The following is a 54,817-nucleotide window of genomic DNA, read 5'->3' on the forward strand; positions in this document are numbered from 1 at the left end:
GACCATCAGGGCGCGATGGGGTTGCCGGGCGTGCCTGCTTCGCCGGCCACGACCGCTGTTTTCGCAGCGGGGGGGCGGTAGGACACGCGGGCCGCCGGCACGGGTGCGGCGGCGATCGGTGGCGATGGCGACATGGGCCGCGTGACGCCGGCCTTGGTGACGCTGACAGGCGCGGTGGCCGTTGCCGAAGCAGGCACCACCACGCCAGGCGTCGCCTGCCCAGGCGCTGCGGGCGCCGTCTCGTACGGGTTGTGCAGCACCACGCTCTTGCCGACGCCTACGCCGGTACCGATCGGGCCGACACCCACGCCCACACCGACGCTGGCCGAGCCGGTGACTGCGCCGTTGTCGTGCAGCGCCACGCCCGCGCCGAGCGGGCCCCAGCCGGTGTTCAGGCCGACGGAGAAGTTGCCGTCCTTCGTGGCACCGAGCCCGAGCGAGAGCCCGGGCACCAGCGGAATGCCGATGTGATAGTGCGAACAGCCGCCCACCAGAAGCAACAGCAGCAGCGCCGAGGTGGCAGCCGCTGCGCGACGAACGATGCGCGGCCGGGCGTTCACACCAGCAGCGCGTTGACGCGCCTCACGTAGGCAGCCGGGTCGGCCGGCAGGCCGCCTTCGGCCAGCAGGGCCTGGTCGAACAGGATGTTCGCGAGGTCGTCGAAATGCGCGGAGCCTTCGAGCTTCTTCACCAGCGGGTGCTCGGCGTTGACCTCGAGCACGGGCTTGAGGTCGGGCGCGGGCTGGCCGGCCTGCTTGAGCATGCGCGCGAGCTGCGTGCTCATGCCGCCGTCTTCCACCACGAGGCAGGCGGGCGAGTCGACCAGGCGCGTGGTCACGCGCACGTCTTCGGCCTTGTCCTTGAGCGCTTCCTTCAGCTTCTCGAGCAGCGGCTTGAACGACTCGGCGGCTTCCTCGGCGGCCTTTTTCTCGGCCTCGTCCTGCAGCTTGCCCAGGTCGACCGCGCCCTTGGCCACGCTCTGCAGCGGCGTGCCGTCGAACTCGTTGAGGTAGTTCAGCGCCCACTCGTCGACGCGGTCGGTCATGAGCAGCACCTCGATGCCCTTCTTCTTGAAGACTTCGAGCTGCGGGCTGTTCTTGGCGGCGGCGAGGTTGTCGGCCGTGATGTAGTAGATCGCGTCCTGGCCTTCCTTCATGCGCGCCTTGTAGTCGGCGAAGCTCACGCTCGCGACGTCGCTCGTGGTGGAGGCAAAACGCAGCAGCTTGGCGATGCGGTCGCGGTTGCCCATGTCCTCGCCCAGGCCTTCCTTCAGCACCGCGCCGAACTCGGCGTAGAACTTGGCGAACTTGCCCGATTCGTCGGCGTACTCGGCGGCGGCTTCGGCGGCGGGGGTGGTGTTCTTGTCGACCACATCGGTCACGCCTTCGGTCGGCTCGGGGGCGGGCACCGATTCGCCCGAGCCCACGTCGACCTTGCCCTCGCCGCTCTCGGGCGCGGTCTTCTGCTTCTTGGCCAGGTCTTCGAGCATCGACAGCACGCGCTTGGTGCTGCCTTCGCGGATGGCCTTCACGTCGCGGCTTTCCTGCAGCAGCTCGCGGCTCACGTTGAGCGGCAGGTCGGCCGAGTCGATCACGCCCTTCACGAAACGCAGGTAGTTGGGCAACAGCGCCTCGGCGTCGTCCATGATGAAGACGCGCTTGACGTACAGCTTGACGCCCGCGCTCTTGTCGCGGTTCCACAGGTCGAACGGGGCCTTGGACGGGATGTACAAGAGCTGCGTGTACTCGGTGCTGCCTTCGACGCGGTTGTGGCTCCAGGCCAGCGGCGCTTCGAAGTCGTGGCTGATGCTCTTGTAGAACTCTTCGTACTGCTCGGCGGTGATGTCCTTCTTGGGGCGGCTCCACAGGGCGTTGGCCTTGTTCACCGTTTCCCACTCGCCGGTCTTCACCATGTCGCCGGGCTGGTCGTTCTCGCCGTCTTTCCACTCTTCCTTTTCCATCAGGATGGGCAGGGAGATGTGGTCGGAGTACTTGCCGACGATCTGCTTGAGCTTCCAGGCGTTGAGGTATTCGTCGGCGTCGTCGCGCAGGTGCAGCGTGATGCTGGTGCCGCGCGCGGCGCGCGTGATGTCGGCCACTTCGAAGTCGCCGGCGCCGCCGCTCACCCAGCGCACGCCCTGGTCGGCGGGCAGGCCCGCGCGGCGTGACTCGACCGTGATCTTGTCGGCCACGATGAAGCCCGAATAGAAGCCCACGCCGAACTGGCCGATGAGCTGCGCGTCGGCCTTCTGGTCGCCGCTCAGGCGGCTCATGAAGTCTTTGGTACCACTCTTGGCGATGGTGCCCAGGTTGTCGATGGCTTCCTGGCGCGACAGGCCGATGCCCTTGTCGGTGATGGTGAGGGTGCGCGCGGCCTTGTCGAAGGTCAGGCGCACGTCCAGGTCGGGCTGGTCTTCGTACAGCGCGGGGTGGTCGAGCGCCTCGAAGCGCAGCTTGTCGCACGCGTCGGACGCGTTCGAGATCAGCTCGCGCAGGAAGATTTCCTTGTTGGAGTACAGCGCATGCGTGACGAGGTGCAGCAGTTGCGCGACTTCAGCCTGGAACGGGAGTTTGGTATTGGAGGAATCAGCCATGGGAAAGAAAGGGATCGAAGCCAAAAAATTCTAAGGCGAGCCGCCCGTGGCGGGCGGCGGCCTTGCCAACTTTATGAACTGGGGTTGTCGCGCCAAAAAACAACGAGCGCAAGGCCGCGCGAACTTTGTCACACGGGTGTCGGCTCAGCGCCGCGCTTTCAGCGCGGTTGGGATTCGACTTCGCGCGTCCAGCGGTCGATGAGCCGCTTGCGCTCGGCCGCCTTGCCGTACTTCTCGAAGTCGTACTTGATGAGCTTCACGCTCTCCATCGACGGAATGCGCGGATCGGGCTTGAAGGTCTTGTTGGCCGGCGACTGCAGGCTGCCGGCCTTGGCGCCGATGGACTGGCCCGCGGGGCTCATGAGCCAGTCGTAGTAGCGCTTGGCGTTCTCCTTGTTGCGCGCGCCCTTCACGAGCGCGATGCCGCCGATCTCGAAGCCCGTGCCTTCGCAGGGCGCGGCGGTCTTCACCGGAAATTTGTCGTGCCGCCAGCGCTCGAAGCCGAAGATGAAGCTCACGCCGATCGCCACCTCGCCCTTGGCCACGTTGGGCGCCTGCGCCTGGCCGCTGCGCGTGTAGCTGGTAACGTTTTTATGCAGCTTCTTCAGGTAGTCGAACGCGGGCTCCTCGCCCATCTGCTGCACCAGGCCCGCGATGACGGTGTAGGCCGTGCCGCTGGTGGCGGGGTGCGAGATTTCGATCTCGCCCTTGTACTCGGGCTTGATGAGGTCGGCCCAGCACTTCGGCTCGGCGAGCTTCTTTTTCTTCAGCAGCTCGGTGTTGAAGCCGAAGCCCATCGCGCTCGTGTAGAAGCCGCCCACCATGTTCTGCGACATGGCGTACTGGCGCACCGACCAGTCGTGCAGGTCGTTGATGTAGGCCGGGCGGTAGGGCTCGAGCAGGCCCTGCTCGGCGGCCTGCAGGAAGGGGTCGCCGGTGCCGCCCCACCAGAGGTCGGTCTTGGGGTTGGCGGCTTCGGCGCGCAGCTGCGCGCCGATTTCGCCGGTGCCCTTGTGGGCCTGCTGCACCTTGATGCCGGTCTCGCGCGTGAAGGCCGTGGCGGCCGCCTCGCACCAGCCCGCGTCGGTGCTGCACAGCGCGTTGACGGTGCCTTGCGCGGCGGCCTGCGACGCCCCGAGCAGGAGCGCCGTGCCCAGGCAGGCGGTGGCCAAGGCACTCATGGTGTGTAGCGGGGCGAATGAAGGCATGGGCGGGTCTCCTCGTTGTTCGACGTTGTATGAAGGCGCAGGATAGCGCCGGCGTGAGTGCTTGAGGTCAGCGGGCCGCCAGCAGCGGCGGCAGGTGCGCCACCAGCCAGTCGATCACCACGCGCGTCTTCAGCGGCAGGTAGCGGCTCGGCGTGCGGATCACGTGCAGCGGAAAACCGAAAGGCTCGGGCTCGTCGAACACGCGCACCAGCGTGCCGGCCGCGAGCGCGTCGGCCGCCAGCCAGGCCGGCAACCGCGCCAGGCCCATGCCGCCGATGGCGGCCTCCAGCAGCACCTCGGCGCTGTCGCAGCGCAACCGCGAGGGCAGCGCGGCCTCGACCATCGCGTCGCCTTCGCGAAAGCGCCAGGGCGAGACCTGCCCGTCGCGGGCGTAGTACACGGCCTCGTGCGGCGCGACCAGTGCCGCAACGTCGCGCGGATGGCCGCGCTCGGCCAGGTACGCGGGCGCGGCGCACAGCAGCATCCACTGCACGCCGACCGGCCGCGCCACGAGGCCGGCGCTGTCGTCGAGTTCGCCGCTGCGGATGGCCAGGTCGAGCCCCTCTTCCACGAGGTCGACGCGCCGGTCGTTGAAGGCCAGCTCCAGCGACAGCTGCGGATGCTGGCGCGCCAATGCGAGCAGCAGCGGCCCGACCTTGAGCCGCCCCAGCATCGCCGGCATGCTCAGGCGCACGAGGCCGGTGGCCGTGTGGCGCGCGGCGTCGGTGAGCGCCTCGGCCGCCTCCAGCTCGGCCAGCGCGCGGCGGCAGCGCTCGTAGTAGCCGTGCCCTTCCTCGGTGAGGCTCTGGCTGCGCGTGGTGCGCAAGAAAAGGCGCGTGTCCAGCCGCGCCTCGAGCCGCGCGATGCTCTTGGCGACGGCCGAACGGGTGACGTGCAGGCGCTGCGCGGCGAGCGCGAAGCTGCCCGCCTCCACCGCCGCGACGAACTCTTCGATGCCTTGCAGGCGTTGGCTCATTGGATACTTTCAAGCACCATTCTTCGGAAAATTATCCACCACCGGATCGTTTTCATCTTCAATAGCATCGAGGCCGATCTTTTCCGATGGAGCCTTTTCCGATGCAAGAACCCGACGTGCTGCGCCGCTGGCAGCTTCCCCGACTGGGCCGCGCCCACCTCGAACACACCGAGGCCCCGATGCCCTCGCCGGGCCCGGGCCAGATCCTCGTGCGCGTGGGCGCGGTGGCGCTCAACTACCGCGACCTGCTCATGGTGCGCGACGGCATGGGCATGGCGCTCGACCTGCCCTTCACGCCCGGCTCGGACATGGCGGGCACCGTGGTGGCCGTGGGCCCCGGCGTGCGCCGCTTTGCCGTGGGCGACCGCGTGATCAACACCTTCTGGGGCGGCTGGACCGACAGCCACTGGCATGCCGACACCACGCTGCTCGGCGGCCCCGGGCCGGGCATGCTGGCCTCGCACGTGTGCATCGATGCGAACTGGGCCGTGACCGCGCCCGCCACGCTGAGCCTCGAAGAAGCCAGCACGCTGCCCTGCGCCGGCCTCACGGCGTGGTTCGCGCTGGTGGAAACCGGCGCCCTGCGCGCGGGCGAGACGGTGCTGGTCCACGGCACCGGCGGCGTCGCGCTGTTCGGCCTGCAGCTCGCGCGACTGCATGGCGCGCAGGCCATCGTGGTGACGGGCAGCGCCGACAAGCAGGCCGCGGCACGCGCGCTCGGCGCCACGCACGTGCTGGCGCGCGACAGCGCCTGGCCCGCCGAGGTGCGCCGGCTCACGCACGGGCGCGGTGCCGACCACGTGCTCGAACTCTCCAGCGGCCCCGACCTCGACCGCTCGCTGCAGGCGGTGAAGCAGGGCGGGCGCGTGTCGATCATCGGCATGCTCGGCGGCGACACGCTGAGCGCGTCGTTCTACGCGATGGTGCTCGGCCGCGTGACGGTGCAGGGCATCGGCGTCGGCCATCGTCGTGCGCTCGAAGAGCTGGTGCGCGCGGTCGATGCGAATGCTTTGAAGCCGGTGATCGCCGCGCGCTACAGCTTCGATGCGCTGCCCGCCGCGCTCGACCATCTGGAACGCGGCGCGTTCGGCAAGGTCGTCGTGACGATGGCATGACGACGATGTGACGCGGCCCCGCCCTCGCCCGACCATTTGCAAATGCTGCAGGGCACAAATCCACAGCATTCGTGAACAGTTGCCGCTAAGCGCGCCGGTTTGCTCGACGCCTCCAATTCCCGTTCCTAGAATGCGGCCCGCGTTCGGCTCCCGCCGTGCGTGCTTTCTCAACTTCAGGATGGAGCGTTATGGAACACAGTACCTACAAAAAGTGGTCTGCAGAATTCATTGGTACTTTCTGGCTCACGCTCGGAGGCTGCGGAAGCGCAGTTCTGGCGGCGGCCTTTCCGGGCGTCGGCATCGGCCTGCTCGGCGTCTCGCTGGCCTTCGGTCTGACGGTGGTCACCGGCGCCTACGCGCTCGGTCCGATCTCGGGCGGCCACTTCAATCCGGCCGTGTCGATCGGCCTCGCCGCCGCGGGCCGCTTCAAGGCCGGGCAGCTGCCGGGCTACATCGTGTCGCAGGTGCTGGGCGCCATCGCGGCGGCCGGCGTGCTGTACCTGATCGCCACCGGCAAGCCGGGCGCGGACATCGGCGGCTTTGCCACCAACGGCTACGGCGAGCACTCGCCCGGCAAGTACGGCATGACGGCCGCACTCATCAGCGAAGTGGTGATGACCGCCGTGTTCCTGATCGTGATCCTGGGTGCCACCGCCAAGCGCGCGGCGGCCGGCTTCGCGGGCATGGCCATCGGCCTGTGCCTGACGCTGATCCACCTGGTGTCGATCCCCGTGACCAACACCTCGGTGAACCCGGCGCGCAGCACCGGCCCGGCGCTGTTCGGCCCGTCGTATGCGGTGTCGGAGCTGTGGCTGTTCTGGGTCGCCCCGATCGTGGGCGCGATCATCGGCGCGGTGATCTACCGCGCACTGCTCAGCAGCAACGACGACTGAGCTTGCAGGTCCCTGGCAGCGGAATCAGCTTCCGCTGCCCGACTTCACCATCGGCAGTGAAGTCGATTGCCCGATGGGCTCGGTGCCCGTCGGGTGCGACGCCGCATAGGCGCCGGCCTGGATGTCGGACACCGGGGTCATCCCACTGATCGCCGGCGCCGACGTCGACTGCCCAATGGGCTCCGTGCCGCTCGGACGTGCCGCCGCCATCGCGCCGGCCTGCACCTCCGGGTTCTCCGGCGAATTCAACTGCAGCGGGTGGAAGTCCGAACCGTCGGTGGTTTCGGCGGAGGCGTTGACCGTGCCCAGGGCCGCGAGCGCGGCGAAGGAAGCAACGGCAAGAAGCTGGAACGAAGTGCGCATGGTGTGTTCTCCTGAGGGCAGGTTGTCTCCGGTCCGGTGCCGTCGCGCGGACCGCGCGCAGCAGGACCTGCAGCCACTCTAGGCAGCCTGACTGAGGCCAGCGTGAGCGAAGAATGAGCCGGGAGTGAGCACCACGACGGCTACATCGACTGCATCGGCAGCATCACCCGCGCCCTCAGCCCCGGCCCGTCGTCCCGGTTGCGCAGCTCGATGCGCAGGCCATGCCGCTCCGCCGCCGTGCGCGCAATCGCCAGGCCCAACCCGCTGCCGCCCGCCGCCGCGCCCGGCACGCGAAAGAAACGATCGAACACGCGCTCCAGTTCAGTCGGCGGAATGCCCGGCCCGTTGTCGAGCACGTCGACCACCGCCTGCCCGTCGACACGGTGCAGCCGCACATCGACCACGCCGCCTTCGGGCGCGTAGCGCAGCGCGTTGTCGATCAGGTTGTCGAACACGCTGCGCAGCTCGGCCGCAGGCGCATGCACCACGGCGGCGGTAAGGCCTTCGAAGCCCACGTCGATGCGCCGTGCGTCAGCCAGCACCATGCGCTGGCCCAGGCTCTCGCGCAGCAGCGCCTCGATGTCGACCCGCTCGCCCGGCGCATCCGAGGGCGGCGCGTCCTGCCGCGACAGCTGCAGCAGCTGCTCGATGAGGTGCTGCGCGCGCGTCACGCCGGCCTCCAGCTGGTTGAAGCGCTCGGTGGCCTCGCCGGCCGGCACGTGCGCGCGCAGGTTCTCGATCTGCAGGCCGATGGCGGCCATCGGCGTGCGCAGCTCGTGCGCCGCGTCCTGCACGAAGCGCCGCTGCGTGGCGAAGGCACTGCGCACGCGCGACAGCAGGTGGTTGAAGGCGCCCACCAGCGGCGTGATCTCGTCGGGCACGCGCGCCAGCGACAGCTCGGTGGGGCGGCGCTCGTCCTGCGAGGCCACGTCGCGCGCCACGCCGCGCAGCGAGCGCGAGGCGGCCGACACGATGAGCCACAGCACCAGCAGCGCCGCCGGCAGCAGCAGCGCGATCGGCAGGCCTTCGAGCAGGGCGCGGCGCAGCGCGCGGCGATGGCGATAGTCCTCGTTTTGCAGCACCTGCACGCGCGGCGCGTCGGCATGCGGCGCGGGCTCGGCCGTGAACACGCGCCAGCGCGAATGCGCGGGCCCTTCGGCGCGCACGTCGCTGAAGCCGCTGCCGGGTTGCAGCGGCACCGACAGCGCGGGCCACGAGCTCGCGCGCAAGGTGGCGCCGTCGGCGCTCCACAGCTGCACCACGAAGGCGCCGCGCGAGAAGGCCGCTTCGCCGTCCATCGCGCGCGGGGTCTTGGGCGGGTCGTTGCCCGCGTACGACTCGGCCACCAGCCGCATCTGGTCGTCGAGTGCGTTGTGCACGAGGTTGCCGTAGGCCAGGAAAGAGAACCATGCCGTGAGCACCGCCGCCACCACATGCAGCGTGACCAGCCACAGCAGCAGCTGGGTGCGCAGCGAACGCGGGCGCCACCAGCGGCTGATGGCACCGGTCATGCCGCCACTCGCCAGCCCAGCCCGCGCACGTTGCGGATCGCATCGGCGCCGAGCTTGCGGCGCATGCCGTGGATCAGCACGTCGATGGCGTTGCTGGTCACTTCGTCGCCCCAGCCGTAGATGCGGTTCTCGAGCTGCTCGCGCGAGAGGATGGCGCCGGGCCGCTCCAGCAGCGCATGCAGCAGCGCGAACTCGCGCGCGGTGAGCGCCTCGCGCACGCCGTTGACCGCCACCTCGCGCGTCGTGAGGTCCAGCTGCAGCGCGGCGGTGCCGATCAGCGAATGCGCGGCGCCGTCGCGGCGGCGCACCACGGCGCGCATGCGCGCGAGCAGCTCGCGGAACTCGAAGGGCTTGAGCAGGTAGTCGTCGGCGCCGAGGTCCAGGCTGTGGATGCGGTCGTCCAGCCCGTCGCGCGCGGTGAGCACCAGCACGGGCGTGGCGTCGCCGCGTTCGCGCGCGCGGCGCAGCACCTCGGTGCCGTCCTGGCGGGGCAGGCCCAGGTCGAGCAGCACGCAGGTGTAGCCGCCGTCGCCGAGCGCGCTGTGCGCCAGCTCGCCGTCGCGTACCCAGTCGGCCGACCAGCCCGCGCCCTCGAGCGCCTGCTTCAGGCTGCGCCCGATCATTTCGTCGTCTTCCACCAGCAGCACGCGCATCGCGGCGACTCCTTTGCGCGCAAGGTAGCACGCGACCGGGATGATCGTCAGGGGCCCTGCGCCTCGGCGCAGCGTAGGCGCGAAGACTTAGGCGGGGCTTAGGACGCGGACGGCGTGCCGCTCGCCGCCTGCATCCTCTGCGTCCGTGGCAAAGGCCAGCAGGCGCAGCGCCTCTTCCTCCACGCCGCGCCGGTCGGCTGCGGACCAGCGCGTGAAGGGCTCCAGCACCACGGTGGCCGTGCGCGTCGCGCGCTCGATCTTCCAGGTGCCCGCCACGAAACCGTCGAGCAGCACCGTGCCGCGCACGATGCCGTTGATGGTGAACACGCGGGCGCGGTGCGCCTCGTCGAGCACGCGGCGGCGGTCGGCGTGCGAGAGCAGCAGGTTGTCCCACTCGGCGACCAGGCGCGGCGGCGCGGGCGTGTCGGGGTCGGGGCGCGGCGCGCGCGGCAGGTCGAAGAGCTCCTGGCCCTCGTCGCCGGTGAACACGCGCAGCTGCGGCCTCAATCGATCGGCCACGGCCTTCCAGCCCGTGAGGCCCGACCACGCGCCGGCATCGGCCAGCGTCGCGGGGCCGAAGGCGGCGAGGTAGCGCAGCAGCAGGTCGTCCTGCGTGGCGGTGGCGATCTCGGCAGTGGCATCGCCCAGCCAATCACCGAGCGGCTGCAGCAGCGCGTTCTGGTGCGAGTTCCAGCTGCCTGCGGGCGGCAGGTGGACCAGCGGCACGTTGTTGCGGATGAGTGCGGCGAGCGAGGCCGGTGCGTGGTCTTTCCAGCGCGCGGCCAAAGCCTGGCCGAGGGCGGTGCCGGTGAGCGGCCCGTCGCCGAGCAGCGCGCGGCTCGCCTTCACCACGGCCGCGCGGTCGACGCCTTCGAGGGCCCGCGCATGCAGGCCCGACAGGCCGCGCTGGTGCACGGGCTCGAGCAGCGGCCGCCAGGCCCACGCGTCCGGGGCGGTCATCAGGTGCAAGGTGGCGCGCAGCGTCGACATGCGCACGATGCGGCGGTTCTTCAGCGCGTCGGTCAGCTGCGCGCGGTGAAAGCCTTCGAGCCGGCTCCACAGGCCGATGTAGGGCGGGTTGGGCGCCTGCGCCTGGAGGCCCGCCAGCTTCTCGATGGCCTGCACGACGCTCGCCTTGCGCCGCGCCAGCAGCATCTGCCGCGCCAGCGTGGCCCGGTTCAGCGCGCGACGGCTCAGCACCGCGGCCATGGGCGGGTCGTCAGAATTTTTCGTGCGGCGCCAGGTAGCGCCACTGGCCCACCGGCAGGTTGCCCAGCATCACCTTGCCGATGCGCACGCGCTTCAGCCCCACCACCTTGAGGCCGACCAGCTCGCACATGCGGCGGATCTGGCGTTTCTTGCCTTCGGTGAGCACGAAGCGCAGTTGCTCGGGGTTCTGCCACTCGACGCGCGCCGGCTTGAGCGCCTGGCCGTCCAGGCTCAGGCCGTGCCGCAGCCGGGCCAGCATGGCGGGCGGAAACACCGCCTGCACGTTGGTGGTGACCGGGTCGTCGTCGTCCAGGCGCACCAGCTGGCCGGTGGGCGCGGGCTGGTCCAGGCCGTGGTAGGCCACGCGCACGAGGTATTCCTTGTCCATCGTCGAGTCTTCGCCGATGAGCTGGCGCGCGATGCGGCCGTCCTGCGTCATCACGAGCAGGCCGGTGGAGTCGATGTCCAGCCGCCCGCACGGCGCCAGGCCGCGCAGCTGCTGCGGGCCGAAGAAGAAGCGCGCGTTGTCTTCCGACCAGCGGTTCTGCGGCGTGAACAGCGTGACCGCCGGCTCGTGGCCGTCCTCGGCCTGCCCGCTCACGTAGCCGATGGGCTTGTTGATGAGGATCGTGACCTGGTTCGCCTGCTGCCCCTTGGCGGCCTTGTCGACCTCGATGCGGTCGTTGGGCGTGACCTTCACGCCCATCTCGGCGGGCTTGCCGTTGACGCGCACCCAGCCCTGCGCGATCCAGTCGTCCGCCTCGCGGCGCGAGCACAGGCCGAGTTCGGCCATGCGTTTGTTGAGGCGGATCGGGGCGGGAGCGGTGTCGGTCATGGGAGCAATGGTTGCGGCTGGCGGGTGGCGATGCACAGCCCGCGGGACGGGGCGTCCCGTGACATTTTCGCCGATGGCGGGCGCCGCGCCATGCCCGGGGCCGATGTGTCGCAATGCGTGGCGATAATGCGCGCCAATCGGCACGCCGCCGGCACCCCTACTGCATGACCCACCTCCTGATCCTCAGTGTGAGCGCCGGCAACGGCCATGTGCGCGCCGCCCAGGCGCTCGAAGCCACCCTCGCCCAGTCGTTCGCACCGCACACCGCGGTGCACGTCGACGCCATGGCCCATGTGCCGGCGGGCTTTCGCAAGGTGTACACCGACTGGTACCTGCAGCTGGTGAACCGCGCGCCCGAGCTGTGGTCGTACCTGCACCAGCGCACCGACGTCACGCCGCACCACGCGCCCTCGCAGCGGCTGCGCCGCGGCATCGAGCGCCTGAGCACCGGGGCGCTGGTGCGCGAGATCCGCCGCGCCAAGCCCGACGCCGTGATCTGCACCCACTTCCTGCCGGCCGAGCTGCTGATGCGCGAGCGCAACCGGGGCCGCATCGAATGCCCCGTGTGGCTGCAGATCACCGACTACGACCTGCACAACATGTGGCTGGTGCCGGGCATGACGGGCTACCTCGCGGCCACGGAAGAAGTCGCCTTCCGGCTGCGCGCGCGTGGCATTCCCCCCGAGCGCGTGCATGTCACGGGCATTCCGGTGATGCCGGCCTTTTCCGAGCCCGATGCGCCCGAACTCGCGCACGCGGCCTGCGTGAGTGCGCTGGGCCTGGACCCCACACGGCCGGTGCTGCTGATGGCGTCGGGCGGTGCCGGTGTGGGCGATCTGCCCAGCATGGTCGAGCGCGTGCTCGCGCTCGGCGGCGACACGCCGTTCCAGGTGATCGCCGTGGCCGGCCGCAACGCCGAGGCCCACGCACGGCTGGAAGCGCTGTCGCAGCGCCATCCGGGCCGCGTGGTGGCCGTCGGCTTCACGAACGAGATGCACAAGATGATGGCCGCGGCCGACCTGGTCGTGACCAAGCCCGGCGGCCTCACGGTGTCGGAGTGCCTGGCGCTGGGCAAGCCGATGCTGCTGATCTCGCCGATTCCGGGGCAGGAAGAGCACAACGCCGGTTTCCTCATGGAAGAAAGCGCCGCCTGGCTGGCCTACGACGCCATCGGCCTGGACTACAAGGTGGCGCGCCTCATGGCCGACCCCGCCAAGCTCGCGGCCATGGCCGCGCGCAGCCGCGCGCTGGGCAAGCCGCAGGCCGCGCGCGCGGTGCTGCAGCGCGTGCTGGGCCTCGGCGCATGAGCGGCGCAGCCGTGGAGCCGCGGCCCGGCATCGGCCGCACGCTGGTCTACCTCGCGTGGGTCGTGACGATGGCGTTCTTCTTCGCCAACGCCGAGATCCAGATCGAAGGCGGCGCTGGCTGGGCCACCTCGCTGCCCACGTGGCGCATCGAGAACAACATCTGGCTCGACCTGTTCTGGGGCGGGCGCGCGATGACGGGGTACCACGCCTGGGTGTTCACCTTCATGATGCTGGTGTTCTTCTCGCCGCTGGCCTTCCAGGGGCGCTGGACGCTGCGCGACTGGGGGCTGGCGCTCGCGGGGCTGATCGTGTTCTGGGTCTGCGAAGACTTCCTGTGGTTCCTCATCAACCCGGCCTTCGGCTTCGAGAACTTCAACCCTGTGAAGGCCTTCTGGCACAAGCACTGGCTGTGGGGCGCGCCGGTCGACTACTGGGGCGGGCTCGCGGTGGCGCTGCTGATCCTGGTGCGTCGCCACTGGCCGCGCCGCGCACGATGACCCAAAAAGCCGCCGACCTGCGCCCCGACCACTGGGCTGATCCGCTCGACGCCCTGCAGGTCGAGAACCTGCACCGCGTCACGCCCACGCTGTACCGCAGCGCGCAGCCGCGGCGCGCCAACGTGGCGGCGCTGCAGTCGCTGGGCATCCGCACCGTCGTGAGCCTGCGTTCCTTCAACGACGACCGGAAGGTGTTTGCGGGCAGCGGCATCCGGCTGGTGCGCGTGCCGATCAACACCTGGTCGATCGACGACGCCAAGGTGCTGCGCGCGCTGGTCGCGATGCGCGAGGCCGAAAAGCAGGGGCCGGTGCTCATCCACTGCATGCACGGCGCCGACCGCACGGGCGTGGTGGCGGCCGTCTACCGCATGGCCGTGCAGGACTGGGACAAGGACAGCGCGCGCCAGGAGATGCTGCGCGGCGGCTATGGGTACCACACGCTGTGGCGCAACATCCCGCGCTACATCGAGCGGCTCGATCCGCTGCGGATGCACCATGCGCTGGCCCATGCCCCGGTGATCCCCATGGTGTCTTGAAGGCGCCAGCAGGCGCGCGCACCCGCTCCTATACTGGCCGCCCCGTGGCCGATGGCCATCTCCGAACGACCTTTCACAGGGGCTTTCCCATGGCACTCCAACTGCGCTCCCTCGTCCGTTCCAACGGCGAACTCGAACTCTCCCTGCACGACGACCCGGTGCCCGAACCGCAGGCCCACGAGGTGGTGATCCGCGTCGAGGCCTCGCCGATGAACCCGTCGGACCTGGGCCTGCTCTTCGGCGCCGCCGACATGAGCACCGCCGTGGCCTCCGGCACCGCCGATCGCCCCGTCGTCACCGCCACGGTGCCTGAACGCGCGCGCGCCTCGATGGCGGCGCGGCTCGACCAGTCGATGCCGGTGGGCAACGAGGGTGCGGGCGTGGTGGTCAAGGCCGGTTCGTCGCCGGCTGCGCAGGCGCTGCTGGGCAAGACCGTGGCGGCCATCGGCGGCGCGATGTACTCGCAGTACCGCGCGGTGCCCGTGGCGATGTGCCTCGAGCTGCCGGCGGGCACCACGCCGGCCGAGGGCGCATCGTGCTTCGTGAACCCGCTGACCTCGCTGGGCATGGTCGAGACCATGAAGCGCGAAGGCCACAAGGCGCTGGTGCACACCGCAGCCGCCTCCAACCTGGGCCAGATGCTCAACAAGATCTGCCAGAAGGACGGCATCGACCTCGTCAACATCGTGCGCAAGCCCGAGCAGGAAGCGCTGCTGCGCGGCATCGGCGCGAAGTACGTCTGCAACGCCAGCTCGCCGGACTTCCTCGAACAGCTGACCGACGCGCTGGTCGCCACCGGCGCCACGCTGGCCTTCGACGCCACGGGCGGCGGCAAGCTGGCCGGCCAGATCCTCGGCTGCATGGAAGCGGCGCTGAACCGCACGGCCAAGGAATACAGCCGCTACGGCTCGACCACGCACAAGCAGGTCTACATCTACGGCGGCCTGGACCGCAGCCCGACCGAGTTCGTGCGCAACTTCGGCATGGCCTGGGGCATGGGCGGCTGGCTGCTGTTCCCGTTCCTGCAGAAGCTGGGCGATGAAGGCACGCAGCGGCTGCGTTCGCGCGTGATCGCGGAACTGAAGACGACGTTTGCCAGCCACTACACGCGGGAGGTGTCGCTGGTCGAGGCGCTGCAACTCGACGCGATCGGGGTGTATGGGAAGCAGGCGACGGGGGAGAAATTCCTGCTGAATCCGAACAAGGGGCTGGCGGGCTGACACCTGCCTGGGCGCAAGACCAGCGGCCCGGCCCGCAACCCGGCGTTCGACTCGATTCAGCCGGCGCGGCCCCTCACCTCGGCCGCGAATTGCGGCTGCGGGGCCCCTGCCATGCGTCGGGGTCTTGCGCGAAGCTTTGAACAATCATCGTCGACAGCTCTTTTTGCACCGCGCGCAAGTCGACCGTCGATTCTTTCAGCAGCGCCTGCAGCATCACGCCACGCAGCGCCCCCAGCACGATGACGGCCGCCGTGGCGGGATCGACGCCCTTTCGCATTTCGCCTGCAGCGATGGCGGCCCGGAAGTGCAACGCCAGAAAGTCGATCACGCTCTGGTTGTAGCGCCCCAGGCTTTCGCCGGTTTCGGAATCGTCGGTGGTGGCCTCGGCCATCAGCACCAGCAAGGCGCGGGTGTTGGTCCATCCGCCATCGGCGCGCCCCAGGTACACGTCCACGAAGGAAAGCAACGATGCCATGCCCTCGTCAGCCGGAGGGCTGCGCTCGAGCTCGTGCATGAAGTTCTGGTTGATGTAGGCAGCCAGCGCACGCAGCAGCGCAGGCTTGCTTCCGAAATGATGCGCCGCCAGGCCCCGGCTGTAGCCGGCCGCCTCGCCCACTTCGGCCAGCGTCATCCCGACCCACCCCTTGCGCGACACGATCTCGCGGGCCGCTTCCAGCAGGCGTGCCTCAGCGGCTGCGCGGCGCTCCATCTGCGTTCGGCGAGGGAGCGTGGTGTTCGGCGATTTGGCGGCAGTCCTCATGGGCCCGAAGTCTAACGACGCGATGCGGCATCCTTCACCACGCCGGCGCTGAGCAGCCGATCGATCCGGTCGCCGGCATAGCCCAGTTCCCCGAGGATCTCGTTCGAGTGCTGCCCGAGCAGCGGCGCACCGCTGCGGATCTGCGCCGGCGTGGCGCCGAACAGTGTGGCCGGCCGCGTGGTCCGCAGGGCGCCTTCCGAGGGATGGTCCATCGGCTGGAACATGCCGACCGCTTTCAGGTGCGGGTGCTCGGGCAGGTCGTCGATGCGCCAGATCTGCGTGGCGGGAATGTCGAGTTCTTCGCAGATCGCGACCCACTCGGCGGTGCTGCGCGTCGGTGTCAGGCTGTGGAGCTCGCGATAGAGCTCGCGAACGCTCGCGTTGAGCTTGTGCCGGTCCGACAGGTCGTAGGCACCCGCCAGGTCTTCCCGTCCCACGCGGCGGAACAGCGCGAGCCACTGCTGCGGGCTGTACGGCAGCATGGCGATGTAGCCGTCCGACGTCGGTGCCGGCTTGCGCCCGCCGCTCACCACGCGCCCATAGCCCGCGGGTGCGGTCGGTGGATCGAAGGCGAGCCCGCCCATGTGCTCCACCATGGTGAACTCGACCATCGTCTCGAGCATGGGCACTTCGACGTACTGGCCGGTTCCGGTGCGCTCGCGATGGAACAGCGCCGCAAGCACCGCATTGACGACCACGATGCCGGTGGTCTTGTCGGCCATCAGCGTGGGCACGTAGTCGGCCGTTCCCGTGGACTGCCACATCAGCCCCGCGACACCGCTGGCGGCCTGAATGATGTCGTCGAACGCCGGCTTGGCACGGTCCGGGCCGTCCTGGCCGAAGCCGGTGGCCGCGCAGTAGACGATGTCGGGGCGTACCGCCCGCAGCGCGTCGTAGCCCAGGCCCAGGCGTTCGATGGCGGGAACGCGCATGTTGTGCACGAAGACATCGGCGTCCGCGGCGAGTTCGAGCAGGATCTTCCGGCCTTCGGCGCTCTTGAGGTCGACCGCCAGGGAGCGCTTGTTGCGATTGATGGCCAGGAAGATCGAACTCATGCCGGCGTGGCGCGACACACCGTTGGCGCGCATCAGATCGCCTTCGATCGGCTCGACCTTGATGACGTCGGCGCCATAGTCGCCCAGGATCTGCGTGGCAACGGGTCCGAGCACGACCGAGGTCAGGTCGAGCACGCGAACGCCCTTGAGCGGTCCGCTCGCCGCTGGTGTCGTGGGGGGCCGTTTTTCCATGAAGGTTCTCTGCTGATGTGGTGAAGGTCATCCTATCAACTTGCTTGTCGATCAACAAGTAACTTCATAGAATCCGGCCTCCACCACAGGAGACACGTTCATGAACCCTTTGTCGAAGATGCTGCGCGCCGCGGCGTTCACGGCCGCGCTGGCATCCGCCGCGGCACCGTTCGCGCAGGCCCAGCCACAACAGGCCGCCGCGACCTATCCGTCCAAGCCGATCCATTTCGTCGTGCCTTTTCCGCCCGGCTCCGGCACCGACGTCGGCGCACGCTTCTTCGCACGAAAGCTGGGCGAGCTGGCAGGACAGCCGGTGATCGTCGAGAACCGCGCGGGCGCCAACGGCTTCATCGCCGTGAAGGCCGTGACCTCCGCGCCTGCCGACGGCTACACCCTGCTGATGGGCAGCAACTCGACGCTGGCCACCAACGTGGCGCTGTTCAAGCAACTGCCGTACGACCCGGTGAAGGACCTGGCCCCGGTCTCGACGCTCATGCGCTCGCCCATCGTGCTCATCGTGCCGGCCAACTCGCCCTACAAGACACTCAAGGACCTGATCGATGCGGCGCGCGCCAAGCCCGGGCAGCGCACCTATGCATCGGGGTCGGCCGCCTACCAGCTCATGGGCGAACTGTTCGCCGACAAGGCCGGCATCCAGCTGCTCAACGTGCCCTACAAGGGCGCGCCCGATGCAGTCAACGCCACGCTCTCCGGGCAGACCGATCTGGGCTTTTCCGACATCACCGCCACCATGGAGTTGTTGCGCGGCGGCAAGATCCGCGCACTCGCCATTGCGGCCGACCAGCGCCTTGCCGGCCTGCCCGATGTGCCCACCGCGCAGGAACAGGGCATCGGTGGCTTCAGCGCCGACACGTGGACGGGCGTCGCCGTGGCGGCCAACACGCCGAAGCCGGTGGTCGACAAGCTGTCGGACATGTTCGTGAAGATCCTCGCCATGCCCGAGACGCGAGAGTTCTACGCCAAGCAGAACGTGATCACGATGAAAGGCGGCCAGGACGAGCTGCGCGACTTCCAGCGCGAACAGATCGCCGTCTGGAAGCGCATCGCGGCAGCCGCAAAGATTGAACTCCAATGACCGATTCGCCCTCCATTTCCCAAAGCCGCGACGCCCATGTCGTCACGCTGACCCTGCGGCGCGGCCCTCACAACTTTGTCGATGCCGGCACGATGCGCGACCTGGCCGACCGCCTGGCCGCACTCGACGACGATGCAGGCTGCCGCGCCATCGTGCTCGCGGCCGAAGGCACGTCGTTCTGTGCCGGCGCCGACTTCTCGGGCGTTCCCTCGGGCGGCCAGGCCGTCGACCCCGCCGACTTCTACACCCATGCCATGCGGCTCTTCGAGGCTCGAAAGCCGTTGGTCGCAGCGGTGCAAGGCGCGGCGGTGGGCGCAGGCGTCGGGCTTGCGCTGGTGGCCGACTTTCGCGTGAGCTGTGCGCAGGCGCGGTTCAGCGTCAACTTCAACCGGCTGGGCTTTCACCCCGGCTTCGGTCTGAGCCACACATTGCCTCGCCTGATCGGCATGCAGCGGGCCTCGATGTTGTTCTACACGGGCCGCCGCATCGACGGCACCGAAGCGCTGGCCATCGGCCTGGTCGACGAGCTGGTGACGGCCGACGAGGTGCTGGCCCGCGCCCAGGCGCTCGCCCAGGAGATCGCCGGGTCGGCGCCGCTCGCGGTCCAGAGCACGCGCGCCACCTTGCGCGCCGGCTGCGCGCAGGACGTGCGCGCAATCAACCAACGGGAGCTGGCCGAGCAACAGGTGCAATTCCTGAGCGAAGACTTCCGTGAAGGCGTCAAGGCCATGGCCGAACGCCGCACGCCGCGCTTCACCGGTCGCTGAGCGGCCACTCGATCAGCTTTGCACAGACAACGACGGAGTACCTGAATGAATTTCGAACTCGACCCCGAACACCAGACGCTCAAGGAGCTTGTCGCCAGCTTCGTGCGCGAAGACCTGCTGCCGCTGGAACCGGCCCTGCTGAAACGGGAGGCCGCCGGTGAACCCTGGGAGCTCTCGGCCGATGAGCACGCGCGGCTGGACACCGTGTCGAAGGCCCGCGGCCTGTGGGGCCTCGATGCGCCCGCCGAAATGGAGGGCCTCGACCTCCCGGTGGTGGCGATGGTCGGGGTGAACGAAGAATTCGGAAAGACCATCACGCCCTACGAGCTGCCCCCCGACTCGCCCAATCTGCGGATGCTGCTGACCGCCGCCAACGACGCGCAGCGCGCCGCCTACCTGGCCCCTTACGCACGCGGAGAGACGGTTTCGGCCATCGCCATTTCGGAGCCCGGCGCGGGCGCCGACCCTTCGGCCATGTCGACGCGCGCCGTGCGCGACGGCGACGACTGGGTTCTCAATGGCCGCAAGATCTGGATCAGCCGCGCCGCGCGCGCGGACTGGACCATCGTCATGGCCGTCACGGACAAGACCAAGCCGGGCCGTCCGGGCATCTCGGCGTTCATCGTCGATCGCCAGACCCCGGGCTTTCGCGTCGAGCGTCGCATCCCCATGATCGGCGGCGTCTCGACCTACGAGGTGCTGCTCGAAGACTGTCGCGTGCCGCATGCACGCCTGCTCGGCCAGGAAGGCCAGGGGTTCGCGCCGATGCAGGCGCGCCTGTCGAGCCGGCGCCTGCAGATGGCCGCGTGGTGCGTCGGCCGCGCCCAGCGCGCGCTCGACATGATGTGCGAGTACGCACCGCAGCGCAGCACCTTCGGCGCCTCGCTCGCCGAACGCCAGACGGTGCAATGGTGGATTGCCGACGCGGCCACGCGCATTCACGCCTGTCGACTCATGACCTACGAAGCAGCCGCGCGCATCGATCGTGGCGACGAGGCGCGCAGCCAGGTCTCCATGGTCAAGGTGTTCGCCACCGAGATGGCGGGGAAAGTGATCGACCACGCGATGCAGATGTTCGGCGCCATGGGCATGACCAAGGAAATGCCACTGCATCAGATGGCCAACGAAGCGCGCCTGATGCGGATCTACGAAGGTCCGAGCGAAGTGCACCGCTGGGTGGTTGCACGCGAGCTGCTCGGCCTGAAGCGCTGACGGGAGGCCGGCACTCGCCGGCCATGCCTAGACGACGAGTCGGTACCCCACCGCCGTCTCCGTCAACAGATGCTTCGGCTGCGCCGGATCGGCCTCCAGCTTCTGCCGCAGATGCCCCATGTAGATGCGCAGGTAGTGGCTCTGGTCCGTGTGCGACGGGCCCCACACCTCGCGCAGCAGCTGCCGCTGCGTCAGCACGCGGCCGGCGTTGGCCACCAGCACGGAGAGCAGGCGGTACTCGGTCGGCGTGAGGTGCACCTCGGCGCCTGCACGGCGCACGATGCGTGCGGCGCGGTCCAGTTCGATCTCGCCGAAGCGGAACACGGCCTCGGCGGCCGGCTCGTCGCCGTTGCCGCCCGCGGCGCGTGGCCGGCGCAGGTTGGCGCGCACGCGGGCGAGCAGTTCGCCGGTGCCGAAGGGCTTGGTGAGGTAGTCGTCGGCGCCGGCGTCGAGCGCGGCGATCTTGTCGGCTTCGTCGGTGCGGGCCGAGAGCACGATGATCGGCACCTGCGACCAGCCGCGCACATCGCGGATCAGCGACACGCCGTCACCGTCGGGCAGGCCCAGGTCGAGCACCAGCAGGTCGGGTTGCCGCGTGCCGGCTGCCGCCAGGCCGTCGCGCAGGGTGCCGGCCTCGTGCACCTGCCAGCCTTCGGCCTCGAGCGCGCCGCGCACGAAGCGGCGGATCTGCGGCTCGTCTTCGATCACGATGGCGGTGGGGGATGGCATGACGGGTTTCAGAGCTGGGCTTCAGCGGGTTCGGGTGGCTCGCGGCGCGGCAAGGTGACGGTGAATTCTGCACCGCCGTCGCGCGCATTCGCCGCGCTGATCTCGCCGCCGTGCGCGCTCACCACGGCGCGGCAGATGGCCAGGCCGAGGCCGACGCCGGGCGTGGCGGATTCGGCCTCGCCGCGCGTGAACTTGTCGAACAGGGTCTGCTCGCGGCCGTGCAGCGCGGCGGGCAGGCCGGGGCCGTGATCGCGCACGGTGAGCACCAGCGTGCCGGCCTCCGCGCGCGCACCCACCTCGATGGGTGCGGCGCCGTACTTGGCGGCGTTCTCCAGCAGGTTGACGAGCACGCGCTCGATGAGCACGGCGTCGAACTCGACCAGCGGCAGCTCGGGGTCCCACGCGGTCTGCACGGTCATGCCGCGCAGCGCGGGGCGGGCGGCGCGGATGGCGGCGCCCACCACCTCTTCGACCGACTGCCAGTCGCGCCGCAGGTTGACCGCGCCGCCGGCCACGCCGCTTTCGAGGCGCGCCATGTCGAGCAGGTTGCTGACCAGCGCATGCAGCGCATGGGCCTGCGCGACGATGGCGCGCGCGGCCTCGCCGTGTTCTTCCGGCGGCAGGGTCTGCAGCGACTCGGCCAGCGCGATGAGCGCGGTGAGCGGCGTGCGCACGTCGTGCGAAATGGCGCCGAGCAGCGCGTTGCGCAGGCGCTCCGATTCCATCTCGACCACGGCGCGCTGCGCGACTTCGACGTAGTGCACGCGCTCCAGCGCGATGGCTATCTGGCGCGCGAGCGTGTCCAGCTGCTGCGCCTGCTCGGGAATCAGCAGCCAGCGCGGGCGGGCCGGGCACAGCGCGAGCACGCCGCGCACGCGCATGGGCGCGCGCAGCGGCACGTAGTGCCAGGGCTGGGCGGCGAGTGTGGCGGTGGCGAGGCCGGCGGGCTGGCCGTGGCGGAAGGCCCAGTCGGCCACCTGCGCGTCGAAGCCGGGCGGCGGGTCGGCGGGGGGCACGAGCTGGTCGGCCGCGTCGGTGACCAGCACGCGCGCATGGCCGCCGAAATGGGCCTGCACGGCGGCAGCGCCGAGCGCGACGACCTGGGTGCTTTCGAGCGCGGCCGAGAGTTCGCGCGTGAGCTCGAACAGCGAACGCGCGCGGCGCTCGCGGCTGGTCGACACGCCGGCCGCGAAGCGCAGCCCGGCCGTGAGCTGGCCCACCAGCAGGCCCACGCCGAGCATCACGGCAAAGGTCAGCAGGTACTGCACGTCGCTGACCGCGAAGGACAGGCGCGGCGCGACGAAGAAGTAGTCGAAGGCCGCCACGTTGAGCATCGCGGCCAGCGCCGAAGGCCCGCGCCCGAAGCGCATCGCCACGCCCACCACGCCGAGCAGGAACAGCATGACGATGTTGGACAGCTCCAGCACGCCCGTCAGCGGCGTGCACAACAGCGTGAGCGCGATGCTGGTGGCCGCGGCCCAGGCGTAGCCGGGCCAGCGCGACTGCGCGCGCTCATCGTCGTCGTCGGCCTGCGTGGCGACCAGCGTCGCCTGCGACAGGCGGCGCGCGCTGTCGGCGCGGCCCACTTCGAGGATGTCGAGCGCTGGCGCCCGCTGCGCCAGCGCGCGCGCCAGCGGCACCGCGGACGCACCCCACCAGCGCCGCCAGCCGCGCACGGGCTCCGCGCGCCCGATGACCAGCGTCGCGCAGTTCAGGCGCCGCGCCTGCTCGGACAGTTGTTCGGCCACGTCGGCGCCGGTGAGCACCGCCGTGGCCGCACCCAGTTCCTCGGCCAGCTTGAGCACGGCGAGGATGCGATCACGCTGCGCGGCATCCAGGCGCTGCAGCCGCGGCGTCTCGACGTACGCGGCATGCCAGCGCACGTTGAGCTGGCCCGCAAGCCGCGCGGCCGTGCGCACCGTCTGCGCCGCGCCCTCGTGCGGGCCGACACAGGCCAGGATCGCGCCCGAGGTGTTCCAGGCCTGCAGCGCGGCGCCGCCCTGCCCGTTGCCGCCGGGGCCCGACTGTTCGACACGCCAGCCGCGCACGTCGTCTTCGACGTGCTCGGCGGTGCGGCGCAGGGCGATCTCGCGCAGCGCGATCAGGTTGCCCTTGCGAAAGAAGTTCTGTGCGGCGCGCTCGGCCTGTTGCGGCAGGTAGACCTTGCCGGCCGCGAGCCGCGCCGTGAGTTCGTCGGGCGTGACGTCGACCAGCACCACCTCGTCGGCCTCGTCGAGCACGGTGTCGGGCACGGTCTCGTGCACGCGCACGCCGGTGATGGCGCCGACGGTGCCGTTGAGGCTCTCCAGGTGCTGCACGTTGAGTGCCGACCACACCTCGATGCCGGCGGCCAGCAGCTCCTGCACGTCCTGCCAGCGCTTGGCGTGGCGCGAGCCGGGTGCGTTGGTGTGGGCCAGTTCGTCGACCAGCAGCACGGCGGGCTTGCGCGCCAGGGCGGCATCGAGGTCGAACTCCGCGAGCGTGCGGCCCCGGTAGGGCACCTCGCGCAGCGGCAGCGTGTCGAGCCCCGCGAGCAGCGCGGCGGTCTCGCTGCGGCCGTGGGTTTCGACCACGCCGATGAGCACGTCGCGCCCGGCCTCGCGCTCGCGCCGGGCGGCGCTGAGCATGGCCCAGGTCTTGCCCACGCCCGCGCTGGCACCGAAGTAGATGCGCAGCTTGCCGCGCAGCGCGCGCGCCTCGTCGCTGCGCAGTTGCGCGAGCAGGGCGTCGGGGTCGGGGCGGGTCTCGGACATGGGGGCTCAGAAGGTGTGAATGAATCCGCCGTGTCCGAGCAGCACGCGCAGGCGCGCGCCATCAAGGCGCAACGCGCAGCCGTAGCTTGGGCTACGGCGAGCATTTGCAACGCCGAGGGCGCGTGTCTGTGCGGGATGAGCGGGCATGGCGGGTTCGTTCACACCTTCTCAAGATTAGCGCATTGGCGGTCCGTTCTTGCGCCGCCGTGAGTGTCGGCGCGCGGTGCGCGACAGCACCCACCAGGCGAAGCCCAGCGGCACGAACAGCGCCGCCATGGCCAGCAGCGCGTGCAGCAGGTCAGTGACCATGGCGCAGGCCGCAGCGCGCGAGGTGATCGCGCCAGCTCATGAGCCGGCCGATCTCACCCGAAGGCACGCACTCGATGAGGCAGTGCAGCACCTCGGCATAGCGCGCGGTCGGAAAGCGGATCATCAGGCGCACGCAGGGCGCGTCGCTCTCCTGCGAGCTGCAGGCATGCAGCAACGGCTCGCAGCGCACCACGCCGGCCTCGGCGCAGGCAGCGATGCTGCGGCGCACGCGCAGCGCGTCGGCGCAGCAGACGGTGACGTCGAGCACATGGAACTGCGTCGTGCGCGGCGCGATCGGACTTCGCACGACGGCGACAGGATGTTCACGGTAGGCGGCATAGGCCATGGTTGTCTTTCTCCTCAACGCACCGTCGAAGAAGCATTGAGCGCCAGGTTCAGCGCCAGCACGTTGACGCGCGATTCGCCCAGCACGCCCCACAACGGCGACTGGGTGTTCTTCGCGATCAACGCGTTCACCTGATCGATCGGCACGCCGCGTTCGCGTGCCACGCGGGCGGCCTGATAGTGCGCGGCGGCAGGGCTGATGTCGGGGTCGAGCCCGCTGGCCGAGGCCGTGACGAGGTCCACCGGCACCGGCGCGGTGTTGCCCGGGTCGGCCGCGCGCAGTGCCTCGACGCGCGCCTTCACCGCATCGGCCAGCGCGGGGTTCAGCGGGCCCTGGTTGGAGCCGCCCGAAGCACTGGCGTTGTAGGGCTGCGGCGCGGTGGCCGACGGGCGGCCCCAGAAGTGCTTCGGGTCGCTGAAGTTCTGGCCGATGAGCGCGGAGCCGACGGGCTTGCCATCGCGCATCACCAGGCTGCCCGCCGCCTGCGCGGGGAACAGCGCCTGCGCGGCGCCGGTGACGGCCGCCGGGTAGAGCAGGCCGGTGAATGCGCTCAGCAATGCGAAGAGCACGAGCGCGGGGCGGACGATGCCGCCGTTGTTGTTTTTCATGATGAAGAACTCCTCAGACCAGATGGACTGCAACCAGCAGCCAGTCGATCAACTTGATGCCGATGAAAGGAACGAGCAAACCGCCCAGGCCGTAGATGGCGAGGTTGCGGCGCAGCAGCGCAGCGGCGCCCACCGGCCGGTAGCGCACGCCCTTGAGCGCCAGCGGAATCAGGAACACGATGACGAGCGCGTTGAAGATCACCGCCGACAAAATGGCCGACGACGGGCTGGCCAGGCGCATCACGTTGAGCGCGCCCAGCTGCGGGTAGGTCGACACGAAGATCGCCGGAATGATCGCGAAGTACTTCGCCACGTCGTTCGCGATCGAGAAGGTGGTGAGCGAGCCGCGCGTCATCAAGAGCGCCTTGCCGGTCTCCACCACCTCGAGCAGCTTGGTCGGGTTCGAGTCGAGGTCGACCATGTTGCCGGCCTCCTTCGCGGCCTGCGTGCCGCTGCCCATGGCCACGGCCACGTCGGCCTGCGCGAGCGCGGGGGCGTCGTTGGTGCCGTCGCCGGTCATCGCGACCAGCCGGCCTTCGGCCTGGTACTTGCGGATGAGCGCGAGCTTGTCCTCGGGCGTGGCCTCGGCCAGGAAGTCGTCCACGCCGGCCTCGGCCGCGATGGCGGCGGCCGTGAGCTTGTTGTCGCCCGTGATCATCACGGTCTTGATGCCCATGCGGCGCAACTCGGCAAAGCGGTCGCGGATGCCGGTCTTGACGATGTCCTTGAGCTCGACCACGCCGAGCACGCGGTTGCCTTCGGCCACGGCCAGCGGCGTGCTGCCGCGGCGTGCCGTTTCTTCGGCGGCGCGCAGCATCTCGGCCGGCATGGTGCCGCCGAACGATTCGACATGGCGGCGCACCGCATCGACCGCGCCCTTGCGCAGCACGATGGCATCGGTGTCCAGGCTGTTGGGCGCGGCCGGCAGGTCGACGCCGCTCATGCGGGTCTGTGCGGTGAAGGGCACATAGCGCAGCACGTCGACAGAGGCGGCCTCCAGGCCGTCGCGGCGCGCCAGCTCGACGATGCTGCGGCCTTCGGGCGTTTCGTCGGCTAGCGAGGCCAGCATGGCGGCGCGTGCGAGGCGGCCCTTGGGCACGCCGGGCGCGGGCAGGAAGGCGCTGGCCTGGCGGTTGCCGTGCGTGATGGTGCCGGTCTTGTCCAGCAGCAGCACGTCGACGTCGCCGGCGGCTTCCACCGCGCGGCCCGAGGTGGCGATCACGTTGGCCTGCATCATGCGGCTCATGCCGGCCACGCCCACGGCCGAGAGCAGGCCGCCGATGGTGGTCGGGATCAGGCACACGAGCAGCGCGACCAGCGCGGTGAGCGACACCACGGTGCCCGCACCCGCGGCCTCGACGCTGAACACCGAGAACGGCAGCAGCGTGACGGTGACCATGAGGAACACGATGGTGAGCGCCACCAGCAGGATGGTCAGCGCGATCTCGTTCGGCGTCTTGTGGCGCTTGGCCGCCTCGACCATGCCGATCATGCGGTCCAGGAACGACTCGCCGGGGTTCACCGAGATGCGCACCACCAGCCAGTCGGACAGCACGCGCGTACCGCCGGTGACGGCCGAGAAGTCGCCGCCCGACTCGCGCACCACGGGCGCCGATTCGCCGGTGATGGCGCTTTCGTCGACCGAGGCCACGCCTTCGATCACTTCGCCATCGAGCGGGATCACGTCGCCGGCTTCGACCAGCACGACGTCGCCCTTGCGCAGGTTGGGCGCCTGCTCGGGCAGCCACGGCGCGCCGTGGTGCGGCTGTTGCTGGTCCTTCAGCTTCTTGGCCCAGGTGTCCTTGCGCAGGCCGCGCAGCGAGGCCGCCTGCGCCTTGCTGCGGCCTTCGGCCAGCGCTTCGGCGAAGTTGGCGAACAGCACGGTGAACCACAGCCACACGGTCACGGCCAGCACGAAGGCGGGCTGCATGCCGGTGTCGCCCGGAAAGCTCAGCGCATGCACCCACAGCAGCGTCGTGAGGATGCTCCCGATGTAGACGATGAACATCACCGGGTTGCGCCACTGGGTGCGCGGGTTCAGCTTGGCGAAGGCGCCCCACAGCGCGGGCTTGACCAGTGCTGCGTCGAACAGCGAGAGAGAGGTTTTGGTTTTGACAGTCATGGTGCGCTCCTTCTTATTTCCAGAGCACGAGGTGTTCGACGATCGGCCCGAGGGCCAGTGCCGGCACGTAGTTGAGCAGGCCGACCAGCAGCACGGTGCCGATCAGCAGGAAGACGAACAGCGGGCCGTGCGTGGGCAGCGTGCCGCTGGTGACGGGCAGGCGCTTCTTGGCGGCCAGCGCGCCGGCAATGGCGAGCACCGGCACGATCATCGCGAAGCGACCGAGCCACATCGCCAGGCCGAGCAGGCCGTTGTAGAACGGTGTGTTGGCCGACAGGCCCGCGAAGGCACTGCCGTTGTTGTTGGCGGCCGAGGTCAGCGCATACAACACCTCGGAGAAGCCGTGCGCGCCGGGGTTGGCGATGCCGACCTTGCCCGCACCCGCGCTCACCGCCAGCGCCGTGCCCGCCAGCACCAACACGGGCGTGACCAGGATGGCGATGGAGATCAGCTTCATCTCGCGCACCTCGATCTTCTTGCCGAGGTACTCGGGCGTGCGACCGATCATCAGGCCTGCGATGAACACCGCGAGCATGGCGAACACCAGCATGCCGTACAGGCCGCTGCCGACGCCACCGAAGACGACCTCGCCCAGCTGCATCAGCACCATGGGGACCATGCCGCCGACGGGCGTGAGCGAGTCGTGCATGGCGTTCACCGCGCCGCACGAGGCGGCGGTGGTCACGGCGGCGAAGAGGGCCGAGGCATCGATGCCGAAGCGCACTTCCTTGCCTTCCATGTTGCCGCCGCTTTGCAGCGCGCTGGCCACCTGGTCCACGCCCAGCGGACCCAGCAGCGGGTTGCCGGCCTGCTCGGCGGGCGTGACGGCCAGCACCGCCACCACGAACAGCACCGTCATCGCCGCGAGCACGGCCCAGCCCTGGCGCAGGTCGCCGACCACGCGGCCGAAGGCGAAGCACAGCGCCGCGGGGATCAGGAAGATCGCCAGCATCTCCAGCAGGTTGCTGAACGCCGACGGGTTCTCGTAGGGGTGCGCCGAGTTGGCGTTGAAGAAGCCGCCGCCGTTGGTGCCGAGCATCTTGATCGCCTCTTGCGAAGCGACCGGGCCCATGGCGAGCGTCTGCGTGGGGGTGGTGGCGTCTTCCATCACGGGCGCGCCCTTGTCGTCCTTCAGCGGCTGGCCGTCGGGGCCGTTCTTCGGTTGCTGGAAGGCCGTGGCTTCCACCGTCTGCACGCTCTTGTAGGCATCGAAGTTCTGGATCACGCCCTGCCCCGCCAGGCACAGCGCGAGCACGAACGAGATCGGCAGCAGCACCCACAGCGTGACGCGCGTCACGTCGGCCCAGAAGTTGCCGACCAGGCCCTTGCCGTCACCGCGGCGCGCGAAGCCGCGCACCAGTGCGAAGGCGACCGCGATGCCGGTGGCGGCGGACAAAAAGTTCTGCACCGCCAGGCCGAGCATCTGCGTGAGATAGCTCATGGTCGACTCGCCGCCGTAGCCCTGCCAGTTGGTGTTGGCGACGAAGCTCACCGCCGTGTTGAAGGCCGAGTCGGGCGACACCGCGCCCATGCCGGCCGGATTGAACGGCAGCCCGCCCTGCAGGCGTTGCAGGGCATAGAGAAAGATCGCGCCGATGGCGTTGAACGCGAGCAGCGCCAGCGCGTAGCGCAGCCAGTGCATCGACTGCTCGGGCTGCGTGCCCGCGAGGCGGTACAGCGGCGCTTCGACGCGCTGCATCCAGCGCGGTACGCGCTCGCCGCACAGCGCGGCCAGCAGCTTGCCCAGCGGCCAGGCCAGCACCAGCAGCGCGCCGAGAAAAAGGGCCAGCAAGACCCAGGCCGAGGTTTCCATGTCAGAACTCCTCGGCGCAGATCAGCGCGAACACCAGGTACGCGAACAGGACCACGGCGACCAGCGCGCCGAAGCCGTACAGGACTTCGAGGCCGATCACGATGCATCCCCCGGCGTGCGCGTTGCATCAACGCCCGCGTGCGGCTTCTGCGGCCCTTCGAGCCGGTTCAGCCCGACGACCATGGCCGCCACCACGACCCACAGCGCCAGCAAGGCGCCCATCCAGACGATGTCCATTCATCACTCCTGCAAACAAGATGAAAGGAGTCTCGGCAGGCGTGCGTAAAACCGGGGGAAAGAGTGAGTGGGGGGCCGTAAAGAAAGCGTAAAAACGCGGGCAACGCAGAGGATGAGGCCCGTCTGGTGCGTCGCGTCGAATGTCTCGGCGAGCTCCAGCAAGGGAGCCGGGGCCATTCAAACAGCCGAGGCTGTTGCCGATGGCGCGGCCCTGTCAGTCCACCTGCCGGGGATACCCGATCTCGGCGATGTCATTTTCGAGCGACGCCATGTCGAGGTCGGGATTGAATCGCCGGACGAGCGCGTCGCTGAGCGGTTGGTGCCGATAGATCGCCTCGACATCGCCCAGGTCGAGGTCGCGTTCGTAGTAGTCAGCCGCGAATTCGACGTACTGCTCGGGCCGGCCGGCGAGGATGCTGAGCAGCTCGGCGGAGCCATCCGGATCCTCCCCCGGCGGAAGCTCGACCGGTCCGCAAGTCCAGCGTTCTTCATGGCTCAGGCGCCAGAGACAGAAGGTGCTGTCGCTGGTCGTGAACGCCGGCTCTTCCAGCAGGTTGGCGCGGAACTCCGCCGGCAGCCGTTCGAAGATTCCGGGCCATGGCGTCCCCGGCCGGAATGCCGGAGCCTCGTGCGCAAGCCCGTGGAGCGCGACGCCAGCCTGGCAGAAGACGGCAAACCAATGATCGCCCGAACCATTGCGCATCGATGCCATCGCCGCCTCATCCGACCACGCGGCGTTGAACGAGTAGTACCGGTACTCCCACTCCGGCGAGAGCATGGCGTCGAGCATTGCAAGAGACTGGGTCAGTCGCTTCAACGTCGGAATGTCTGGAAGCGCCTTCAGGTTTCTCGTCGAGAGGGTCATGCGGGGGCGAAGTTGGTGGGGATGAACGCACATGCTATCTGCCGATCGGGTCGGGTGCATGCCTGGTGCCCGGACGCTACAGCGCACAGATTCACTTCCGCTACACCCCGGACGGAGGTCCTGCCTATGACTTCTACGACCCGGTGGTCATGGACGTGATGCCCTGATTCGAGCGAGCGACAGGCTCAGTGCGCCATCCACCGCCCGTCGTCACGCCGGCTGAGGAAGTAGCCGGCGCGGGCGACGCGCGGGTCGTCGACTGATTTCTCGTTGACGATGTCCATCTCGGCGCGCGCGATCAGCCAGGTGCCGCCCTGCTTGCCGTTGGACCATTGGAAGCGGTGGAAGCGCGCGTCGGAGCCGATGTAGAAGGTGTGCTGCAGCGGCGACGCGCCGTAGTTGCGGAACGCGGTGACGGGAATCTGCTGCGTCTCGCGGGCGCTGCCACAGCCTGCCGCCGCGAGAAGCGCCGCGACCGCCAGGGCCGCGACGCCGCCGCGCGAAAGAACCCGCGCGGTGCCCATGGCCCGGGTCAGCGGCCGAAGCCGCGGTTGTACGAACCCACGGCGGAGTTGTAGTAGCTCACGATGTTCTTGTACGTCGACGGGAACTTGCTGTCCTTGAACGTGCGCCATTGGCCGATCATGTTCAGCAGGCTGCCGTGCAGCGACTCGTAGTTGTAGTTGGGCGCCTTGCCTGCTTCCCCCTTGGCCTTGGCTGCGGCCTTGGCTTCTTCGAGCGCCTTGGAGAGTTCTTCCAGCGAGGCCTGCAACTCGCTGGCCGCCGCATCGACCTTGGCAACGGCGTCCTTGTTCTTCAGGCCGTCGATCTGGTCGAGGCCGTTGACGAACTTCTTGGCCACCGCCATCGAGGCCAGCGTGTGGTAGTTGAGCATGTCGCCCTCGGCCTTGAGCTTGGCCATGCGTTCGGTGCGCGACGCCTCCTGCACGCGGTCCAGCTCGCTGCCCAGCTTGTCGATGCTGGCCAGCAGGCCCTTGAAGGCGGCGTTCATGTCGGCGTCGGCCGCGCGGCCCTTGACCCACTTGTCTTCGAGAAAACTCTTGGACCGGTAGTACGGGTCCATCGGCGTCCAGACGGCGACGAGCTTCTCGCCCGTGGCCACCACGCCGTCGACGGCCGCGTCGAGCGCCGCGTCGCCCGAGCCGTCGGCACGGGCCTTCTTCAGGTCGTCCACGATGGACTGCACATCGGAAGGGCTGCCATAGAACGAGTTCCCGCTCGGAGACTTGCCGTTCACGTTCATCTGCACGTAGCTCTTGTACTTGGCACCCACGCTGCGGTTGTCGTCGATGAGCCGGTTGTAGCCCTGGCTGTAGGTGGTGCGGGCCGCGGCCTGCACGCGGGCCGGGTCCTTGGCGGGCTGGGTCTTGCCCGATGCGGACGGCGATGGCGAGGCTGCCGCCGGCGTCGGCTTGTTGTCTTCCTTGCAGGCCGCGAGCACGGCACAGAAGCAAAGGCTCAAGGCAAACAGGCGCGTGCGCGCCGATCGGTTGTTGTGCGCAGTCATGGCGCTCTCCCTCGGTTGTGGTTGTTCGGTGCCGCGCCCGTCGATGAAGGCCATCGCTCGCAGCGGCAACAGGTGCGAAAAATGATAGCCAGCGCCACCGCGTCCGATCGTCGCGAACGCGCGAAAAACGCCCCGCGCACCGAACTAAATTGTGAGGATTCGCTTCAAGGCGTGCCCTGGAAAGTCAGAGCGTGCGTTCGAGCTGCCAGGCTTGGTACTTCAGGCTTACCACCGCGCCGATCACGATGCCCGCGATGGCCGGCAGGCTCGCGATGCTCAGCGTCGACAACGCACTCAGGCCCTGCCCGATGGTGCAGCCCATGGCCGTGACGCCGCCGATGCCCATGAGCACGGCGCCCGTCGCGTGGTGCGCGAGGTCGCCGGTGCCGGCGAAGCCTTCCCAGCGGAATTCGCGCGACCACAGCGCATGCAGCGCGGCGCCCGCCACCACGCCGGCGACCGACACGATGCCCAACGTGAGCCGCTTGTTGGCGTCGCTGTAGAACATGAGCCAGTCGAGCGCGTAGGCCACCGGCGTGACGAAGCTCAGCGCTTCGGCGCGGCCGGAGTTGGTGGCGAGGAACACGTGCTCGAGCGTGAGCGGATGCTCCTCGACCACCGCCCAGTGGCCGCTGAGCCACCATGCACCGACGACCAGCGCGCCGATCAGCATGCCGCCGACAAGGCTGCGCACGTCGCGCGTCTCGCGGCCCCATGCGGCCCACACGAGCAGCGCGCCGCCGAGCACGAGGCCGAGTGCGAGACGCAGCAACGATGCGTTCAGTTGGAAAGACGCCGCCAGCACATCGGGCAGCGAGGCATTCATCGCCAGGTCGATGTGCACCGCATCGACGGTCGCGACGCGCAGCACCGCGGTGATGCCCTTCAGCGTGGCGAACGCCGACACGCCCATGAGCACCAGCACCACCAGCGCCTTGAGGCTGCCGCCGCCCAGGCGCACCAGCGTCTTGTTGCCGCAGCCCGAGGACAGCACCATGCCGACGCCGAACAGCAGGCCGCCGACGAGCGCGGCGAGCCAGAGGATCTGGTGCGAGGCGTAGAGCGTGCGGTCGGCATCGACGAGCCCCGCGGACACGAGCGCCGAGAAGCCGATGAGCGCGACACCGCCGGCCGCGGCCCACTGCTTCACGCGGGTCCAGTCGCCCAGCGCCACCACGTCGCTGATCGCGCCCATGGTGCAAAAGCGCGTGGCGCGCGCGACGGCGCCGAACACCGCCGACAGCACGAAGGCCGCCACGAGCGCGAGCGTGGTGAGAAGGGAAAGCTGCGCGATGGACATGCCCCGATTCTAGGGAGCGACCCCGCGCGTGCGGGGCCCCATTCAGCCCAGGCCGGGGTTCGGCGCGATGTTCTTCAGCACGGGTTCGTCGAGCCGGCGCGTGGTCACCACCTTGCGCGACTTCAGCCACGGCTCGATGACTTCCCACACCGGCTTGTTGCCGGCGGTGCGCGCCTCTTCGCTCACGGGCGCCCAGCCCGCGACCTTGTAGCTGCGGCTGGCGTCGATGGGCTTGCCGCCCAGGCGCATGTCCTGGATGCGCTGGCCCATGGCGGCCGTCGGGTCGCAGGTGTATTGCAGCCCGCCCACGCGCACCATGTCGCCGCCCTGCTGGTAGTAGGGGTCGGGGTTGAAGAGGTTGTCGCACACGTCTTCGAGCACGGTCTTGAGCGTCTCGCCGGTCATCTGCGTCACCGTCGCGTACGAGTACGTGGTGGCCGTCATGTCCATCAGCCACTCGCGCGTGATCGCCTGGCCGGGCAGCAGCGAGGTGCCCCAGCGGAAGCCCGGCGAGAAGGCGATGGGCGCGTCTTGGACTTCCATGAGCGCGTCGAGCAGCAGCTGGTCGCCGGTGCCGTTGAAGTTGCCGCGCCGGTACAGCGCGCCGTCGGTGTGGGCCAGGGTTTCTGCCAGCTTGGCCTCGTAGGGCGCGCGCACGCGGGTGATGAGCGCATCCATCTCCTTGTCGGCCGGAATGAGGTCGGAGAACACAGGCAGCAGGCGGTAGCGGAAGTCGCTCACCTTCTTGCCCTTGACGTCGAAGTCGATCACGCCGAGGAACTTGCCGTTGGAGCCGCCGTTGACCACGATGGTCTTGCCGCCCGCGTTGCTCACCAGCGTGGGCATGGGCGTGCCGTCGTGCGTGTGGCCGCCCAGGATGGCGTCGATGCCGGTGACGCGGCTGGCCATCTTGAGGTCGACGTCCATGCCGTTGTGCGACAGCACCACCACCACCTGCGCGCCCTTGGCGCGCGCCTCGTTCACCACGCGCTGCAGGTTGTCGTCCTGGATGCCGAAGGTCCAGTCGGCCACCATGTAGCGCGGGTTGGCGATGGGCGTGTAGGGAAAGGCCTGGCCAATGATGGCGCAGGGCACGCCGTTGATCTCGCGCATCACATACGGCTTGAACACCGGATCGCCGAAGTCGGCGGTCTTGACGTTCTGCGCGACGAACTCGACCTTGCCCGCGAAGTCTTTCTCGATGATCTGCTGCACCCGCGCCATGCCGTAGGTGAACTCCCAGTGCCCGGTCATCACGTCGACGCCGAGCAGCTTGCAGGCGTCGACCATGTCCTGCGCGTCGGTCCACAGCGAGGTGGCCGAGCCCTGCCAGGTGTCGCCGCCGTCGAGCAGCAGCGCGCCGGGGCGGCTGGCCTTGAGCTGCTTGACCAGCGTGGCCAGGTGCGCGAAACCGCCGACCTTGCCGTAGCGCTGCGCGGCCTTGTCGAAGTCGAGGTACGTGAGCGCGTGCGCCATGCGCGTGCCGGGCTTCACGCCCGCAGCTTTCAGCAGGTGCTCGCCCACGAGGTGCGGCACCTTGCCGCGCATGTGGCCGACGCCGATGTTGACGCCCGGTTCGCGGAAGTACAGCGGCTTGAGCTGCGCGTGGCAGTCGGTCATGTGCAGCATCGACACGTTGCCGAAGGCCGGCACGGTGTACATGCCGTCGAGGCCGGCGGCCATGCTGCTGCCGTGGCGGCCCAGGCCCAGGCCGGCGACAGCGCCGGCACCGAGCATCTGGACGAACTCGCGCTTGGAAAGGTTCATGAAGAGAGAGGCCGGGCGTTCAGCGGTTGACGGGAGACTGGGGGTCGAGCAGCAAGCCCATCACGTCGCGGATCTGCTTCTCGTTGAGGATGCCGGAATGGCCGACGCGCGGCATGTTCGAGCAGGCGTTGTAGGCGCGCGCGTTCCACAGCTTGCCCCAGGTGTATTCGACGATGGGCTTGGACGCGGCGCTGGCCGGGTCGCTCACGCCGCGCAGCTTGCCGTAGTGGTACAGGCTCGGGCCGAGCGTGCCGAAAGAGATTTCTTCCTTCGACATCTGATGGCAGTTGTAGCAATTGCCGCCGTTGGCCGCATTGGCAGCGTCGGTCCAGGTGAGGCCGCGGCCGTTCTGCGCGATCTTCTCGCCCTCGCGCCAGTCGCCGACGAACTTGCCGTCCGAAGGCCAGCGCACGGTCTTCATGTTGGCGGCTTCGATCTCCTTGGTGCGCTGCTCGTCCAGCGGCTTGCCGCTGGCCTCGGCTTCGCTGCACGCGAGGTTGGCCGGGTCTTGCACGAGGCGGTCGACCTTGGCGATGCCCTGGTCGCGGAAGGAGCGCTGCAGCGCGTCGGCGGTGAGCTTGTCGAGCTCGGCGGCGCTGTCGACGGACGCGCAGCCGAACACGGTGAGCGCGCAGGCCACGGCGGCCAGACCGAAGAAATGATCAGACTTCATGGCGTGGCTCCTTCAGCGCTTGATGGCGGGCGCGGTGGTCTTGCCGCCCTTGCCGTTGACGCCCATGTACACGGCCAGCGCCACGGTCACGTCGCTGGCGTAGCCCGGGTACGGAAAGCGCTGCTGGCGGAAGCAGTCGTTCAGTCGACGCTGCATGCCCCACAGTTCGCCGGACGACACGCGGTACGCCGGCCAGGCGCCGAAGCCTTCGCCCGCACCGGGGTTCTTCGTGAGGTTGGGCAGGTCTTGCAGGCGGATGCGCTTGCCGTCGGCACCGTGGCAGGTGGCGCAGGCAAAGTCGTGCGGGCCGGCGCGCAGGAAGAACAGGCGCTTGCCCACTTCGTAGGCGCGGCGTTCGCTCGCATGCGACTGCGGCAGGTTCAGCGGCAGCCCTTTCGACTCGGCGGAGATCCACGCCACCAGCCCCTCGAGGTTCTTCTGCTCGCCCTGGCCGAACGGCGTCTTGGCGATGGCGGCGGCGTCGAAGCCCTGCAGCGTTTCCATGCAGGTGAGCAGGCGCGACTCCATGTCCTGCACGCGGCCGGTGTCGGGAAAGTAGCGCGGCAATTCGGCGAACGCGCCCTTCACCACGCCCGGGCCCTTGCCGAGGTCGCACTTCTCCATCGACGCGGCCTTGGGCCCGCGCTTCTGTTTCCAGAGGTCTTCGCCCTTGGCCTCGAACAGTTCGGCGGGGTTGCCGTCCTGCAGCAGCGCGCGGTACTCGGCGATGCCTTCGGCCGTGGTCTTCTGCGCCGCGGCGGGCAGTGCGATGCTGCCGGCCAGCACCAGCAGGCTCAGGCATGTGGTTGTCCTCATGGGGCCGCCTTTTTTTCTCGTGGGGAACACAACACGCGAGCGAGCGCCCGCGTGGTCGAAGAAAGCGTCAGCTGACGGTGGCTTCGTCGGTGCGGGTGTCGCCGCGGTTGTCCTTCCAGGTCACGGCGATCTTGTCGCCGGCCTTCGCGCCCTTCAGCGTGAACTGCATGAAGGGGTTCTTCGACACCGCCGGGCCCCAGTCGGCCGTGAGCACGGTCTTGCCGTTGAGCGAGGCCGTGACCTCCTGGATGAACCAGGCGGGGATGGTCTTGCCGGCGGCGTCCTTGCGCTGGCCGGTTTCCATTTCGTGCGCCATGAGGATGCGCACGGTCGTCTTGTCGCCCGCGGCCTGGGCGCGGATGCGCATGGGATCTGCCATGGTGGTCTCCTTCTTCTCGTCGTGTTCTGTGTGTGAAGCCCGTCGCTCAGCCGCCGCAGCCGCCGAGCGTGACCTTGACTTCCTTCTTGGCGAAGAGCGCCTTGCCGTCGTTCATGACCGCGATCGCGTACACGTCGGACGACTGGCCCAGCTTGGCGCGCGTGGTGAAGTTCGACTCGACGAACTCCGAGGTGTTGAAGATCGCGACCACGGCGTTGGGGTTCTTCTCGACCAGCAGCATGAGCTGCTTCACGCCGGGCAAGACGGTGGCCACGCTGAGCGGCACCACGGCGCCGTTCTCGGCGATGTCGGGGCCGGTGATGGTGACGTCCTTGCTCTCGGTGGGCGCGCTGGTGACACCGACGGCCTTGAGCGCGTCGGCCACGCTCTTGGCGTCGAAGGCGTCTTTGGAATACGCGAGGGCGGTGGCGGGGAGCCAGCCGGCGGTGGCCGCCAGGCCTGCGAGGGCGGCGGACTGCGTGAGCATCTGTCTGCGGTTTTTCATGGGGTTGTCTCCTGTCGAATCATGGTCCGGCGCTGTCGGCGAGCCAGCGTGCGATGGCCTTGGCATCATCGTCGCCGAGGGTCTGCGGCGGCATCGGGATCGCCCCCCAGACGCCGGTGCTGCCTGCCTTGATCTTCTGCAGCAGGTGGTCGGTCTGGCCGGGGTACTTCTTCGCGATGTCCGAGAAGGCGGGGCCGACGAGCTTCTGCGTCATGCCGTGGCAGGCGGTGCAGCTGTTCTTCTCGAGCAGCGCCACGGGCACCTTCGGGGCCGCGGCCGGTGCGCTGGTCTTCACGGCAGCAGCCGCAGGCGCCCCGGTGGCGATGCCGCGCTGCGCGCCCACCGGCCGGTTCTGGTCGGCGAGGTTGCCGTGGCTGCCGCGCGCATGCGGCGGCAGTTGCGCGACGGACGACGCCGCCGGCACGCAGTCGCGCATGCAGGCCACGGCGGACACGTCGGGCTTCGTCGCGCGGCCGAACTCGCTGCCGGGCCACATCGCGTGCGCGGTGGTGCCGCCGTTGCGGTTGGGCATGCGGGCCTGCACCTCGCGGATGTTCTTGTCGGACAGCGTGAAGTCGTCGGGCACGATGCCGCCGAGGTTCAGCATGTAGGCGGTGACGGCGTACACGTCGTCGGGCGTCAGCGACTTGGGCTGGTTCCACGGCATGGCGCGGTACACGTAGTCCCACACGGTCGACAGGCTCGTGACCTTCATCAGCGTGGTGCGGCCCGGGAAGGCCGGGTCTTTCAGGCGCGCGACGTGACCGCTCTTGATGTCCTCGGCCGTGGTGCCGCCGACGATGGGGCTGAACACCTGGTTCGATTCGCCGAACACGCCGTGGCACGAGGCGCACTTGCCTTCCCACAGGTCCTGCCCGCGCGTGACCGAGCCCGAGCCGGGCGGCAGGCCCTTGAAGTCGGGGCGCACGTCGATGTCCCACGCGGCCACTTCCTTGGGCGTGGCGTCGCGGCCGATGCCTGCGTAGCCTGCCGTCTTCGGTTGCGCCCATGCCGCAGCGCCGCATGCGAGAACGAGCAACAGCAGCGCGCGCTTAGGAAAGCTGGACATTCGCCACCTCCCCGTTCGCCTGCACCTGCCACGACTGGATCGCGTTGTTGTGGTAGATCGAACGCGTGCCGCGCACCGCGCGCAGCTGCTTGTAGCTGGGCTGCACGTAGCCGGTGTCGTCCATCGCGCGGCTCTGGATGATGGCGGGCGTGCCGTCCCACACCCAATCAATGTTGAAGCGCGTGAGGCACTTCGAGAGCACGGGCGATTCGAGCCGCGCGGTGCGCCAGTTGCGCCCGCCGTCCACGCTCACGTCCACGCGCTTGACCTTGCCGCGCCCCGACCACGCGAGGCCGGTGATGTTGTAGAAGCCCTTGTCGAGCAGCATCTGCCCGCCCGAGGGCGTGGTCACGACGCTCTTGCATTCCTGGATGCTGGTGTACTGGCGGTGCTGGCCGTCGGGCATGAGGTCGACGTAGTGCACGGTCTCGTCCTTGGCGCCGTAGGGCTGGTCGCCGAGTTCGATGCGGCGCAGGTACTTGACCCAGCTCACGCCCTGCACGCCCGGCACCACGAGCCGCAGCGGGTAGCCCTGCTCGGGCCGCAGCATCTCGCCGTTCTGGCCGTAGGCCACGAGCACCTCGCCCGAGCGGATGAGGCTCATGGGAATGGTGCGCGTCATCGACGAACCGTCGGCGCCCTCGGCGAGCACGAAGCGCTCGCCCTTGAGGTCGGCGCCCGCCATCTCGAGCAGCGTGATCAGCGGCACGCCGGTGAACTCGCTGCACGACAGCATGCCGTGCGTGTACTGGGCCGTGGGCACGGCAACGTTGCCCCACTCCATGCCGGTGTTGGCGCCGCACTCGATGAAGTGAAAGCGCGACACCGAAGGCAGGCGCATCAGCTCGTCGAGCGTGAAGACCTTCGGCGTCTTCACCATGCCGTTGACCATCAGCCGGTGCTTCGACGGATCGATGTCCCACCAGCCCTGGTGGTGCCGCTCGAAGTGCAGGCCGCTGGGCGTGACGATGCCGAACAGCGACTGCAGCGGCGCGAACGACACCGAGGCCTGCGCGGTCGGCGTGAGCCCCGGGCTCTGGCGGCGCTGCACATTGGCTTCGTACTTGGAAGGCTTGCCGTAGCCGTCGGTGACCACCGGCTGGCCGAGGCCCGTGCTGTGCGCGGGCAGGTTCAAGATGGCGGGGTCGCCGTCGCCCACCGCAGTGCGCGATTGCGCGAGCGCGGACGACGTGGCCGCCGTGCCTGCGACGGCCGCGGCGAAGGCGTTGCGGATGAAGTCGCGTCGCCCCTTGCCGGCTTCGGCGAAGACGGAACGCACGCCCTGTGCGTCGAGAAAATTCTCGGGTGCCTTGCGCACCTGCCCGGTCTGCTGGATGCTGCCGCTCATCGCGTCGCGTCCGTGGGCCTTACTTGGCGCCGCCCAACACCCAGGCGGCCAGCGCCTTGGCATCGGCCTCGCTCATCGCGGGTTGCGCGGGCATGGGCACTGCGCCCCACTTGCCGGTGCTGCCCTTCTGGATGCTCGCGGTGAGCGCGGCGAGCGCGTCGGCCTGGCCGGTGTACTTCTTCGCGACGTCGAGGTAGGCCGGGCCGACCAGCTTCTTGTCGACAGCGTGGCAGGCGAGGCAGGCGTTCTTCTGGGCCAGTTCCTTGTTGGCAAGGGCCGGTGTCGACAGCATCAGGGCGGTGACAGCGACGGCGAGCGACGGCAGCAGCAACTTCAATTCGGTCTCCTCGAAACGCGCCCCGAAGCGGCCGGTTTCATCGTTAAATAAGTAAATCGTTATGTATTGATTTTAGGGACGATCGTGAACAAGGGAAGGGCTTTGCTCTTGGGGGAAACCCGTTCGGTTTCGCCATGCATAACGTCAGCTTCGGACGGCGGTGCGCGCTTGCTGCAGGCGTGCTTCGAGGTAGGCGCCGTAGAAGTCCGAGTCGCCGCCGGTCAGGCGCTCGGCGACCTCGCGGCCGTTGCGGCCGAAGAAGAGCACGGTCGGCGCGACGCTGACGTGCCACGCCTTGATGAGCGCGTCGTGCGTGCGTGTGGCGCCGTCGAAGTCGCGCACGGTGCGTTGATCACGAAAGTCGATCTGCACCACGGGCAAGCCCGCGGCGAGTTCGGGCATGAGGTAGTGCTCGCGCGCGATCTTGCAGAAGGGGCAGCCCTGCAGGCTGGCCATGACGACCAGCGGCTGCGCGCGGGCCAGCGCCGCCGCGAGCGCACCGGCCAGCGAGGCAGGCGCGGGCAACTGCACATCGGCCGCATGCACGGCCATCGGCGCGACGCACCACGCGGCGAGGCCCGCAACGAGCTGCCGGCGCGTGCGGTCGCCGCTCATCGCGCCTCCTGCTCCAGCAGCAGGTAGGTGTTGTAGGCGTTCATGCGGTTGGCCACCTTGAACAGCGGCCAGGCCTCGAAGCGCGACCAGTCGGTGGCGGCGTAGGCCTCGTCGAAGGGCGTCATCTCGGTGGCGGCCTTCTGCATCGCGCCGCGCAGGAAGACGAGGTAGTCGCGCGTCTGCCGCAGGTCTTGCGCGGGGTCGTCCGACGCGGGGCCGTGGCCCGGCACGATGGTGCGCGCGTCGAGCGTGAGCAGCGCGTCGAGTGACGTGATCCAGTGCCGGCTGTCGGCCGAGCCCACGTAGGGCGTGCGGTTGCGGAACACGATGTCGCCGGTGAACAGCACCTTCTGCTGCGGCAAAAAGATGGCGAGGTCTTCGGGCGTGTGCGCGGGACCGGCGGGCTGGATCACGAAGCGCGTGCCGCCGATCGTCAGCTCGGTGCGCCCGTCGATCCACACGTCGGCCGGCACCAGCCGCGTGCGCTCGTCGATCCATGGCGCGAGCTCCTGGCGCGAGGCCTCGAGCCGCAGCCGCGCGGTATCGGACGTGAGGTAGGTCTTGCCGCGCGCGTGCGCCACGATCTGCGCGCCCAGCGCCTTGAACACCTGCAGGCCGTAGATGTGGTCGGCGTGGTAGTGCGTGAGGATGACGTGGCTGATCGGCTTGGGCGTGAGCTTGCGGATCTCTTCCACCATGCGCTCGGCAACGGCGGGCGAGCCGAGCGCGTCGATCATCACGACGCTGTCGCGCGTGACGACGAAGCCGGCGTTGGAGATGAAGTTCTGGTTCTCCTTCGAGCCCAGCGCGGGGATGCCCTGCACGTAGTAGATGTCGGGCGCCACCGGCAACGGGCGGATCTCGGGCGCGGCGAACGCCGCACTGGCGCTCAGCCAGAGCGCAGCGCACATCAACAGCGCCTTCGCGCGAACGGCGGTGGGCCGGCACGGGAACATCGTGGGTCGTCTCCTGCGGGCTGGGCGGCGAGGGCCGCGGGCTTGCCCGGCTGTAAATATAAGCAGAAGATGATATTTTGCGGGCAACGACAACAGCCAGAGGGTTTCCCCATGAGACACGCATTCATCGCTTTCCTGCTCGCCATGGTCGCCACGTTCGCGGGCGCACAGGAGACCAAGGTGGTCTACCACGTGAACACCGGCGTGGAGAACAGCGCAGCCATCCTCGCGAACATCACGAACCACCTGAACGCAGACCCGAAGGCGAAGATCGTGGTGGTCACGCACGGCCCCGGCATCGACTTCCTGCTGAGCGACGCCAAGGACAGCCGAGGCCGCGAGTTCAGCGGCCCGGTGAGTGCGCTGGCCGGGCGCGGCGTGGAGTTCAAGGTGTGCAACAACACGCTGACCACGCGCAACATCGACGCGGGCAAGCTGCTGATGGAAACCAAGGTGGTGCCCTCGGGCGTGGCCGAGGTGGCGCGGCTGCAGGCGAAGGAAGGCTACGTCTACCTGAAGCCCTGAGGCGCGAAAGCCGGCTGATGCCGGCCCTCTTCTTCTCTTCTTATTCCTGCTCGATGGCGATCTGCACGCAGATGCTGCGGCACAGCGCCACCACGGTCTCGTTCGCGATGCTGTAGTAGATGCTCACGCCGTCGCGGCGTCGGGCGAGCACGCCCGCCTGGTAGAGCGTGTTCAGGTGCTGCGACATGTTGGGCTGCGTGGTGTCGATCTGCGCGAGCAGCTCGCTCACGTTCTTCTCGCCGTTGCACAGCAGGCTCACGATCTTCAGCCGCATGGGCGCGGCCATGGCCCGGAACAGGTCGGCGGCCATGTCGAAGACCTCGTCCTCGGTGACAGCCGCGGACTTCTTACGGGGTTTGGTGGCCATGCTGAATAGGTTCATGCGCAGGTCGCAATGTACATCGGCGCTTGGCGCAGCGAGCGATGTCCCGGCGGCCGTACGGCGATTGCACGCCGCCGCCGCGTCACAAAAGCGACGCGCCGCCCGTCTTCGGGGTGCGGGGATGTCCCCGCGCAACCACCCGGAGCACCCACCATGCACGCGACGCCAAAGATAGCCCTGCCCTATCGGGGCCATTGCCACGTCTTTCTCGACAGCGTTCGGACGCGATCTAATAATCAAAGCACTTTCTTTGATAAAAAAGCAGGTTGCGTATGAACAAACAATCCAGGACCTGGCTCGGCGCCGGTCTCACGGTCGCGGTGCTGGGCGCGGCGGGCTACGGGCTCGTGGCGAAATTCCAGCCGGCCCATGCACAGGGCGGCGCGATGCCGCCGGCCAAGGTGGCGGTGGCCCCTGCGCGGCAGACCGAGATGGCGCGCTTTCTCGGCGGCATCGGCACGCTGGAGGCCAACCGGCAGGTCGAGGTGCCGGCCGAGGTGGAGGGACGGGTCGCGAAGATCCTCTTCACGCCGGGCGCGCAGGTGCGTGCCGGCCAGCTGCTGGTGCAGCTGAACGACGCGCCCGAGCAGGGCGACCTCGAACGGCTGCGCGCCCAGCAGGCCAATGCCAGGGCCCTGCTCGAGCGCACGCGCCGCCTGCTGCCGCAGCAGGCGGCCACGCAGGAGCAGATGGAGCAGGCGCAGGCTGCCTTCGACCAGGCCAGCGGCGAGCTGCGCCGCGTGCAGGCGCTCATCGAGCAGAAGCACATCCGGGCGCCGTTCGACGGCGTGCTGGGCATCCGCAAGGTCAACCTCGGCCAGTTCGTGCGCGCCGGCGATGCGCTGGTGTCGCTCACCGATGCGCGCACGCTGTTCGCCAACCTCACGCTGCCCGAGAACGCGCTGCCGGCGCTGCGGCGCAACCAGGCGGTGGCGCTCGCGGTCGACGCCTACCCGGGCCGCGTGTTCCCCGCGAAGCTCAGCGCCATCGAGCCCATGATCGGCAGCGACACGCGCACCGTGCGGCTGCAGGCCACGGTCGACAACGCCGACGGCGCGCTCACGCCCGGCATGTACGTCAACGCCAAGGTGGCGCTGCCCGCGCGCGCCGACGCCATCGCGGTGCCTGAAACCGCCATCACCTACAGCACGCACGGCGACTCGGTGTTCGTGGTGCGCGCCGGCGACAAGGGCGACGGCTTCTCGGTGCAGCAGGTATTCGTGAAAACCGGCGAACGACAAGACGGCCTGGTCGTCGTCGAGCAGGGCCTGAAGGCCGGCGAGCAGGTCGTCACCTCGGGCCAGCTGCGCCTGTACAACGGCGCCGCCGTGGCCCCGGCCGCGAAGGACACGCTGACCCTGCAGGAATCGAAGTCATGAAGTTCACCGACCTCTTCGTGCGCCGGCCCGTGCTGGCGCTGGTGGTGAGCACGCTCATCCTGCTGCTCGGCGCGCGTGCGCTGGGCGACCTGCCGGTGCGCCAGTACCCGCTCACCGAGAGCACCACGCTCACCATCACCACGCAGTACCCCGGCGCCTCGCCGGAGCTGATGCAGGGCTTCGTCACGCAGCCCATCGCGCAGGCGGTGGCGACGATCGAGAACGTCGACTACCTCTCGTCGTCGTCCACGCTAGGCCGCAGCGTGATCAGCGTGCGCATGAAGCTCAACGCCGACGCCAACCAGGCGCTCACGCAGGCCATGGCGCAGGTCAGTCAGGTGAAGTACCGGCTGCCGGCCGAGGCCTTCGACCCGGTGATCCTCAAGTCGTCGGGCGAGGCCACGGCCGTCGCCTACGTGGGCTTCTCGAGCAAGACCATGCCCGTGCCGCAGCTCACCGACTACCTCTCGCGCGTGGTGCAGCCGCAGTTCGCGTCGATCGAGGGCGTCTCGGGCGTCGAGGTGTCGGGCGGGCAGACGCTGGCGATGCGCGTGTGGCTCGATGCCAACCGCATGGCCGCGCGCGGCATCTCGGCCGGCGAGCTGGCCGACGCGCTGCGCCAGAACAACGTGCAGGCCGCACCGGGACAGGTGAAGGGCCTGTACGTGGTGTCGAACATCCGCGTGAACACCGACCTGGTGAACGTGGCCGAGTTCCGCGACATGGTCATCAAGCGCGACGGTGACGCCATCGTGCGCCTGGGCGACGTGGCCACGGTGGAGCTCGGCGCGGCGAGTGCCGACAGCAGCGCGACGATGGACGGCGACAAGGCCATCTACCTCGGCCTGCAGGCCGCGCCCAACGGCAACCCGCTGGTGATCGTGAAGCGCATCCGCGACCTGCTGCCCGGCATCAAGCAGAACCTGCCGCCGGGCGTGGAGGTGCAGCTGCCCTTCGAGCTCGCGCGCTTCATCGAGGCCTCGATCGACGAGGTGCAGAAGACGCTGCTCGAAGCCATCGCCATCGTGGTGCTGGTGATCTTCCTGTGCCTGGGCTCGCTGCGCGCGGTGCTCATCCCGGTGGTGACGATTCCACTGTCGATGCTGGGCGCGGCGGCGTTGATGCTGCTGTTCGGCTTCAGCATCAACCTGCTCACGCTGCTGGCGATGGTGCTGGCCATCGGCCTGGTGGTGGACGACGCCATCGTGGTGGTGGAGAACGTGCACCGCCACATCGAGGAAGGCAAGTCGCGCGTGCAGGCCGCACTGATCGGCGCGCGTGAAGTGGCCGGCCCGGTGATCGCGATGACGCTCACGCTGGCCGCGGTGTACGCGCCCATCGGCCTCATGGGCGGACTCACGGGGTCGCTGTTCAAGGAGTTCGCCTTCACGCTGGCGGGCGCGGTGGTGGTGTCGGGCGTGATCGCGCTCACGCTGTCGCCGGTGATGAGCTCGTTCCTGCTGCCGCAGGACGCCACGGCGGGCCGCATGGCGCGCTATGCCGAGGCCTTCTTCCACAAGCTGGCCACGGCCTACGGACGGCTGCTCGACGTGTCGCTGCACCACCGCTGGGTCACGGGCCTGCTGGCGGCGGCCGTGCTCGTGAGCCTGCCCTTTTTGTACAACGCGGCGCAGCGCGAGCTGGCGCCGGGCGAAGACCAGGCGATGGTGATGACCGTCATCAAGTCGCCGCAGCACGCCAACATCGACTACGTTGAGAAGTTCGGCCAGAAGTGGGACGAGGTGCTGGCCAAGCTGCCCGAGAACACCGGTCGCTGGCTCATCAACGGCTCGGACGGCGTGTCCAACAGCATCGGCGGCGTGCAGCTGTCCGACTGGAACGCTCGCCAGCGCAACGCCGACCAGATCCAGGGCGACGTGCAGGGCGGCATGAACGAGGTCGAAGGCAGCAGCGTGTTCGCCTTTCAGCTGCCGTCGCTTCCCGGTTCGACCGGTGGGCTTCCGGTGCAGATGGTGATCCGCAGCGCGGGCGACCACCGCAGCGTGTTCGAGGCCATGGAAACGCTGAAGAAGGCGGCGCGCGAGAGCGGCAAGTTCGCCGTGGTCGACAGCGACCTGGAGTTCAACAACCCCGTGACCGAGGTGCGCGTGGACCGCGCCAAGGCCAACAGCATGGGCGTGACCATGAAGGCCATCGGCGACACGCTGGCCGTGCTGGTGGGCGAGAACTACGTCAACCGCTTCGGCATGGACGGGCGCTCCTACGACGTGATTCCGCAGTCGCCGCGCGACCAGCGGCTCACGGCCGAGGCCCTGTCGCGCTACTTCGTGAAGAGCGCAAGCGGCCAGCCCGTGCCGCTGGCCAACCTGGTGCAGCTGTCGACCAGCGTGGGGCCCAACAAGCTCACGCAGTTCAACCAGCTCAACGCCGCCACCTTCCAGGCCATTCCGATGCCGGGCGTGACCATGGGCGACGCGGTGGCGTTCCTGAGCGAAGAGGCGAAGAAACTGCCGGCCGGCTTCAGCTACGACTGGCAGTCGGACGCGCGCCAGTTCACGCAGGAAGGCTCGGCGCTGGTGATGGCCTTCGTGTTCGCGATCGTGGTGATCTACCTGGTGCTGGCCGCGCAGTACGAAAGCCTGCGCGACCCGCTGATCATCCTGGTCAGCGTGCCGATGTCGATCTGCGGCGCGCTGGTGCCGCTGGCGCTGGGCTTTGCCACCATCAACATCTACACGCAGATCGGGCTGGTGACGCTCATCGGGCTCATCAGCAAGCACGGCATCCTGATGGTGGAGTTCGCCAACGAGATCCAGGAGCGCCTGAACCTGGAGCGCCGCGCCGCCATCGAGCAGGCCGCGCGCATCCGGCTGCGCCCGATCCTGATGACCACGGCCGCGATGGTGGTGGGCCTCGTTCCCCTGCTGTTCGCCAGCGGCGCGGGTGCCAACAGCCGCTTCAGCATCGGCCTGGTGATCGTGGTCGGCATGCTGGTGGGCACGCTGTTCACGCTGTTCGTGTTGCCCACCATGTACACGCTGCTGGCGCGCGACCACCGCACGGTGGGGCGCTCGCAGCGTGCCGCCGAACTCGAGGCGCTCGTGGCGCGCGAGCCTGCCGGCGACACCGTCTGAGACACCGGGAGCATGACCATGACGACAAGAAGACCCTTCTCCTACGCCGCACCGTTCGCCCTCAGCCTGCTGGTGCTGGCCGGTTGCGCGGTGGGGCCGAAGTACGCCGCGCCGAACGACGCGCCGGTGGCCATCGCCGCCCCCGAACGCGCGCTGTTCGCGCCCGACGCGGTGCAGCGCGACTGGTGGCGCCAGCTCGACGACCCGCAGCTCGACGCGCTCATCGAGCGCGCACTGGCCGGCAACCACGACATCCGCATCGCCCACGCGCGGCTGCTGGAAGCGCGTGCGATGCAAACCGAAGCCGAGCTCGACCGCCTGCCCGTGGTGACGCTGGGCGCCAGCAAGACGCGCAGCATCGCGCAGGGCAACGGCGTGCCGGCCGATGCGCGTACGCTGGCGCAGAGCAGCCGCGCCGGCTTCGACGCCGGTTGGGAGATCGACCTGTTCGGCCGCCTGCAACGCCTCGACGAAGCCGCCACCGCGCGCGCCCAGGCCAGTGCGGCCGACCTCGAGCAGGTGCGCATCGTGGCCGTGGCCGAACTGGCGCGCAACTACTACGAGATGCGCGGCGCCGAGCAGCGCCTGGCCGTGACGCAGCGCACCCTCGAGAGCCTGCGCCAGAGCCTGCGCGTGACCGAGGCGCAGGTGCGCACCGGGCGCGGCCTCGAAGGCGACCTGGCCAGCGCGCAGGCCAACCTGGCCAGCACCGAGAGCCAGCTGCCCGCGCTCGAGACCACGCGCCGCCAGGCCGCGCACCGCGTCGCCGTGCTGGCGGGCCTGCGCCCCGCCGAGCTGACGCCGATGCTGCAGCCGCACCCGCTGCGCGTGCTCGACAAGCGCCTGCCCATCGGCGACCTGGGCGAACTGCTGCGCCGCCGGCCCGACGTGCTGCGCGCCGAGCGCGGCCTGGCCGCCAGCACCGCCGACGTGGGCGCGGCCACGGCCGAGCTGTACCCGCGCGTCGACATCAGCGGCTTCCTGGGCTTCATCGCGCTGCGCGGTGCCGACCTGGGCAGTTCGTCGAGCCGCGCCTTCAGCGTCACGCCCGGCGTGAGCTGGCCCGCGCTGCGGCTGGGCTCGGTCAAGGCCCGCCTGCGCGGCGCCGAGGCGCGTGCCGAGGGCGAGCGCGCCGTCTACGAACAGACCGTGCTGCGCGCCATCGAGGACGTCGAAAGCGCCCTCACCGGCTACGGCCAGAACCAGCTGCGCCTGCAGCGGCTGCTGGAGGCCTCGGCCCGCAGTGGTCGCGCCGCCGAGCTGGCCGAGGTGCGCTACCGCGAAGGCGCCGCGCCCTACCTGAGCGTGCTCGACGCGCAGCGCACCCTGCTGCGCGCGCAGGATGCCGTGGCCGAGGCTGAAACGGCCTCGTTCACCAGCCTCGTGGCGCTTTACAAAGCACTGGGCGGAGGCTGGCAAGCGCCCACGGATGCGAGGGGAGGCCCAACCACCTGACAATGACGCTGTTTTCCCCCACGACCGAAGCCGCCATGTCCGCCCCCGATGCCACCAAGCCCACCTGGATGCCGCACCAGCCGGCAGACCGCATCCTCTCCACGCTGAAGACCCGTGGCGCGCTCGGCATCCCCGACATCGCCAAGGTGCTGCACGTGACGGTCGAGGCGGTGCGCCAGCAGATGTCCAAGCTCGAGACCGAAGGGCTGGTGGACGCCGAGAGCCGCTCCAGCGGCCGCGGCCGTCCCACCCAGATCTGGCGGCTCACCGGCGAGGGCCACAAGCGCTTTCCCGACACGCACGCCGAGATGACGGTGCAGATGATCAGCGCCGTGATCAGCGTGTTCGGCGAAAAGGGCATGGACCAGCTCATCGGCGCGCGCGAAGCCACCATGCGCGCCGCCTACACCGAGGCCATGCGCGGCGCGCGCAACCTCGAGACGCGGCTCGAGCGGCTCGCGGACATCCGCAGCCGCGAGGGCTACATGGCCGAGTACCGGGCCGAGGGCGACGGCTTTCTCTTCATCGAGAACCACTGTCCCATCTGCACCGCGGCGCAGGCCTGCACCGGCTTTTGCCGCAGCGAGCTGCAGCTCTTCGACGAGGTGCTGGGGCCCGAGGCCGACGTGAGCCGTGTCGAGCACGTGCTCGCGGGCGCGCGGCGCTGCGCCTACCGCATCGTGCCCAAGGCCCGCGCCTGAGGCACCGACCTGTTTTTTGTTTTCCCCTTCCACCAACTAGAAAGAAAGACTCCACCATGGAACACACCCTTCCCCCGCTGCCGTACGCCATCGACGCACTGGCCCCCGAGTATTCGAAGGAAACGCTCGAGTACCACCACGGCAAGCACCACAACGCCTACGTGGTGAACCTGAACAACCTGCAAAAGGGCACCGAGTTCGAAGCGATGACGCTCGAAGAGATCGTCAAGAAGTCCAGCGGCGGCATCTACAACAACGCCGCCCAGATCTGGAACCACACCTTCTTCTGGAACTGCATGAAGCCCCAAGGCGGCGGCGCCCCCACCGGCGCGCTGGCCAAGGCCATCGATGCCAAGTGGGGCAGCTACGACGCCTTCAAGGAAGCTTTCGTGAAGTCGGCCGTGGGCAACTTCGGCTCGGGCTGGACCTGGCTGGTGAAGAAGGCCGACGGTTCGGTGGACATCGTGAACACCGGTGCCGCCGGCACGCCGCTGACCACCGCCGACACCGCGCTGTTGACGGTGGACGTGTGGGAACACGCGTACTACATCGACTACCGCAACCTGCGCCCGAAGTTCGTCGAGACCTTCCTGGCCAAGCTGGCCAACTGGGACTTCGCGGCGAAGAACTTCGGCTGAAGCCCACGCTGTCGGCATGAAGAAAAAGCCGGCCTGCGGGCCGGCTTTTTTCATGGGCGCGCCGTCACCATCCAGTCGATCCAGCGCGCCACGTGCGCCTGGTCGAGGTCGAAGTAGTGGGTGTGGGCGCCCAGGCCGAGGCAGGCCTCGTGCTCGGCCGCGACGCACCAGGCCGGCGGCGTCGTCACCTGCTCGTAGGGCTTGTCGTCCTCGCCCCAGAGCCAGCGCCCGACGTAGTCGCCCGCCGTGTACAGGTTGACCCAGCGGGCCACGCCGACCTGGGCCGCGCTCGGCCCACCGCCGTTCGCGTCTTCCGCCGTCACCCAGCCGTAGAGGTGCGGAAAACGCGCCGCGTACAGCTGGCGCAGCGGGCAGCCGGCGGTGAGCAGCAGGAGGCGGCTCTTGTTGAGCGCCGCCCAGAGGTCGGTCACCCGCGCATCGACCTTCTGCGCCGCGCGGAACTGCAGGTAGCGCAGCAGCTCGGTCGAGATCACCGTGCCCTGGCTGTGGGCCACGATCACGATGCGGTCGTAGCCCTGCGCCGCCACGTGCTCCAGCAGCGACACATAGCGCGAGAAGATGCGCGCGCGCGGAATGGCGCGGCGCGGGAACTCGCGGAAGTGGCCGTCGACATCCAGCGCCACGTCGAGCGGCATGCGCAGGCCCGGCACGGTGCGCGTGAGAAAACCGCCGAGCAGCGAGACGGCGGCGGCCAGCGTGGCGGCGGTGAAGATCAGCGGCTTGAGCCCGCTCTGCGACAGCGCCGACACCCAGATCACCGCGTCGTCGATCCACCCGCCGACCGAGACATTGCACTGCTTGAGCACCAGCAACAGGGCCACCGCGAAGGCGACCACCACGCTGGCGCTGGTCAGCACGGCGACGAAGCGGTCCAGCCGCCGGTAGCCCGCGCCGAGCCAGCGGCCCAGGCCCTGCGAGGTGCCGAAGGCCACCTTGAGCTCGGCGAACAGGCTGGGCACCAGCACCGCCACCAGGTAGGCCAGCAGCGACAGCGTGAGGCCGGCCGTCAAGGCGAAGGCCTGCGTGCTCTTCTCGTAGCGGCTGTGCAGGAAGTTCGCGCCGTCGGCCCAGTAGACGTCCTTGCCGAACCAGAACGGCGCGTAGTCGACGTCCTTCGCGCCGAGCTCCACGAGGTTCGTCAGCACGGCCCACGACACCATCGACAGCGCCACGAACGCCGCCACCGACACGAACAGCCCCAGCCGCCCCGTGGCGATGCTGGCGCGCGCGGCGGCGCCGCGGTCGGGCACCGTCTCCCCGGCGAGCAGCCAGGCGATGAGCAGCACGCCGGCCACGCCCCACCAGGCCACGACGCCCAGCAGCAGGTACTCGACCACCCGCATGCCCGCGCGCACCCAGTGGCGCAGGTCGTCCGTGGCGCCGGCGGCCGAGGCGTTGATCGCCACGTGCACCAGCAGCGCCGACGCGGTCAGCGCCATCAGCCCCAGCCCCCAGGTGCGCGCCGCCGGAAAGCGGTCGCGCGCGATGCGCAGGGCGCGGTCGGCCAACGCGGCGAGCAGCGCCAGCCAGGCCACGCCGACCACCCAGTGCGCGGGCACCAGCGCCCACAGGAACCAGCCCGCCAGCAGGGCGTACAGGCCCACCACGATCCGCGAGGAAGCCTGGGTGCGCGCCTGGTAGCAGTACCACCAGATCGCCAGCACCGGCACCGCCACGGCCAGCACCCTGCGCAGCAGTTCGGTGAGCGACAACGCATGGGGTGCGGGCTCGACCCGCGCCAGTCCGCCGAGCCCCGCGATCACCAGCCCGACCAGCAGCAGCTGCAGGAAGAGATTCGCCAGCAGGTTCGCAAAGGCCCAGTCGAGCGCGGTCTGCAGCGACGCCAGGCAGGCCCAGCGCCGCGCGCCCGGCGGCCTGGGCTTCTTGTTCACACCAGCCGCCTCGGCGGCGCGGTCCACCGCGTCGCGGCCCAGCTGCGAGAGGCGGAACACGATGGTGAAGAGCTCGGCGACGATACGCGCCACCGAACCCGGCAGGCGCGACAGGTCGGCCCAGTACATCTCGTGCACGTCGATGCGCTGCTGCACCGGCTGCCCGTGGGCATCGGTGGCGTCGCGCGTCATGCGCACGCGCGTGGCCTCGTAGGCTTCGTGGTCGGGCTCGGCGCGCTGCGACTTGAACAGCAGGTAGTCGCTGAAGGCGATGTCGGGGTTGCTCTTCTTCAGCTCGCGCGGCGTGAGCGGCCCGCGCCCCTTGGCGGCACGCACCACGCCTGCGTCGTCGGCCTCGGCGGTCGAGATCCAGTCGTCGGCGCTGAAGTCGGACGTCTTCGATTGCCGCATCGCCTTGCGCACGGGCGGCACGTAGGCCTTCTGCGCGGCGGCGCCTTCCGTGGCGGCCTTCTCGGTCTTGTCCTGATGCCCGGTGCGCTGCTGCACCATCGAGGTCAGCGGCGGCACCGGCAGCAGATGGCTGTCGCAGTCGGCCTGGCGGTAGGTGGCGCCGGGGCCGGGGTGGTTGAGCATCAGCGAGGCGATGGCGCGGGCCGTGTCGCCGGCCTTCTGGTCGGCCACGCCGTGGATGGCGATGACCGCGACGCGCTCGGGGCGCGCGGGTGGTTCAGGCGTTGATTGCTCGGGCGGCGGTGCGCTCATGTGGGAACTCCTCCATGCCAGGCCGGTGCATGGCAGGAGGAATTGTCCGCAGCGCGTCGCCCTTGGCTTCCCCCAAACGGGGGATGCCGGATGGACAGGGGTTGCTCAGACGTTGATGAGGTTCAGGATGTTCCCGTCGGGGTCCTTGAACCACGCGACCTTCATGTCGCCCATGACGTGGATGTCGCCCGCGAGCGTGGTGTCGGGCATGTCGTAGTGCTCGAAGCGCACGCCCTTGGCCTTGAGCGCGGCCACGAGGCGCTCGATGTCACCGTCGACCGACCAGGTCACGGCCGTGGCCTGGTTGGTGCCCGCGAAGGCCGAGCGGTAGACATTGAGCCGCGTGTTGCCGCTGCGGTAGACGATGACCTCGTCGCCTTCGGCATCGACCTGCGCGAGGCCGAGCGTGTCTTCGTAGAAGCGTCGGGCCACGGTGAGGTCTTTCACCGCCAGGTTGGCCACTGCGTTGATGTGTCCGAGCATGGGAGCCTCCTGCAAAGAGGAAGGGCGCCCGGAAATCGCCGAGCGCCGGGCGAGCCAGAAATACTCAACCATTTGGTGAAGTATTCGATGCGCGATGGGCGGTGTCAAGGCGTCCGAAAGTACGCACCGCCCCGTGTTCTGCCCCCGCCAGCCGAGACGAGGGCCATCGCGAACCGCGAAAACCCCGCGCCGGCACTTCCGGCAGACTGCATCCCCCCTGCCCCCAGAACGAGACAATGCACCCCATGACCCGATCGACACTCCTCCGTCCGCTGGCGTTCGCGCTGGCTTTTACCGCCGTGGCAGCCACCGCCCCGGCCCAAGCCCAGACCGCCGCCTACCCCGCCAAGCCCATCCGCATGGTCGTGCCCTTCCCGCCCGGCGGCGGCACCGACATCCTGGCGCGCCTGGTCGCGCAGAAGCTCACCGAGGCCAACCACTGGACCGTGGTGCCCGACAACCGCGCGGGCGCCGGCGGCACCATCGGCATCGCCGAGGCCGCGCGCGCCACGCCCACGGGCTACGACATCGTGATGGGCCAGAAGGACAACATGGTCGTCGCGCCCTGGCTCTACAAGAGCCTGAGCTACAACCCGGTGAAGGACCTCACGGCCGTGGCCCACGTGGCCTACACGCCCGTGGTGATCGTCACGCAGGCCAACTCCAAGTTCAAGACGCTGGACGACGTGGTGAAGGCCGCGCGCGCCGCGCCCGACACCATCACCTACGGCTCGCCCGGCAACGGCACCACCATCCACCTGGCCGGCGAGATCTTCAACGGCGCCGCCAAGATCAAGATGCGCCACGTGCCCTACAAGGGCTCCAACGCGGCCATGATGGACGTGCTCGCGGGCAACGTCGACCTGATGGTGTCGTCGGTGCCTTCGGCCATGGCGCAGATCAAGGCCGGCAAGCTGCGTCCGCTGGCCGTCACCTCCGCCAAGCGCAGCACCTCGCTGCCCGACACGCCCACCGTGGCCGAACTGGGCTACAAGGACTTCGACGTGAGCACCTGGTACGGCGTCTTCGTGCCGGCCGGCACGCCCAAGGACGTGGTCGCCACGCTGAATGCGGCGATCAACAAGCTGCTGGCCACGCCCGAAATGAAGGCGGCCATCATTGCGCAGGGCGCGGAGCCGCAGAGCATGACGCCGGAGCAGTTCGGCGCGCTGCTGAAGACCGACTACGAGAAGTGGAAGGGGATCGTGCAGGCCTCGGGCGCGACGATCGAGTAAGAGGGGTTTTCATACCAGGAACACCGCGGAACCGGCTTTGCCGGGCCGCTGGTGTTGCCCCCGGCAGGGGGTTGGCGAAGCGACACGAAGTGCGCGAAGCCTGGGGGCGAGCTCAATCAGGCACGAACTTGGCGTTGAAGATCTCGACGTCCGCCGCATCCTCGAACGTCGCCACCTGCCCCATCTTTCCGTCGCTCATGCGGCAGGCCGAGAACAGGCTGTAGCGGCCCTTGAAATAGAACTCGTCCATCACGATCAGCGCGTACGGGTACGGCACGAACACCTGGTGCTCGAAGACGATGCGGTGCACGTTCCTCGGCGACGGGAAGAGCTTGTATTCGACGGTGTCGATGGACTTTGCGGTGGCCATGATGTGGTCGCCGCGTTCAGGCCGGGTCGCGCACGTCGGCCACGGGGTTGCTGCCGAAGTCCGCGCGCGCCAGGTAGGCGAGCACCTTGGCCGCGGCGCTCTGGGGGCTGTCGAGCCGGCCTTCTTCCTTCATGCTCACGAAACGCGTGCGGTCCGGGAACTGTTCGGCCGAAGCGCCGCGCAGCTGCACCTGCATGTCGGTGTCGATGATGCCGGGCGCCAGCGACACGATGCGCGCGCCGTTCGGCGCATGCACCTCTTCGAGCGCCACGGCGCGCGAGAAATGGTCCATGCCGGCCTTGGCGGCGCAGTACGGCGCCTGGCTGCCCAGGGCGTTGCGGCCCAGGCCCGACGAGATGTTCAGCACCTTGCGTGCGCCGCGCCATTCGCGCGTGCCGCCGAGGAAAGCGGCCGTGAGCAGCATCGGCGCCTCGAGGCCGATGCGCAGCGCCTGGGCCAGCTCGGCCGGCACGGCGCGCGACAGCGGCGCGGGGTTGCCGACGGTGCCGGCGTTGTTGATGAGCGTGACGCTGTCGAAGCGCTGGCCGTCCAGCGTGCGCAGCCAGTCCGACAGGCGCGCCGCGGCGGCGACCGGGTCGGACAGGTCCTGCTCCCATTGCGTCAGTTCGGCGCCGCCGGCCTTGGGGGCTTCGGCGAGTTCGGGCGAGGACTTGCGCGCAATGCCGAGCACCGTATGGCCGGCCTGCAGCAGCTGTTCGGCCATGGCACGGCCCAGGCCGCGCGAGGCGCCGGTGATGACGGTGAGGTGGGAAGAGGCGGAGGTGGTCATGGTTGTGTAGGGGCAGGAGAAGGCCGCAAGGCTAAGGGATATCGAAAGGCCGCGC

Annotated in this window: 55 protein-coding genes; 16 read left to right on the top strand and 39 right to left on the bottom strand. The window is 69.2% G+C overall.

What is annotated here, in order from left to right:
- Positions 1–5: 5 nt before the first annotated feature.
- The 4 genes from AC3WQR_RS19800 to AC3WQR_RS19815 all read right to left on the bottom strand — a co-directional run bounded on the left by AC3WQR_RS19800 (position 6) and on the right by AC3WQR_RS19815 (position 4,777).
- Positions 6–560 (bottom strand): hypothetical protein, encoded by a 555-nt coding sequence (locus AC3WQR_RS19800; RefSeq protein ID WP_492743226.1) that lies wholly within the window; start codon positions 558–560, stop codon positions 6–8.
- Positions 557–2,593, bottom strand: a complete 2,037-nt coding sequence (gene htpG, locus AC3WQR_RS19805; protein ID WP_062480665.1) for a molecular chaperone HtpG — start codon at positions 2,591–2,593, stop codon at positions 557–559. The genes AC3WQR_RS19800 and htpG overlap by 4 nt, the downstream gene beginning before the upstream one ends.
- Before the next feature lie 158 nt (positions 2,594–2,751).
- Positions 2,752–3,774 (bottom strand): ABC transporter substrate-binding protein, encoded by a 1,023-nt coding sequence (locus AC3WQR_RS19810; RefSeq protein WP_492743264.1) that lies wholly within the window; start codon positions 3,772–3,774, stop codon positions 2,752–2,754.
- A 94-nt stretch (positions 3,775–3,868) separates the two neighbouring features.
- Positions 3,869–4,777: a LysR substrate-binding domain-containing protein gene (locus AC3WQR_RS19815; protein WP_492743227.1), complete on the bottom strand. Its 909-nt coding sequence runs from the start codon at positions 4,775–4,777 to the stop codon at positions 3,869–3,871.
- A gap of 101 nt (positions 4,778–4,878) precedes the next feature.
- Here AC3WQR_RS19815 and AC3WQR_RS19820 point away from each other — a divergent pair, with 101 nt between their 5' ends.
- Both AC3WQR_RS19820 and aqpZ read left to right on the top strand, forming a co-directional pair.
- A complete protein-coding gene (locus AC3WQR_RS19820; RefSeq protein ID WP_492743228.1) occupies positions 4,879–5,892 on the top strand; it encodes a zinc-dependent alcohol dehydrogenase family protein in 1,014 nt (337 codons plus the stop codon).
- Positions 5,893–6,080: 188 nt separating this feature from the next.
- Positions 6,081–6,785, top strand: a complete 705-nt coding sequence (aqpZ, locus tag AC3WQR_RS19825; RefSeq protein ID WP_095747097.1) for an aquaporin Z — start codon at positions 6,081–6,083, stop codon at positions 6,783–6,785.
- A 24-nt stretch (positions 6,786–6,809) separates the two neighbouring features.
- Here aqpZ and AC3WQR_RS19830 read toward each other — a convergent pair whose 3' ends face one another.
- The 5 genes from AC3WQR_RS19830 to AC3WQR_RS19850 form a co-directional block, all read right to left on the bottom strand.
- Positions 6,810–7,148 (bottom strand): hypothetical protein, encoded by a 339-nt coding sequence (locus AC3WQR_RS19830; RefSeq protein ID WP_492743229.1) that lies wholly within the window; start codon positions 7,146–7,148, stop codon positions 6,810–6,812.
- A 140-nt stretch (positions 7,149–7,288) separates the two neighbouring features.
- Complete coding sequence (locus AC3WQR_RS19835; RefSeq protein ID WP_492743230.1) at positions 7,289–8,659, bottom strand: sensor histidine kinase; 1,371 nt, start codon at positions 8,657–8,659, stop codon at positions 7,289–7,291.
- Positions 8,656–9,312: a response regulator gene (locus tag AC3WQR_RS19840; protein ID WP_062480678.1), complete on the bottom strand. Its 657-nt coding sequence runs from the start codon at positions 9,310–9,312 to the stop codon at positions 8,656–8,658. The genes AC3WQR_RS19835 and AC3WQR_RS19840 overlap by 4 nt, the downstream gene beginning before the upstream one ends.
- An 87-nt stretch (positions 9,313–9,399) precedes the next feature.
- Positions 9,400–10,521 carry a winged helix DNA-binding domain-containing protein gene (locus AC3WQR_RS19845; RefSeq protein WP_492743231.1) on the bottom strand — a complete coding sequence of 374 codons (1,122 nt, stop codon included), beginning with the start codon at positions 10,519–10,521 and terminating at the stop codon, positions 9,400–9,402.
- 10 nt (positions 10,522–10,531) lie between these two features.
- Positions 10,532–11,356 carry a pseudouridine synthase gene (locus AC3WQR_RS19850; RefSeq protein ID WP_159274784.1) on the bottom strand — a complete coding sequence of 275 codons (825 nt, stop codon included), beginning with the start codon at positions 11,354–11,356 and terminating at the stop codon, positions 10,532–10,534.
- Between the two features lie 164 nt (positions 11,357–11,520).
- On the opposite strand from AC3WQR_RS19850, the gene AC3WQR_RS19855 reads away from it, so the two are divergent.
- The 4 genes from AC3WQR_RS19855 (at position 11,521) to AC3WQR_RS19870 (ending at position 14,916) form a co-directional block, all read left to right on the top strand.
- A complete protein-coding gene (locus tag AC3WQR_RS19855; RefSeq protein ID WP_492743232.1) occupies positions 11,521–12,663 on the top strand; it encodes an MGDG synthase family glycosyltransferase in 1,143 nt (380 codons plus the stop codon).
- The gene (locus AC3WQR_RS19860; protein ID WP_062480692.1) at positions 12,660–13,160 is read left to right on the top strand and encodes a hypothetical protein; all 501 of its coding nucleotides are present in this window, start codon (positions 12,660–12,662) and stop codon (positions 13,158–13,160) included. The genes AC3WQR_RS19855 and AC3WQR_RS19860 overlap by 4 nt, the downstream gene beginning before the upstream one ends.
- Entirely contained in the window at positions 13,157–13,696 is a 540-nt protein-coding gene (locus AC3WQR_RS19865) for a dual specificity protein phosphatase family protein (protein ID WP_492743233.1), read from the top strand. The genes AC3WQR_RS19860 and AC3WQR_RS19865 overlap by 4 nt, the downstream gene beginning before the upstream one ends.
- An 89-nt stretch (positions 13,697–13,785) precedes the next feature.
- Complete coding sequence (locus AC3WQR_RS19870) at positions 13,786–14,916, top strand: zinc-binding dehydrogenase (RefSeq protein ID WP_492743234.1); 1,131 nt, start codon at positions 13,786–13,788, stop codon at positions 14,914–14,916.
- A 73-nt stretch (positions 14,917–14,989) separates the two neighbouring features.
- Here the strand turns inward: AC3WQR_RS19870 and AC3WQR_RS19875 are convergent, their stop codons facing one another.
- Complete coding sequence (locus AC3WQR_RS19875; RefSeq protein WP_070063030.1) at positions 14,990–15,676, bottom strand: TetR/AcrR family transcriptional regulator; 687 nt, start codon at positions 15,674–15,676, stop codon at positions 14,990–14,992.
- 11 nt (positions 15,677–15,687) lie between these two features.
- A complete protein-coding gene (locus AC3WQR_RS19880; protein ID WP_492743235.1) occupies positions 15,688–16,923 on the bottom strand; it encodes a CaiB/BaiF CoA transferase family protein in 1,236 nt (411 codons plus the stop codon).
- A 100-nt stretch (positions 16,924–17,023) separates the two neighbouring features.
- Here AC3WQR_RS19880 and AC3WQR_RS19885 point away from each other — a divergent pair, with 100 nt between their 5' ends.
- The 3 genes from AC3WQR_RS19885 to AC3WQR_RS19895 are packed head-to-tail and all read left to right on the top strand — an operon-like array spanning position 17,024 to position 19,998.
- Positions 17,024–18,019: a Bug family tripartite tricarboxylate transporter substrate binding protein gene (locus AC3WQR_RS19885; RefSeq protein WP_492743236.1), complete on the top strand. Its 996-nt coding sequence runs from the start codon at positions 17,024–17,026 to the stop codon at positions 18,017–18,019.
- Complete coding sequence (locus AC3WQR_RS19890; protein ID WP_492743237.1) at positions 18,016–18,786, top strand: enoyl-CoA hydratase/isomerase family protein; 771 nt, start codon at positions 18,016–18,018, stop codon at positions 18,784–18,786. The genes AC3WQR_RS19885 and AC3WQR_RS19890 overlap by 4 nt, the downstream gene beginning before the upstream one ends.
- A 45-nt stretch (positions 18,787–18,831) precedes the next feature.
- Complete coding sequence (locus AC3WQR_RS19895) at positions 18,832–19,998, top strand: acyl-CoA dehydrogenase family protein (protein WP_492743238.1); 1,167 nt, start codon at positions 18,832–18,834, stop codon at positions 19,996–19,998.
- A 27-nt stretch (positions 19,999–20,025) separates the two neighbouring features.
- Here the strand turns inward: AC3WQR_RS19895 and kdpE are convergent, their stop codons facing one another.
- The 23 genes from kdpE to AC3WQR_RS20010 all read right to left on the bottom strand — a co-directional run bounded on the left by kdpE (position 20,026) and on the right by AC3WQR_RS20010 (position 41,028).
- Positions 20,026–20,727 carry a two-component system response regulator KdpE gene (kdpE, locus tag AC3WQR_RS19900; protein ID WP_062480698.1) on the bottom strand — a complete coding sequence of 234 codons (702 nt, stop codon included), beginning with the start codon at positions 20,725–20,727 and terminating at the stop codon, positions 20,026–20,028.
- A gap of 8 nt (positions 20,728–20,735) precedes the next feature.
- Positions 20,736–23,480 carry a DUF4118 domain-containing protein gene (locus AC3WQR_RS19905; RefSeq protein WP_492743239.1) on the bottom strand — a complete coding sequence of 915 codons (2,745 nt, stop codon included), beginning with the start codon at positions 23,478–23,480 and terminating at the stop codon, positions 20,736–20,738.
- A 174-nt stretch (positions 23,481–23,654) separates the two neighbouring features.
- Positions 23,655–23,789, bottom strand: coding sequence for a hypothetical protein (locus AC3WQR_RS19910; RefSeq protein ID WP_307581936.1), 135 nt, complete (start codon positions 23,787–23,789; stop codon positions 23,655–23,657).
- Positions 23,779–24,096 carry a hypothetical protein gene (locus AC3WQR_RS19915; RefSeq protein WP_492743240.1) on the bottom strand — a complete coding sequence of 106 codons (318 nt, stop codon included), beginning with the start codon at positions 24,094–24,096 and terminating at the stop codon, positions 23,779–23,781. Before AC3WQR_RS19915 ends, AC3WQR_RS19910 begins: the two co-directional genes overlap by 11 nt.
- A 53-nt stretch (positions 24,097–24,149) precedes the next feature.
- The gene (gene kdpC / locus AC3WQR_RS19920; protein ID WP_492743241.1) at positions 24,150–24,743 is read right to left on the bottom strand and encodes a potassium-transporting ATPase subunit KdpC; all 594 of its coding nucleotides are present in this window, start codon (positions 24,741–24,743) and stop codon (positions 24,150–24,152) included.
- 13 nt (positions 24,744–24,756) lie between these two features.
- Positions 24,757–26,865, bottom strand: a complete 2,109-nt coding sequence (gene kdpB, locus AC3WQR_RS19925; RefSeq protein ID WP_492743242.1) for a potassium-transporting ATPase subunit KdpB — start codon at positions 26,863–26,865, stop codon at positions 24,757–24,759.
- 13 nt (positions 26,866–26,878) lie between these two features.
- Complete coding sequence (gene kdpA / locus AC3WQR_RS19930; RefSeq protein WP_492743243.1) at positions 26,879–28,678, bottom strand: potassium-transporting ATPase subunit KdpA; 1,800 nt, start codon at positions 28,676–28,678, stop codon at positions 26,879–26,881.
- A 1-nt stretch (position 28,679) separates the two neighbouring features.
- Positions 28,680–28,778 (bottom strand): K(+)-transporting ATPase subunit F, encoded by a 99-nt coding sequence (gene kdpF / locus AC3WQR_RS19935; RefSeq protein WP_056576794.1) that lies wholly within the window; start codon positions 28,776–28,778, stop codon positions 28,680–28,682.
- The gene (locus tag AC3WQR_RS19940) at positions 28,775–28,915 is read right to left on the bottom strand and encodes a hypothetical protein (protein ID WP_167395072.1); all 141 of its coding nucleotides are present in this window, start codon (positions 28,913–28,915) and stop codon (positions 28,775–28,777) included. Before AC3WQR_RS19940 ends, kdpF begins: the two co-directional genes overlap by 4 nt.
- A gap of 214 nt (positions 28,916–29,129) precedes the next feature.
- Complete coding sequence (locus AC3WQR_RS19945; RefSeq protein WP_492743244.1) at positions 29,130–29,780, bottom strand: hypothetical protein; 651 nt, start codon at positions 29,778–29,780, stop codon at positions 29,130–29,132.
- A gap of 185 nt (positions 29,781–29,965) precedes the next feature.
- Positions 29,966–30,304, bottom strand: a complete 339-nt coding sequence (locus AC3WQR_RS19950) for a hypothetical protein (protein WP_492743245.1) — start codon at positions 30,302–30,304, stop codon at positions 29,966–29,968.
- A gap of 8 nt (positions 30,305–30,312) precedes the next feature.
- Positions 30,313–31,308 carry a DUF3829 domain-containing protein gene (locus AC3WQR_RS19955; RefSeq protein ID WP_492743246.1) on the bottom strand — a complete coding sequence of 332 codons (996 nt, stop codon included), beginning with the start codon at positions 31,306–31,308 and terminating at the stop codon, positions 30,313–30,315.
- 184 nt (positions 31,309–31,492) lie between these two features.
- Positions 31,493–32,608, bottom strand: coding sequence for a YeeE/YedE family protein (locus AC3WQR_RS19960; RefSeq protein WP_492743247.1), 1,116 nt, complete (start codon positions 32,606–32,608; stop codon positions 31,493–31,495).
- 42 nt (positions 32,609–32,650) lie between these two features.
- A complete protein-coding gene (gene soxB / locus AC3WQR_RS19965; protein WP_492743248.1) occupies positions 32,651–34,375 on the bottom strand; it encodes a thiosulfohydrolase SoxB in 1,725 nt (574 codons plus the stop codon).
- A 19-nt stretch (positions 34,376–34,394) separates the two neighbouring features.
- Positions 34,395–35,048 carry a sulfur oxidation c-type cytochrome SoxX gene (gene soxX / locus AC3WQR_RS19970; RefSeq protein WP_095747116.1) on the bottom strand — a complete coding sequence of 218 codons (654 nt, stop codon included), beginning with the start codon at positions 35,046–35,048 and terminating at the stop codon, positions 34,395–34,397.
- 12 nt (positions 35,049–35,060) lie between these two features.
- Positions 35,061–35,864, bottom strand: a complete 804-nt coding sequence (soxA, locus tag AC3WQR_RS19975) for a sulfur oxidation c-type cytochrome SoxA (RefSeq protein ID WP_062473848.1) — start codon at positions 35,862–35,864, stop codon at positions 35,061–35,063.
- A 67-nt stretch (positions 35,865–35,931) separates the two neighbouring features.
- Positions 35,932–36,243: a thiosulfate oxidation carrier complex protein SoxZ gene (gene soxZ / locus AC3WQR_RS19980; RefSeq protein WP_172438442.1), complete on the bottom strand. Its 312-nt coding sequence runs from the start codon at positions 36,241–36,243 to the stop codon at positions 35,932–35,934.
- Between the two features lie 46 nt (positions 36,244–36,289).
- Complete coding sequence (gene soxY, locus AC3WQR_RS19985; protein ID WP_492743249.1) at positions 36,290–36,748, bottom strand: thiosulfate oxidation carrier protein SoxY; 459 nt, start codon at positions 36,746–36,748, stop codon at positions 36,290–36,292.
- A gap of 19 nt (positions 36,749–36,767) precedes the next feature.
- Positions 36,768–37,817 carry a c-type cytochrome gene (locus AC3WQR_RS19990; protein WP_492743250.1) on the bottom strand — a complete coding sequence of 350 codons (1,050 nt, stop codon included), beginning with the start codon at positions 37,815–37,817 and terminating at the stop codon, positions 36,768–36,770.
- Positions 37,801–39,165, bottom strand: a complete 1,365-nt coding sequence (soxC, locus tag AC3WQR_RS19995; RefSeq protein WP_492743251.1) for a sulfite dehydrogenase — start codon at positions 39,163–39,165, stop codon at positions 37,801–37,803. The genes AC3WQR_RS19990 and soxC overlap by 17 nt, the downstream gene beginning before the upstream one ends.
- A gap of 19 nt (positions 39,166–39,184) precedes the next feature.
- Positions 39,185–39,502 carry a c-type cytochrome gene (locus tag AC3WQR_RS20000; RefSeq protein WP_302622612.1) on the bottom strand — a complete coding sequence of 106 codons (318 nt, stop codon included), beginning with the start codon at positions 39,500–39,502 and terminating at the stop codon, positions 39,185–39,187.
- A gap of 144 nt (positions 39,503–39,646) precedes the next feature.
- The gene (locus AC3WQR_RS20005) at positions 39,647–40,117 is read right to left on the bottom strand and encodes a thioredoxin fold domain-containing protein (protein WP_159279568.1); all 471 of its coding nucleotides are present in this window, start codon (positions 40,115–40,117) and stop codon (positions 39,647–39,649) included.
- Positions 40,114–41,028 carry an MBL fold metallo-hydrolase gene (locus tag AC3WQR_RS20010; protein ID WP_492743252.1) on the bottom strand — a complete coding sequence of 305 codons (915 nt, stop codon included), beginning with the start codon at positions 41,026–41,028 and terminating at the stop codon, positions 40,114–40,116. The genes AC3WQR_RS20005 and AC3WQR_RS20010 overlap by 4 nt, the downstream gene beginning before the upstream one ends.
- A 156-nt stretch (positions 41,029–41,184) precedes the next feature.
- On the opposite strand from AC3WQR_RS20010, the gene AC3WQR_RS20015 reads away from it, so the two are divergent.
- Entirely contained in the window at positions 41,185–41,598 is a 414-nt protein-coding gene (locus tag AC3WQR_RS20015) for a DsrE family protein (RefSeq protein ID WP_095950321.1), read from the top strand.
- A gap of 40 nt (positions 41,599–41,638) precedes the next feature.
- Here the strand turns inward: AC3WQR_RS20015 and AC3WQR_RS20020 are convergent, their stop codons facing one another.
- Complete coding sequence (locus AC3WQR_RS20020; RefSeq protein ID WP_062473861.1) at positions 41,639–41,965, bottom strand: ArsR/SmtB family transcription factor; 327 nt, start codon at positions 41,963–41,965, stop codon at positions 41,639–41,641.
- Positions 41,966–42,252: 287 nt separating this feature from the next.
- On the opposite strand from AC3WQR_RS20020, the gene AC3WQR_RS20025 reads away from it, so the two are divergent.
- Genes AC3WQR_RS20025 through AC3WQR_RS20045 form a run of 5 tightly spaced genes read left to right on the top strand, consistent with a single transcriptional unit; the run spans position 42,253 to position 49,248 of the window.
- Positions 42,253–43,359 carry an efflux RND transporter periplasmic adaptor subunit gene (locus tag AC3WQR_RS20025; RefSeq protein WP_492743253.1) on the top strand — a complete coding sequence of 369 codons (1,107 nt, stop codon included), beginning with the start codon at positions 42,253–42,255 and terminating at the stop codon, positions 43,357–43,359.
- The gene (locus AC3WQR_RS20030; protein ID WP_354347763.1) at positions 43,356–46,454 is read left to right on the top strand and encodes a MexW/MexI family multidrug efflux RND transporter permease subunit; all 3,099 of its coding nucleotides are present in this window, start codon (positions 43,356–43,358) and stop codon (positions 46,452–46,454) included. The genes AC3WQR_RS20025 and AC3WQR_RS20030 overlap by 4 nt, the downstream gene beginning before the upstream one ends.
- Positions 46,455–46,466: 12 nt before the next feature.
- Positions 46,467–47,909 (top strand): efflux transporter outer membrane subunit, encoded by a 1,443-nt coding sequence (locus tag AC3WQR_RS20035; protein WP_492743254.1) that lies wholly within the window; start codon positions 46,467–46,469, stop codon positions 47,907–47,909.
- A gap of 35 nt (positions 47,910–47,944) precedes the next feature.
- Positions 47,945–48,610 carry a helix-turn-helix transcriptional regulator gene (locus tag AC3WQR_RS20040; RefSeq protein ID WP_492743255.1) on the top strand — a complete coding sequence of 222 codons (666 nt, stop codon included), beginning with the start codon at positions 47,945–47,947 and terminating at the stop codon, positions 48,608–48,610.
- Positions 48,611–48,666: 56 nt separating this feature from the next.
- Positions 48,667–49,248, top strand: coding sequence for a superoxide dismutase (locus tag AC3WQR_RS20045; protein ID WP_307581983.1), 582 nt, complete (start codon positions 48,667–48,669; stop codon positions 49,246–49,248).
- 50 nt (positions 49,249–49,298) lie between these two features.
- On the opposite strand, the gene AC3WQR_RS20050 is transcribed toward AC3WQR_RS20045, so the two are convergent.
- Both AC3WQR_RS20050 and AC3WQR_RS20055 read right to left on the bottom strand, forming a co-directional pair.
- A complete protein-coding gene (locus tag AC3WQR_RS20050) occupies positions 49,299–51,884 on the bottom strand; it encodes a hypothetical protein (RefSeq protein WP_492743256.1) in 2,586 nt (861 codons plus the stop codon).
- 105 nt (positions 51,885–51,989) lie between these two features.
- The gene (locus AC3WQR_RS20055; protein ID WP_492743257.1) at positions 51,990–52,367 is read right to left on the bottom strand and encodes a VOC family protein; all 378 of its coding nucleotides are present in this window, start codon (positions 52,365–52,367) and stop codon (positions 51,990–51,992) included.
- 245 nt (positions 52,368–52,612) lie between these two features.
- On the opposite strand from AC3WQR_RS20055, the gene AC3WQR_RS20060 reads away from it, so the two are divergent.
- Positions 52,613–53,602: a Bug family tripartite tricarboxylate transporter substrate binding protein gene (locus AC3WQR_RS20060; protein WP_492743258.1), complete on the top strand. Its 990-nt coding sequence runs from the start codon at positions 52,613–52,615 to the stop codon at positions 53,600–53,602.
- Positions 53,603–53,714: 112 nt separating this feature from the next.
- Here AC3WQR_RS20060 and AC3WQR_RS20065 read toward each other — a convergent pair whose 3' ends face one another.
- A complete protein-coding gene (locus AC3WQR_RS20065) occupies positions 53,715–53,972 on the bottom strand; it encodes a hypothetical protein (RefSeq protein WP_062473877.1) in 258 nt (85 codons plus the stop codon).
- Between the two features lie 16 nt (positions 53,973–53,988).
- Complete coding sequence (locus AC3WQR_RS20070; RefSeq protein ID WP_487847490.1) at positions 53,989–54,762, bottom strand: SDR family NAD(P)-dependent oxidoreductase; 774 nt, start codon at positions 54,760–54,762, stop codon at positions 53,989–53,991.
- Positions 54,763–54,817 lie beyond the last annotated feature (55 nt).

The sequence above is a fragment of the Variovorax sp. FW305-3-2-15-B-LB1 genome (assembly GCF_058787635.1).

Coding starts and splice junctions, on each gene's coding strand:
- htpG (WP_062480665.1), bottom strand. CDS start 2,593: ATGGCTGATTCCTCCAATACCAAACTCCCGTTCCAGGCTGAAGTCGCG.
- AC3WQR_RS19810 (WP_492743264.1), bottom strand. CDS start 3,774: ATGAGTGCCTTGGCCACCGCCTGCCTGGGCACGGCGCTCCTGCTCGGG.
- AC3WQR_RS19815 (WP_492743227.1), bottom strand. CDS start 4,777: ATGAGCCAACGCCTGCAAGGCATCGAAGAGTTCGTCGCGGCGGTGGAG.
- AC3WQR_RS19820 (WP_492743228.1), top strand. CDS start 4,879: ATGCAAGAACCCGACGTGCTGCGCCGCTGGCAGCTTCCCCGACTGGGC.
- aqpZ (WP_095747097.1), top strand. CDS start 6,081: ATGGAACACAGTACCTACAAAAAGTGGTCTGCAGAATTCATTGGTACT.
- AC3WQR_RS19830 (WP_492743229.1), bottom strand. CDS start 7,148: ATGCGCACTTCGTTCCAGCTTCTTGCCGTTGCTTCCTTCGCCGCGCTC.
- AC3WQR_RS19835 (WP_492743230.1), bottom strand. CDS start 8,659: ATGACCGGTGCCATCAGCCGCTGGTGGCGCCCGCGTTCGCTGCGCACC.
- AC3WQR_RS19840 (WP_062480678.1), bottom strand. CDS start 9,312: ATGCGCGTGCTGCTGGTGGAAGACGACGAAATGATCGGGCGCAGCCTG.
- AC3WQR_RS19845 (WP_492743231.1), bottom strand. CDS start 10,521: ATGGCCGCGGTGCTGAGCCGTCGCGCGCTGAACCGGGCCACGCTGGCG.
- AC3WQR_RS19850 (WP_159274784.1), bottom strand. CDS start 11,356: ATGACCGACACCGCTCCCGCCCCGATCCGCCTCAACAAACGCATGGCC.
- AC3WQR_RS19855 (WP_492743232.1), top strand. CDS start 11,521: ATGACCCACCTCCTGATCCTCAGTGTGAGCGCCGGCAACGGCCATGTG.
- AC3WQR_RS19860 (WP_062480692.1), top strand. CDS start 12,660: ATGAGCGGCGCAGCCGTGGAGCCGCGGCCCGGCATCGGCCGCACGCTG.
- AC3WQR_RS19865 (WP_492743233.1), top strand. CDS start 13,157: ATGACCCAAAAAGCCGCCGACCTGCGCCCCGACCACTGGGCTGATCCG.
- AC3WQR_RS19870 (WP_492743234.1), top strand. CDS start 13,786: ATGGCACTCCAACTGCGCTCCCTCGTCCGTTCCAACGGCGAACTCGAA.
- AC3WQR_RS19875 (WP_070063030.1), bottom strand. CDS start 15,676: ATGAGGACTGCCGCCAAATCGCCGAACACCACGCTCCCTCGCCGAACG.
- AC3WQR_RS19880 (WP_492743235.1), bottom strand. CDS start 16,923: ATGGAAAAACGGCCCCCCACGACACCAGCGGCGAGCGGACCGCTCAAG.
- AC3WQR_RS19885 (WP_492743236.1), top strand. CDS start 17,024: ATGAACCCTTTGTCGAAGATGCTGCGCGCCGCGGCGTTCACGGCCGCG.
- AC3WQR_RS19890 (WP_492743237.1), top strand. CDS start 18,016: ATGACCGATTCGCCCTCCATTTCCCAAAGCCGCGACGCCCATGTCGTC.
- AC3WQR_RS19895 (WP_492743238.1), top strand. CDS start 18,832: ATGAATTTCGAACTCGACCCCGAACACCAGACGCTCAAGGAGCTTGTC.
- kdpE (WP_062480698.1), bottom strand. CDS start 20,727: ATGCCATCCCCCACCGCCATCGTGATCGAAGACGAGCCGCAGATCCGC.
- AC3WQR_RS19905 (WP_492743239.1), bottom strand. CDS start 23,480: ATGTCCGAGACCCGCCCCGACCCCGACGCCCTGCTCGCGCAACTGCGC.
- AC3WQR_RS19910 (WP_307581936.1), bottom strand. CDS start 23,789: ATGGTCACTGACCTGCTGCACGCGCTGCTGGCCATGGCGGCGCTGTTC.
- kdpC (WP_492743241.1), bottom strand. CDS start 24,743: ATGAAAAACAACAACGGCGGCATCGTCCGCCCCGCGCTCGTGCTCTTC.
- kdpB (WP_492743242.1), bottom strand. CDS start 26,865: ATGACTGTCAAAACCAAAACCTCTCTCTCGCTGTTCGACGCAGCACTG.
- kdpA (WP_492743243.1), bottom strand. CDS start 28,678: ATGGAAACCTCGGCCTGGGTCTTGCTGGCCCTTTTTCTCGGCGCGCTG.
- AC3WQR_RS19940 (WP_167395072.1), bottom strand. CDS start 28,915: ATGGACATCGTCTGGATGGGCGCCTTGCTGGCGCTGTGGGTCGTGGTG.
- AC3WQR_RS19945 (WP_492743244.1), bottom strand. CDS start 29,780: ATGACCCTCTCGACGAGAAACCTGAAGGCGCTTCCAGACATTCCGACG.
- AC3WQR_RS19950 (WP_492743245.1), bottom strand. CDS start 30,304: ATGGGCACCGCGCGGGTTCTTTCGCGCGGCGGCGTCGCGGCCCTGGCG.
- AC3WQR_RS19955 (WP_492743246.1), bottom strand. CDS start 31,308: ATGACTGCGCACAACAACCGATCGGCGCGCACGCGCCTGTTTGCCTTG.
- AC3WQR_RS19960 (WP_492743247.1), bottom strand. CDS start 32,608: ATGTCCATCGCGCAGCTTTCCCTTCTCACCACGCTCGCGCTCGTGGCG.
- soxB (WP_492743248.1), bottom strand. CDS start 34,375: ATGAACCTTTCCAAGCGCGAGTTCGTCCAGATGCTCGGTGCCGGCGCT.
- soxX (WP_095747116.1), bottom strand. CDS start 35,048: ATGAAGTCTGATCATTTCTTCGGTCTGGCCGCCGTGGCCTGCGCGCTC.
- soxA (WP_062473848.1), bottom strand. CDS start 35,864: ATGAGGACAACCACATGCCTGAGCCTGCTGGTGCTGGCCGGCAGCATC.
- soxZ (WP_172438442.1), bottom strand. CDS start 36,243: ATGGCAGATCCCATGCGCATCCGCGCCCAGGCCGCGGGCGACAAGACG.
- soxY (WP_492743249.1), bottom strand. CDS start 36,748: ATGAAAAACCGCAGACAGATGCTCACGCAGTCCGCCGCCCTCGCAGGC.
- AC3WQR_RS19990 (WP_492743250.1), bottom strand. CDS start 37,817: ATGTCCAGCTTTCCTAAGCGCGCGCTGCTGTTGCTCGTTCTCGCATGC.
- soxC (WP_492743251.1), bottom strand. CDS start 39,165: ATGAGCGGCAGCATCCAGCAGACCGGGCAGGTGCGCAAGGCACCCGAG.
- AC3WQR_RS20005 (WP_159279568.1), bottom strand. CDS start 40,117: ATGAGCGGCGACCGCACGCGCCGGCAGCTCGTTGCGGGCCTCGCCGCG.
- AC3WQR_RS20010 (WP_492743252.1), bottom strand. CDS start 41,028: ATGTGCGCTGCGCTCTGGCTGAGCGCCAGTGCGGCGTTCGCCGCGCCC.
- AC3WQR_RS20015 (WP_095950321.1), top strand. CDS start 41,185: ATGAGACACGCATTCATCGCTTTCCTGCTCGCCATGGTCGCCACGTTC.
- AC3WQR_RS20020 (WP_062473861.1), bottom strand. CDS start 41,965: ATGGCCACCAAACCCCGTAAGAAGTCCGCGGCTGTCACCGAGGACGAG.
- AC3WQR_RS20025 (WP_492743253.1), top strand. CDS start 42,253: ATGAACAAACAATCCAGGACCTGGCTCGGCGCCGGTCTCACGGTCGCG.
- AC3WQR_RS20030 (WP_354347763.1), top strand. CDS start 43,356: ATGAAGTTCACCGACCTCTTCGTGCGCCGGCCCGTGCTGGCGCTGGTG.
- AC3WQR_RS20035 (WP_492743254.1), top strand. CDS start 46,467: ATGACCATGACGACAAGAAGACCCTTCTCCTACGCCGCACCGTTCGCC.
- AC3WQR_RS20040 (WP_492743255.1), top strand. CDS start 47,945: ATGTCCGCCCCCGATGCCACCAAGCCCACCTGGATGCCGCACCAGCCG.
- AC3WQR_RS20045 (WP_307581983.1), top strand. CDS start 48,667: ATGGAACACACCCTTCCCCCGCTGCCGTACGCCATCGACGCACTGGCC.
- AC3WQR_RS20050 (WP_492743256.1), bottom strand. CDS start 51,884: ATGAGCGCACCGCCGCCCGAGCAATCAACGCCTGAACCACCCGCGCGC.
- AC3WQR_RS20055 (WP_492743257.1), bottom strand. CDS start 52,367: ATGCTCGGACACATCAACGCAGTGGCCAACCTGGCGGTGAAAGACCTC.
- AC3WQR_RS20060 (WP_492743258.1), top strand. CDS start 52,613: ATGACCCGATCGACACTCCTCCGTCCGCTGGCGTTCGCGCTGGCTTTT.
- AC3WQR_RS20065 (WP_062473877.1), bottom strand. CDS start 53,972: ATGGCCACCGCAAAGTCCATCGACACCGTCGAATACAAGCTCTTCCCG.
- AC3WQR_RS20070 (WP_487847490.1), bottom strand. CDS start 54,762: ATGACCACCTCCGCCTCTTCCCACCTCACCGTCATCACCGGCGCCTCG.